General features: G+C 73.7%; 59 protein-coding genes and 1 pseudogene (2 of these 60 cut by a window edge). 29 read left to right on the plus strand and 31 right to left on the minus strand.

Annotation, left to right across the window (positions count from 1 at the left end):
* Both ABT118_RS21945 and ABT118_RS21950 read left to right on the plus strand, forming a co-directional pair.
* On the plus strand, positions 1-729 hold the 3' end of the coding sequence (locus ABT118_RS21945) for an NAD-binding protein (protein ID WP_350671462.1). 1,038 nt of this gene lie to the left of the window's left edge; the window shows 729 of its 1,767 coding nt (coding positions 1,039-1,767); the start codon falls outside the window, past its left edge; the stop codon is at positions 727-729.
* Between the two features lie 47 nt (positions 730-776).
* On the plus strand, positions 777-2,180 hold the full coding sequence (locus ABT118_RS21950) for an amidase (protein ID WP_350671464.1): 1,404 nt from the start codon (positions 777-779) through the stop codon (positions 2,178-2,180).
* A gap of 48 nt (positions 2,181-2,228) precedes the next feature.
* Here the strand turns inward: ABT118_RS21950 and ABT118_RS21955 are convergent, their stop codons facing one another.
* The 3 genes from ABT118_RS21955 to ABT118_RS21965 all read right to left on the minus strand — a co-directional run bounded on the left by ABT118_RS21955 (position 2,229) and on the right by ABT118_RS21965 (position 5,089).
* Positions 2,229-3,005 (minus strand): enoyl-CoA hydratase, encoded by a 777-nt coding sequence (locus ABT118_RS21955; RefSeq protein WP_350671466.1) that lies wholly within the window; start codon positions 3,003-3,005, stop codon positions 2,229-2,231.
* A gap of 106 nt (positions 3,006-3,111) precedes the next feature.
* Positions 3,112-3,963, minus strand: a complete 852-nt coding sequence (locus ABT118_RS21960) for a hypothetical protein (RefSeq protein WP_350671469.1) — start codon at positions 3,961-3,963, stop codon at positions 3,112-3,114.
* Positions 3,964-4,048: 85 nt separating this feature from the next.
* Positions 4,049-5,089, minus strand: a complete 1,041-nt coding sequence (locus tag ABT118_RS21965) for an enoyl-CoA hydratase/isomerase family protein (RefSeq protein ID WP_350671471.1) — start codon at positions 5,087-5,089, stop codon at positions 4,049-4,051.
* Positions 5,090-5,186: 97 nt separating this feature from the next.
* On the opposite strand from ABT118_RS21965, the gene ABT118_RS21970 reads away from it, so the two are divergent.
* Positions 5,187-6,908 (plus strand): P-loop NTPase fold protein, encoded by a 1,722-nt coding sequence (locus ABT118_RS21970; RefSeq protein ID WP_350671472.1) that lies wholly within the window; start codon positions 5,187-5,189, stop codon positions 6,906-6,908.
* A 63-nt stretch (positions 6,909-6,971) separates the two neighbouring features.
* Here the strand turns inward: ABT118_RS21970 and fahA are convergent, their stop codons facing one another.
* The 5 genes and pseudogenes from fahA to ABT118_RS21995 all read right to left on the minus strand — a co-directional run.
* Positions 6,972-8,186, minus strand: a complete 1,215-nt coding sequence (fahA, locus tag ABT118_RS21975) for a fumarylacetoacetase (RefSeq protein WP_350671475.1) — start codon at positions 8,184-8,186, stop codon at positions 6,972-6,974.
* On the minus strand, positions 8,183-8,950 hold the full coding sequence (locus ABT118_RS21980) for a hypothetical protein (RefSeq protein WP_350671478.1): 768 nt from the start codon (positions 8,948-8,950) through the stop codon (positions 8,183-8,185). Before ABT118_RS21980 ends, fahA begins: the two co-directional genes overlap by 4 nt.
* A complete protein-coding gene (locus ABT118_RS21985) occupies positions 8,947-10,140 on the minus strand; it encodes a homogentisate 1,2-dioxygenase (RefSeq protein ID WP_350671481.1) in 1,194 nt (397 codons plus the stop codon). The genes ABT118_RS21980 and ABT118_RS21985 overlap by 4 nt, the downstream gene beginning before the upstream one ends.
* 24 nt (positions 10,141-10,164) lie before the next feature.
* Positions 10,165-11,301, minus strand: coding sequence for a 4-hydroxyphenylpyruvate dioxygenase (hppD, locus tag ABT118_RS21990; protein WP_502884635.1), 1,137 nt, complete (start codon positions 11,299-11,301; stop codon positions 10,165-10,167).
* A 249-nt stretch (positions 11,302-11,550) separates the two neighbouring features.
* Positions 11,551-12,162, minus strand: a pseudogene (locus ABT118_RS21995) (phosphoribosyltransferase); the annotation flags it as partial.
* 159 nt (positions 12,163-12,321) lie between these two features.
* On the opposite strand from ABT118_RS21995, the gene ABT118_RS22000 reads away from it, so the two are divergent.
* The 10 genes from ABT118_RS22000 to ABT118_RS22045 all read left to right on the plus strand — a co-directional run bounded on the left by ABT118_RS22000 (position 12,322) and on the right by ABT118_RS22045 (position 20,759).
* Positions 12,322-13,494: a sedoheptulose 7-phosphate cyclase gene (locus ABT118_RS22000; protein WP_350671487.1), complete on the plus strand. Its 1,173-nt coding sequence runs from the start codon at positions 12,322-12,324 to the stop codon at positions 13,492-13,494.
* Positions 13,479-14,195 (plus strand): cupin domain-containing protein, encoded by a 717-nt coding sequence (locus ABT118_RS22005; protein ID WP_350671490.1) that lies wholly within the window; start codon positions 13,479-13,481, stop codon positions 14,193-14,195. The genes ABT118_RS22000 and ABT118_RS22005 overlap by 16 nt, the downstream gene beginning before the upstream one ends.
* The gene (locus ABT118_RS22010) at positions 14,192-14,590 is read left to right on the plus strand and encodes a pirin family protein (protein WP_350671492.1); all 399 of its coding nucleotides are present in this window, start codon (positions 14,192-14,194) and stop codon (positions 14,588-14,590) included. Before ABT118_RS22005 ends, ABT118_RS22010 begins: the two co-directional genes overlap by 4 nt.
* Before the next feature lie 19 nt (positions 14,591-14,609).
* Positions 14,610-15,485 carry a dehydroquinate synthase/iron-containing alcohol dehydrogenase family protein gene (locus tag ABT118_RS22015; protein ID WP_350671494.1) on the plus strand — a complete coding sequence of 292 codons (876 nt, stop codon included), beginning with the start codon at positions 14,610-14,612 and terminating at the stop codon, positions 15,483-15,485.
* Positions 15,482-15,802 carry a hypothetical protein gene (locus ABT118_RS22020; RefSeq protein ID WP_350671496.1) on the plus strand — a complete coding sequence of 107 codons (321 nt, stop codon included), beginning with the start codon at positions 15,482-15,484 and terminating at the stop codon, positions 15,800-15,802. Before ABT118_RS22015 ends, ABT118_RS22020 begins: the two co-directional genes overlap by 4 nt.
* Positions 15,799-16,191 (plus strand): hypothetical protein, encoded by a 393-nt coding sequence (locus tag ABT118_RS22025; protein WP_350671497.1) that lies wholly within the window; start codon positions 15,799-15,801, stop codon positions 16,189-16,191. The genes ABT118_RS22020 and ABT118_RS22025 overlap by 4 nt, the downstream gene beginning before the upstream one ends.
* 40 nt (positions 16,192-16,231) lie before the next feature.
* Complete coding sequence (locus ABT118_RS22030; protein WP_350671499.1) at positions 16,232-16,768, plus strand: VOC family protein; 537 nt, start codon at positions 16,232-16,234, stop codon at positions 16,766-16,768.
* A 3-nt stretch (positions 16,769-16,771) separates the two neighbouring features.
* Complete coding sequence (locus ABT118_RS22035; protein ID WP_350671501.1) at positions 16,772-17,884, plus strand: NAD(P)-dependent alcohol dehydrogenase; 1,113 nt, start codon at positions 16,772-16,774, stop codon at positions 17,882-17,884.
* 75 nt (positions 17,885-17,959) lie between these two features.
* The gene (locus ABT118_RS22040) at positions 17,960-18,631 is read left to right on the plus strand and encodes a response regulator (RefSeq protein ID WP_350671504.1); all 672 of its coding nucleotides are present in this window, start codon (positions 17,960-17,962) and stop codon (positions 18,629-18,631) included.
* Positions 18,632-18,752: 121 nt separating this feature from the next.
* Entirely contained in the window at positions 18,753-20,759 is a 2,007-nt protein-coding gene (locus ABT118_RS22045; RefSeq protein WP_350671508.1) for a sensor histidine kinase, read from the plus strand.
* Between the two features lie 287 nt (positions 20,760-21,046).
* Here the strand turns inward: ABT118_RS22045 and ABT118_RS22050 are convergent, their stop codons facing one another.
* Positions 21,047-22,825 (minus strand): multicopper oxidase family protein, encoded by a 1,779-nt coding sequence (locus ABT118_RS22050; RefSeq protein ID WP_350671511.1) that lies wholly within the window; start codon positions 22,823-22,825, stop codon positions 21,047-21,049.
* A 276-nt stretch (positions 22,826-23,101) separates the two neighbouring features.
* On the opposite strand from ABT118_RS22050, the gene ABT118_RS22055 reads away from it, so the two are divergent.
* Entirely contained in the window at positions 23,102-24,415 is a 1,314-nt protein-coding gene (locus tag ABT118_RS22055; RefSeq protein ID WP_502884629.1) for a M28 family metallopeptidase, read from the plus strand.
* A 52-nt stretch (positions 24,416-24,467) separates the two neighbouring features.
* Here ABT118_RS22055 and ABT118_RS22060 read toward each other — a convergent pair whose 3' ends face one another.
* The 4 genes from ABT118_RS22060 to ABT118_RS22075 all read right to left on the minus strand — a co-directional run bounded on the left by ABT118_RS22060 (position 24,468) and on the right by ABT118_RS22075 (position 29,483).
* Positions 24,468-26,168: an acyl-CoA dehydrogenase family protein gene (locus ABT118_RS22060; RefSeq protein WP_350671515.1), complete on the minus strand. Its 1,701-nt coding sequence runs from the start codon at positions 26,166-26,168 to the stop codon at positions 24,468-24,470.
* 10 nt (positions 26,169-26,178) lie between these two features.
* The gene (locus ABT118_RS22065; protein WP_350671519.1) at positions 26,179-26,727 is read right to left on the minus strand and encodes a PadR family transcriptional regulator; all 549 of its coding nucleotides are present in this window, start codon (positions 26,725-26,727) and stop codon (positions 26,179-26,181) included.
* 63 nt (positions 26,728-26,790) lie between these two features.
* Positions 26,791-28,101, minus strand: coding sequence for an outer membrane protein assembly factor BamB family protein (locus ABT118_RS22070; RefSeq protein WP_350671521.1), 1,311 nt, complete (start codon positions 28,099-28,101; stop codon positions 26,791-26,793).
* 116 nt (positions 28,102-28,217) lie between these two features.
* The gene (locus ABT118_RS22075; RefSeq protein WP_350671523.1) at positions 28,218-29,483 is read right to left on the minus strand and encodes an outer membrane protein assembly factor BamB family protein; all 1,266 of its coding nucleotides are present in this window, start codon (positions 29,481-29,483) and stop codon (positions 28,218-28,220) included.
* Between the two features lie 80 nt (positions 29,484-29,563).
* Here ABT118_RS22075 and ABT118_RS22080 point away from each other — a divergent pair, with 80 nt between their 5' ends.
* Complete coding sequence (locus tag ABT118_RS22080; RefSeq protein WP_350671528.1) at positions 29,564-30,514, plus strand: winged helix DNA-binding domain-containing protein; 951 nt, start codon at positions 29,564-29,566, stop codon at positions 30,512-30,514.
* Positions 30,515-30,594: 80 nt separating this feature from the next.
* Positions 30,595-31,071: an SPW repeat protein gene (locus tag ABT118_RS22085; RefSeq protein ID WP_350671530.1), complete on the plus strand. Its 477-nt coding sequence runs from the start codon at positions 30,595-30,597 to the stop codon at positions 31,069-31,071.
* A 71-nt stretch (positions 31,072-31,142) separates the two neighbouring features.
* On the opposite strand, the gene ABT118_RS22090 is transcribed toward ABT118_RS22085, so the two are convergent.
* The 5 genes from ABT118_RS22090 to ABT118_RS22110 form a co-directional block, all read right to left on the minus strand.
* Positions 31,143-32,528: a class II fumarate hydratase gene (locus ABT118_RS22090; protein ID WP_350671534.1), complete on the minus strand. Its 1,386-nt coding sequence runs from the start codon at positions 32,526-32,528 to the stop codon at positions 31,143-31,145.
* Between the two features lie 59 nt (positions 32,529-32,587).
* Positions 32,588-32,782 (minus strand): hypothetical protein, encoded by a 195-nt coding sequence (locus tag ABT118_RS22095; RefSeq protein ID WP_350671536.1) that lies wholly within the window; start codon positions 32,780-32,782, stop codon positions 32,588-32,590.
* A 68-nt stretch (positions 32,783-32,850) separates the two neighbouring features.
* A complete protein-coding gene (locus ABT118_RS22100) occupies positions 32,851-33,351 on the minus strand; it encodes a SigE family RNA polymerase sigma factor (protein ID WP_350671539.1) in 501 nt (166 codons plus the stop codon).
* A gap of 76 nt (positions 33,352-33,427) precedes the next feature.
* Positions 33,428-34,285, minus strand: a complete 858-nt coding sequence (locus ABT118_RS22105) for a hypothetical protein (protein ID WP_350671542.1) — start codon at positions 34,283-34,285, stop codon at positions 33,428-33,430.
* 75 nt (positions 34,286-34,360) lie between these two features.
* Positions 34,361-34,747 carry a ribosomal maturation YjgA family protein gene (locus tag ABT118_RS22110; RefSeq protein ID WP_350671544.1) on the minus strand — a complete coding sequence of 129 codons (387 nt, stop codon included), beginning with the start codon at positions 34,745-34,747 and terminating at the stop codon, positions 34,361-34,363.
* Between the two features lie 166 nt (positions 34,748-34,913).
* On the opposite strand from ABT118_RS22110, the gene ABT118_RS22115 reads away from it, so the two are divergent.
* From ABT118_RS22115 to ABT118_RS22130, 4 genes are all read left to right on the plus strand, one after another.
* Entirely contained in the window at positions 34,914-36,089 is a 1,176-nt protein-coding gene (locus ABT118_RS22115; RefSeq protein ID WP_350671546.1) for an acyl-CoA dehydrogenase family protein, read from the plus strand.
* A gap of 69 nt (positions 36,090-36,158) precedes the next feature.
* Entirely contained in the window at positions 36,159-36,506 is a 348-nt protein-coding gene (locus ABT118_RS22120; RefSeq protein ID WP_350671550.1) for a hypothetical protein, read from the plus strand.
* Between the two features lie 114 nt (positions 36,507-36,620).
* Positions 36,621-37,082 (plus strand): hypothetical protein, encoded by a 462-nt coding sequence (locus ABT118_RS22125; RefSeq protein ID WP_350671552.1) that lies wholly within the window; start codon positions 36,621-36,623, stop codon positions 37,080-37,082.
* A 79-nt stretch (positions 37,083-37,161) separates the two neighbouring features.
* Positions 37,162-38,421, plus strand: coding sequence for a multidrug effflux MFS transporter (locus ABT118_RS22130; protein WP_350671554.1), 1,260 nt, complete (start codon positions 37,162-37,164; stop codon positions 38,419-38,421).
* A 7-nt stretch (positions 38,422-38,428) separates the two neighbouring features.
* On the opposite strand, the gene yidD is transcribed toward ABT118_RS22130, so the two are convergent.
* Entirely contained in the window at positions 38,429-38,923 is a 495-nt protein-coding gene (gene yidD / locus ABT118_RS22135) for a membrane protein insertion efficiency factor YidD (protein ID WP_350671557.1), read from the minus strand.
* Between the two features lie 472 nt (positions 38,924-39,395).
* On the opposite strand from yidD, the gene ABT118_RS22140 reads away from it, so the two are divergent.
* Positions 39,396-39,983, plus strand: a complete 588-nt coding sequence (locus ABT118_RS22140) for an aggregation-promoting factor C-terminal-like domain-containing protein (RefSeq protein ID WP_350671560.1) — start codon at positions 39,396-39,398, stop codon at positions 39,981-39,983.
* An 88-nt stretch (positions 39,984-40,071) separates the two neighbouring features.
* On the opposite strand, the gene ABT118_RS22145 is transcribed toward ABT118_RS22140, so the two are convergent.
* The 6 genes from ABT118_RS22145 to ABT118_RS22170 all read right to left on the minus strand — a co-directional run bounded on the left by ABT118_RS22145 (position 40,072) and on the right by ABT118_RS22170 (position 44,589).
* Entirely contained in the window at positions 40,072-40,992 is a 921-nt protein-coding gene (locus ABT118_RS22145; protein ID WP_350671562.1) for an ABC transporter substrate-binding protein, read from the minus strand.
* Positions 40,993-41,144: 152 nt separating this feature from the next.
* Positions 41,145-41,822 (minus strand): ABC transporter permease, encoded by a 678-nt coding sequence (locus ABT118_RS22150; protein ID WP_350671565.1) that lies wholly within the window; start codon positions 41,820-41,822, stop codon positions 41,145-41,147.
* On the minus strand, positions 41,819-42,490 hold the full coding sequence (locus ABT118_RS22155; RefSeq protein ID WP_350671568.1) for an ABC transporter permease: 672 nt from the start codon (positions 42,488-42,490) through the stop codon (positions 41,819-41,821). Before ABT118_RS22155 ends, ABT118_RS22150 begins: the two co-directional genes overlap by 4 nt.
* Positions 42,483-43,526 (minus strand): ABC transporter ATP-binding protein, encoded by a 1,044-nt coding sequence (locus tag ABT118_RS22160; protein ID WP_350671569.1) that lies wholly within the window; start codon positions 43,524-43,526, stop codon positions 42,483-42,485. The genes ABT118_RS22155 and ABT118_RS22160 overlap by 8 nt, the downstream gene beginning before the upstream one ends.
* Before the next feature lie 116 nt (positions 43,527-43,642).
* On the minus strand, positions 43,643-44,092 hold the full coding sequence (locus ABT118_RS22165) for a rhodanese-like domain-containing protein (RefSeq protein WP_350671571.1): 450 nt from the start codon (positions 44,090-44,092) through the stop codon (positions 43,643-43,645).
* Positions 44,089-44,589, minus strand: a complete 501-nt coding sequence (locus tag ABT118_RS22170) for a cysteine dioxygenase (protein ID WP_350671573.1) — start codon at positions 44,587-44,589, stop codon at positions 44,089-44,091. The genes ABT118_RS22165 and ABT118_RS22170 overlap by 4 nt, the downstream gene beginning before the upstream one ends.
* Before the next feature lie 387 nt (positions 44,590-44,976).
* Between ABT118_RS22170 and ABT118_RS22175 the strand changes: the two genes are divergently transcribed.
* The gene (locus ABT118_RS22175) at positions 44,977-45,243 is read left to right on the plus strand and encodes a GlsB/YeaQ/YmgE family stress response membrane protein (RefSeq protein WP_350671575.1); all 267 of its coding nucleotides are present in this window, start codon (positions 44,977-44,979) and stop codon (positions 45,241-45,243) included.
* On the opposite strand, the gene ABT118_RS22180 is transcribed toward ABT118_RS22175, so the two are convergent.
* From ABT118_RS22180 to ABT118_RS22205, 6 genes are all read right to left on the minus strand, one after another.
* The gene (locus ABT118_RS22180; RefSeq protein ID WP_350671576.1) at positions 45,210-46,121 is read right to left on the minus strand and encodes an ADP-ribosylglycohydrolase family protein; all 912 of its coding nucleotides are present in this window, start codon (positions 46,119-46,121) and stop codon (positions 45,210-45,212) included. The genes ABT118_RS22175 and ABT118_RS22180 overlap by 34 nt on opposite strands.
* 93 nt (positions 46,122-46,214) lie before the next feature.
* Complete coding sequence (locus tag ABT118_RS22185; protein ID WP_350671578.1) at positions 46,215-46,559, minus strand: hypothetical protein; 345 nt, start codon at positions 46,557-46,559, stop codon at positions 46,215-46,217.
* A complete protein-coding gene (locus ABT118_RS22190; RefSeq protein WP_350671580.1) occupies positions 46,556-47,137 on the minus strand; it encodes a TetR/AcrR family transcriptional regulator in 582 nt (193 codons plus the stop codon). The genes ABT118_RS22185 and ABT118_RS22190 overlap by 4 nt, the downstream gene beginning before the upstream one ends.
* Positions 47,138-47,166: 29 nt before the next feature.
* Positions 47,167-48,174: an aldo/keto reductase gene (locus ABT118_RS22195; RefSeq protein ID WP_350671582.1), complete on the minus strand. Its 1,008-nt coding sequence runs from the start codon at positions 48,172-48,174 to the stop codon at positions 47,167-47,169.
* An 81-nt stretch (positions 48,175-48,255) separates the two neighbouring features.
* A complete protein-coding gene (locus ABT118_RS22200) occupies positions 48,256-48,645 on the minus strand; it encodes a (4Fe-4S)-binding protein (protein WP_350671585.1) in 390 nt (129 codons plus the stop codon).
* On the minus strand, positions 48,645-48,953 hold the full coding sequence (locus ABT118_RS22205; protein WP_350671588.1) for a GNAT family N-acetyltransferase: 309 nt from the start codon (positions 48,951-48,953) through the stop codon (positions 48,645-48,647). The genes ABT118_RS22200 and ABT118_RS22205 overlap by 1 nt, the downstream gene beginning before the upstream one ends.
* Before the next feature lie 587 nt (positions 48,954-49,540).
* Here ABT118_RS22205 and ABT118_RS22210 point away from each other — a divergent pair.
* The 7 genes from ABT118_RS22210 to paaE form a co-directional block, all read left to right on the plus strand.
* Positions 49,541-50,794, plus strand: a complete 1,254-nt coding sequence (locus ABT118_RS22210) for a M20/M25/M40 family metallo-hydrolase (protein WP_350671590.1) — start codon at positions 49,541-49,543, stop codon at positions 50,792-50,794.
* Between the two features lie 117 nt (positions 50,795-50,911).
* Positions 50,912-51,394: an SRPBCC family protein gene (locus tag ABT118_RS22215; RefSeq protein ID WP_350671592.1), complete on the plus strand. Its 483-nt coding sequence runs from the start codon at positions 50,912-50,914 to the stop codon at positions 51,392-51,394.
* A gap of 111 nt (positions 51,395-51,505) precedes the next feature.
* A complete protein-coding gene (paaA, locus tag ABT118_RS22220) occupies positions 51,506-52,450 on the plus strand; it encodes a 1,2-phenylacetyl-CoA epoxidase subunit PaaA (protein ID WP_350671596.1) in 945 nt (314 codons plus the stop codon).
* Positions 52,447-52,734: a 1,2-phenylacetyl-CoA epoxidase subunit PaaB gene (paaB, locus tag ABT118_RS22225; RefSeq protein WP_057239508.1), complete on the plus strand. Its 288-nt coding sequence runs from the start codon at positions 52,447-52,449 to the stop codon at positions 52,732-52,734. Before paaA ends, paaB begins: the two co-directional genes overlap by 4 nt.
* A 16-nt stretch (positions 52,735-52,750) precedes the next feature.
* Complete coding sequence (gene paaC, locus ABT118_RS22230; protein WP_350671602.1) at positions 52,751-53,632, plus strand: 1,2-phenylacetyl-CoA epoxidase subunit PaaC; 882 nt, start codon at positions 52,751-52,753, stop codon at positions 53,630-53,632.
* On the plus strand, positions 53,626-54,108 hold the full coding sequence (gene paaD / locus ABT118_RS22235) for a 1,2-phenylacetyl-CoA epoxidase subunit PaaD (RefSeq protein WP_350671603.1): 483 nt from the start codon (positions 53,626-53,628) through the stop codon (positions 54,106-54,108). Before paaC ends, paaD begins: the two co-directional genes overlap by 7 nt.
* Positions 54,108-54,448, plus strand: partial view of a 1,2-phenylacetyl-CoA epoxidase subunit PaaE gene (gene paaE, locus ABT118_RS22240; protein ID WP_350671607.1) — the 5' end (the start) only. Its footprint extends 733 nt past the window's final position; only the first 341 of its 1,074 coding nucleotides appear in the window; the start codon lies at positions 54,108-54,110; the stop codon falls past the right edge of the window. Before paaD ends, paaE begins: the two co-directional genes overlap by 1 nt.

The following is a 54,448-nucleotide window of genomic DNA, read 5'->3' on the forward strand; positions in this document are numbered from 1 at the left end:
CCCGGCGCGGGCACCCGGGACCACGTGGTGGTGGTCGGGCTGAACCACCTCGGCACCCGGGTGGCCGGCATGGTGCGGGAGTCCGGGGTGCCGGTGGTCTGCATCGAGCGCGACCCGCAGGCCCGGGGCATCGCGGCGATGCGGGCGCTGGGCGTACCCGTGCTGGTCGGTGACGCCCCGTTGGCCGCGCAGCTGCTCCGGGCCAGGGCCCAGTACGCCCGGGCGGTGGTCTCGGTGACCAGGGACGACGCGGCCAACCTGGAGGTGGCGCTGGAGGCCAGGGCGCTGCGGCCCGAGGTGCGGATGGTGCTGCGCCTGTTCGACGACGACTTCGCGCACCAGGTGTACGCGACGCTGGACAACGTGGTCTCGCGCTCGATGTCGTACCTCTCCGCGCCCGGGTTCGCCTCCGCCCTGATGGGGCGTGAGGTGCTCGGGACGCTCTCGGTGTACCGGCGGGTGCTGCTGGTCGCCGAGCTGACGGCGGAGCCCGGCTCCGGCCTGGCCGGGCGCACCCTGCGCGAGCTGGAGGAGCCCGGCGGCATCCGGGTGGTGGCCGTGCGGCTGGCCCGGCTGCCCGCCGAGTACCAGTGGAACTACCCCGACCGGGCCCGGGAGCTGGCCACCGGCGACCGCATCCTGGTGGTCGCCACCCGCGGCGGCCTGGCCAGGCTCAACACCGAACAGGCGGACGGGCAGGGGGTATCCGAGCCGGGCCCGCGTCCCTAGACTGCTGAACTCGCGATACTACTGGCCGGTAGGACAGGGGAGTTCGGATGACGGGCGAGCGGGTCCATGCCGTCGGGGACGACGCGTTGGGCGAGCACGACGCGGTGGCACTGGCGGCGCTGGTGCGCTCCGGCGCGGTCGGCGCCCAGGAGTTGGCGCAGGCCGCGGCCGAGCGGGCCCGGCGGGTGGACGGGCTGCTGGCACCGGTCGCGTTCGAGGCGTACGGAAGCCCGCACTACGGCCGGGAGACGGCCGAGGGGGCACTGGGCGGGGTGCCCACCTACCTGAAGGACAACACCGATCTGCGCGGGATGCCGACCGGGCAAGGCAGTGCGGCGTTCCGGGCCGGGCCCGCGCGGCGGACGGCCGGCTTCACGGAGCAGTTCCTCGGCACCGGGCTGACCGTGCTCGGCAAGACCCGGCTGCCCGAGTTCGGGCTGAACGCCTCCACCGAGTACGCCGCCGCCGAGCCGGTCCGCAACCCGTGGCTGACCTCGCACTCGGCGGGCGCCTCCTCGGGCGGGGCGGCGGCGCTGGTGGCGGCCGGGGTGGTGCCGATCGCGCACGCCAACGACGGCGGCGGCTCGATCCGGATCCCGGCGGCCTGCTGCGGCCTGGTCGGCCTGAAGCCGACCCGGGGCCGGCTGGTGCCCAACGACCAGGGGCGGCGGATGCCGATCGACCTGATCACGGACGGGGTGGTGACCCGGACGGTGCGCGACACCGCGGCCTTCTTCGCCGCCGCCGAGCGGCACCACCGCAACCCCGCGCTGCCCCCGCTTGGCCTGGTGGAGGGGCCGGGGAAGCTGCCGCTGCGGATCGGCCTGGTACTGGACTCGCCGCTCGCCGTCACCGACGCCGAGACCCGCCGGGTGACCGAGGAGACCGCCGCCCGACTGGCCGCGCTGGGCCACCGGGTGGAGCCGGCCGAGCTGCCGTTCGGCGAGCAGTTCTCCCGCGACTTCACCCTGTACTGGGGCCTGCTGGCCTTCGTGATCGCCGCCACCGGCCGGCTGACGCTCGACCGGAGCTTCCGGGCCGGGCAGTTGGACGGGCTCACCACCGGCCTGCGGCACAGCTTCCGGCGCGGCTTCGCGAGGATGCCGGGGGCGCTGCGCCGGCTGCGGCAGGCGGAGCAGGCGTACGCCGACATGTTCCGCCGGTACGACGCGGTGCTCTCGCCGGTGCTGGCCCATGTCGCGCCGCCGATCGGCCACTTGAGCCCGAACGTCCCGTTCGAGGAGCTGATCGGCCGGCTGCACCGCTACGTCGCCTTCACCCCGGTCAACAATGTGACCGGCGCCCCGGCGATCGCCCTGCCCACCGGCGCCGCCGCCGACGGCCGCCCGATCGGGGTGCACCTGTCGGCCGCGCACGGCCAGGAACGGGTGCTGCTGGAGCTCGCCTTCGCCCTGGAGCAGGACCGGCCCTGGCGGCGGATCCAGGACTGAAGCGCGCTGCCGCGCCGCCCGGTCGACGGGCGGCGCGGCAGCCTGCGGCTAGCGGTTCTCGAAGGACGGCTTGCGCTTCTCGGCGAAGGCGGCCATGCCCTCCTTCTGGTCGGCGGTGGCGAACAGCGCGTGGAACAGCCGCCGTTCGAACCGGACGCCCTCGGCCAGGGTGGTCTCGAAGACGCGGTTGACGCTCTCCTTCATCATCACGGCCGCCGGGGCGGACATCGCGGCCACCGTCTCGGCGGTGGCCAGCGCCTCGGTCAGTAGGTCCGCCGCCGGCACGATCCGGGAGACCAGGCCGGCCCGTTCGGCCTCCTCGGCGCCCATCATCCGGCCGGTCAGACAGAGGTCCATCGCCTTGGCCTTGCCGACCGCGCGGGTCAGCCGCTGCGAGCCGCCGATGCCGGGGATCACCCCGAGCTTGATCTCCGGCTGGCCGAACTTCGCGGTGTCGGCGGCGATCAGGATGTCGCACAGCATCGCCAACTCGCAGCCCCCGCCCAGCGCGTAGCCCGCCACCGCGGCGACCACCGGCTTGCGCAGCCGGCCCAGCTCGTCCCAGGGGCCGAGCCAGTCGTCCAGGTAGACCTGCGGGAAGGCGTTGTCCTGCATCTCCTTGATGTCGGCCCCGGCCGCGAAGGCCTTCTCCGAGCCGGTGATCACCAGTGCGCCGACCGAGGGGTCGCGGTCGAAGGCGGTGGCCGCCCCCACCACCTCGCGCATCAGCTGGTTGTTCAGCGCGTTCAGCGCCTCCGGCCGGTTGAGCGTGATCAGCCCGACCCGGCCCCTCTGCTCCACCAGGATGGTCTGGTACTCGGTCATCGCCCTTGACTCCCTCGGTACTTCCGGCACGCGGCTGCTGCCCTGACGAGGGACACCCTTCCCGACCGACCCGCCCCCGCGCCAGTCTCGCGATCCGAGACGATCCTCACGTGTCGGCGGGCCCGGGCCGGCGCAGCAGGGTCGCCAGCGGCCGGGCCGCGACCTGGGCCGGCGGCCGGGAGACGTACAGCACCGTGTGGAACCAGCCCGAGCTCTCCAGCCCGGCCGGGTCGAGCCCGGCCCCGATCACCGCCCGGAGGACGCCCGCCCGCTCCTCGGGGCCGGTGAACCGGCGCTGCGGGAAGGTCCGGTCCAGCCGCTCGGTGACCAGCCCGTGCTCGGCCAGCACCTCGGCGACCGGCCCGTACGGGACCGCCCGCAGCACGAAGGCGGCCACCCACGGCGGGGACTCCACGCAGGCCAGCAGGTGGTCGAAGCTGCGCGCCGAGACATAGCCGACCCCGCCGGTGACGGTGACCAGCCCGGCGTCGGCGACCAGCGCCCGGAGCGCGGGCGAGGGGGCGGAGCGCTCCAGGTTCTCGGCGAACGAGGCCGTCAGCAGCCCGACCCGGCGGGCGTACTCGACCGGGCCGGGCGCCACGTCGATGCCGACCACCGGGACCGCCTCGGGGCGGCGGCTGGCGGCGTAGAACTGCCGGTCCCGGAGCGACAGTTCGGGGGTGGAGAGCCCGTCCAGGGCCGGGTCGGTGTAGCGGCGGTACAGCTCCGCGAGGGTGAGCCGGTGGTTCAGCAGCGCCGCGTTGATCCCGTACGAGCAGCACAGGTCCACCACCGTGCGCGGCTCCCGCGCGGCGGTGAGCAGGCGGAAGACCTGCTGGGCGTGGTGCGGGGTCACGTACTCGTACGGCCCGAGGGCGCGGAAGTACCCGCGCGGGTCGGGCCCGCCGTACGCCTCGGCGAAGCCGGCCTTGCCGGGGATGGAGTGGCCGGCGGTCATGGTGGCACCCCTCCGTGCGGACGGACGTGTACCCCCAGTCAAACCCCCCTGAGCCCGCCGGGCAACGCACGACGCCGAACCGGGGCTACGCCCGGGCCAGCCCCAGCTCGTCCGGGCCGAGGTCGGCGAAGTAGCGGGTCACCTGGTGGTCCGTCACACCGGCCAGGGTGGCGGGGGACCAGTGCGGGTTGCGGTCCTTGTCGACCACCTGGGCGCGGATGCCCTCGACCAGGTCGGCGGAGGCGAGCGCGGTGCAGGAGATCCGGAACTCCTGGTCCAGCGTCTCGGCCAGGGTGCGGTGGGCCCGGGCCCGGCGCAGGGCGGCCAGGGTGACCTTGAGCGAGGTCGGCGACTTGGCCCGGATCTGCTCGGCCGCCTCCTTGGCCTCGGCGATCCCGGCGGCGTCCAGGCGCTCCAGCACCTCCTCCACGGTGTCGGCCGCGTAGCAGGCGTCGATCCACTCCCGCTGCGCCGCGAGCGCGGCGGCCGGGGCCTCGGCCGCGTACCGGGCCAGCGCCTCGGCCGGGGCCGTGTCGCGGAGGGAGGCGGTGAAGTCCGCCAGTGCGGCGGCCGGCACGAAGTGGTCGGCGAAGCCGCAGAGCAGCGCGTCGCCCGGGCCCATCGCGGCGGCGGTCAGGGCCAGGTGGGTGCCCAGTTCGCCCGGGGCGTGCGCGAGCAGGTGGCTGCCGCCGACGTCCGGCATCAGGCCGATCCGGGTCTCCGGCATCGCCACCGCCGAGCGCTCGGTGACCACCCGGACGCTGCCGTGCGCGGAGAGGCCGACCCCGCCGCCCATGGTGATCCCGTCCATGACCGCCACGTACGGCTTCGGGTAACGGGAGATCAGGTGGTTCAGCCGGTACTCGTCCCGGAAGAACGCCCGGGCGCCCGCACCGCCCAGCTTGGCGTCGTCGTGCAGCGCCCGGATGTCCGCACCCGCGCAGAGCCCGCGCTCCCCGGCGCCGGTCAGCAGCACGGCCCCGACGCCGTCGTCACCGGCCCAGGCGGTCAGCTGCCGCTCGATCGCCAGCAGCATCCCGTGCGTGAGCGCGTTCAGCGCCCGCGGCCGGTCGAGCGTGATCCGGCCGACCCGGCCGTCCTGCTCCAGCACCACATCGGTTGTCATCGGGGTCCCATCTCCGGTCGGACGAACCCCGCCACCGTACCCGGCGCGCCCCGGAGCGGACGCTCTAGGATGCTGATCACCTAGGGGGGTACCGACGGTGGACTTTCTGCTGCTCAACGACGAACCGGTACGCGGAGACAGCACGGGGGAGGACGTGCTCGGCACGGCCCGGGCGGCCCGGGACCTGGCGGCGCTGATCCAGGCCTCGCGGGCGGCGACGCCGTTCACGGTCGCGATCGACGCGGACTGGGGGATGGGCAAGAGCAGCCTGATGCACCGGATCGAGGCGGTGCTCCAGGAGGACCGCACGGTCGAGTGCGTCTGGTTCAACGCCTGGACGGCGAACGGCACCGACGCGCTGGAGGGGGTCATCAAGTCGGTGCTCCAGCGCTTCGACCGCAACCTGCTGCGGCGGATCTGGCACCGGACCAACCGGAGCGGCCTGCTGGTCTCCGCGCTGCGCACCGTCGCCACCCTGCTGGCCGGGGTGTTCCGGGTGGACCGGATCGTCGACGAGCTGTGGGAGCGGATGGCGGCCGACGCCGCGGCCAGGAACGCGATCCGGAAGCTGATCGCGGACGCGGCCACCGAGTGGGCCGCCGCGCCCGGCGCGCCGGACCGGCGGCGGCTGCTGGTGGTCTTCGTGGACGACCTGGACCGCTGCTCGGACGAGACCATCCTGGCCGTCTGCGAGGCGATCAAGATCTATCTGGACGTGCCGGGGCTGGCCTTCGTACTGGGCTGCGACCAGCGCCGGATCGCGGACGTGGCGGAGGCCTCCGGGCGGGCCCTCAGCGCGGACTACCTGCAGAAGATCGTCCAGGTCAACTACCGGATGCCGCCGATCGATCCGGTGCAGGCGGCCCGGCTGGTGGAGCGCTACGCCGAGCAGTCCGGGACGTCCGCGCTGCTCACGCCGCCGCTGGCCGCGCTGGTGGCGGAGCGGATGGGGCGCAACCCGCGCCGGATCAAGCGGCTGATCAACGGTTTCGTGATGGAGTACCACCTCGACGCCGGCTGGCAGCAGTTGGGCGCGGAGGGGCTGCTCAGGGCGATGCTGCTGCAGCAGCTGTACCCGGACTTCCACCGGGCGCTGGTCCAGCCCGGCGCGCCGGACCTGGTGGCCGAGTTCGTCACCTACTACGAGGTCCGCGGGGTGGCCCGGCGGCGCGGTGCGGAGCTCGATCCGGCCCGGGCGGCCCGGCTGACCGAGCTGGCGGAGCGGCTGGAGCTGGACCTTCCGGGTGCGCTGCCCTCCCTGCTGGAGCAGTTGGAGCAGGCGCTGCCGCCGGAGTACCCGCTGCTGGCGGCCGACCGGGGTTTCGTCCGGCTGCTGCTGGAGCTGGACCAACTGCCGGAGTCGGCCGCCCTGCTGGGGCGGCTCAGGCGGACCGCCCCGCTGGAGCCGACCCGGCCGCCGGTGGTGCTGGGCACGCCTCCGCCGCTGCTGAACCTCCAGGGCGCGCGGGTGCTCTGGGTGGACGACATCCCGGTCAACAACGCCCGGCTGGTGCGGCAGTTGCGGAGTTCGGGGGCCGAGGTGCTGCAGGTCGAGGGGACCACCGAGGCGCTGGCCCGGCTGGACTGGCGGCCGCACGTGCTGATCACCGACCTCAAGCGCGGGAACGACCCGCGGGCCGGGATCCAGGGCATCAGGGCGGTCCGGGCGGCGGGGTTCGGCGGGCCGGTGATCGTCTACTCGGTCAGCCGGAACGTCACCCTGCTGGCCGAGGCGGAGCTGGCCGGTGCCCAGCTCGCGGTCCGTTCGCCGACCGCGCTGGTGGACCTGATCGAGGAGGCGGTGGCGGCCGCCCGCTGACGGCGGACCGCCGCCCCGCTCGGACGGGAGCGGGACGGCGGCGGGGTGCGGACGGCGGGCGGGTCAGGGCACGATCCGCCCGGTGACCTCGCCGAACGAGATCAGGGTGCCGTCCGGGCCGGGGGCGGTGGCGGTGATGGTGACCGTGTCGCCGTCCTCCAGGAAGGTGCGGGTGGTGCCGTCCGGGAGCTTGACCGGGTTCTCGCCGTTCCAGGTGAGCTCGATCAGGGCGCCCCGGCTCTCCACCTCGGGCCCGCTGACGGTGCCGGAGGCGTACAGGTCGCCCGGGCGCAGCGAGGCGCCGTTGGCGGTGAGGTGGGCGAGCTGCTGGGCGGCGGTCCAGTACATCGAGGCGAACGGCGGCCGCGAGATCACGTGGCCGTTCAGCCGGACCGTCAGGGCCAGGTCCAGGCCCCAGGGTTCGCCGTCCCGGTCGTCCAGGTAGGGCAGCGGCTCGACGTCGCGGGCCGGCGGGCTGACCCGGGCGTGCTCCAGCGCGTCCAGCGGGACCACCCAGGGCGAGAGCGAGGTGGCGAAGGACTTGCCGAGGAACGGGCCGAGCGGCACGTACTCCCAGGCCTGGAGGTCGCGCGCGGACCAGTCGTTGAGCAGGCAGACACCGAAGACGTGCTCGCGGAAGTCGGCCAGCGCGACCGGCTTGCCGAGCTCGCTGCCGGCGCCGATCACGAAGGCCACCTCGGCCTCGATGTCCAGTCGGCGCGAGGGGCCGAACGACGGCAGCGGCTCGCTCGGCGCCTTGCGCTGGCCGTGCGGGCGGACGATCTCGGTGCCGGAGTTGACGATCGTCCCGGCCCGGCCGTGGTAACCGATCGGCAGGTGCTTCCAGTTGGGGGTGAGCGGCTCGGTGCCCGGGCGGAAGATCTTGCCCAGGTTGGTGGCGTGGTGCTCGGAGGCGTAGAAGTCGACGTAGTCGGCCACCTCGAACGGCAGGTGCAGGGCGACCTCGTCGACCGGGTACAGGTGCGGCGAGAGGGCGGCCCGGTGCTGCTCCTCGCTCAGCCAGGCGGTGAGCGCGGCGCGCACCTGGGTCCAGGTCGGACGGCCCGCCGCCAGCAGCGGGTTGAGGGTGTCGGCGTCCAGCAGCACCGAGGGCTGGCCGACCGCGCGGGCGGCGGCGCCCGCGTCCAGCACGAAGTCGCCGACGGCCACGCCGATCCGGCGGCGCTCGGGCCGGTCGGCGGTGCTGAAGACGCCGTAGGGCAGGTTGTGCAGGCCGAACGGGGAGTCCAGCGCGGAGGCGAGCCAGCTGGTGGTCAACGGTTCTCCTGGGTCAGTAGGCCGAGTTCGGCCAGGTCGGCGAGCGGCTCCGCGATGCTGCAGGTGCCGAAGGCGGTGAACGAGGCGCGGGCGGTGGCGATCTGACCGAGGCTCAGCCCGTTAGCGGCGGCGGCCAGCACGGCGCCGGAGCGCTCGGCCAGTGCCTCGGCGGCCCGGGCCGGATCGGCGGCGGCCAGCAGCACGTTGAGGAAGCCGTGGTGCTCGAAGCCGGTCGCCGGGTCGGTGTGCCGGACGGCGTGGTGCAGGCCCGCCGTGCACTTGTACGGCACCTCGCGCTCGGCACAGGCGGTCAGCAGCGCGGCCAGCTCCGCCTCGGTGGGGAAGGCGTCGGCGGTCAGCCCGCCGGTGCGGAACTTGGCCCGGTGCGGTGTCCCGGCCAGCCGGTCCAGCCGCTGCTGCAGCTGCTCGTCGCGCGGGAGTTCGAGCGAGACGGTGACGCCTTCGGGCAGGTCGGCGGGCACCGAGTCGGCGACCAGCTCGATCCCGACCACGTCCACGCCCTGCACCGGGCCGGGCCTGGTGCTGCCCCCCGGCAGCACCAGCCCGACCCGGAGTCCGGGGGCGGCCAGTGCGGCCAGTTCGCCGGCCCGGCCCGCTCCGCAGAGGAACGGGCCGACCGCGTCGGCGTACCAGGCCGAGCGGTGCCGCAGGTGCGCGGGCACCGCCTCGGCCAGCGGCAGGTCTCCGGGCGGGAAGACCGCCGCGTCGTCGAACAGCCCCTGGAACAGCGGGGGTACGGTCATCGCCGGCCGCCCGACCAGGTCCAGGCGTAGTTGCCGTCCTCGCTCGCGGTGGCGCCCTCACCGAGCTCCAGCGGCCGGAAGGTGTCCACCATGACGGCGAGCTCGTCGAAGAACTCGGCGCCGATCGAGCGCTCGTACGCGCCCGGCTGCGGGCCGTGGGTGTGGCCGCCGGGGTGCAGCGAGATCGAGCCCTGGGCGATGCCGGAGCCCTTGCGGGCCTCGTAGTTGCCGCCGCAGTAGAACATCACCTCGTCGCTGTCCACGTTGGAGTGGTAGTACGGCACCGGGATCGACAGCGGGTGGTAGTCCACCTTGCGCGGCACGAAGTTGCAGATCACGAAGTTCTGGCCCTCGAACACCTGGTGGGCCGGCGGCGGCTGGTGGATCCGGCCGGTGAGCGGCTCGAAGTCCTTGATGTTCAGCGCGTACGGGTAGAGGCAGCCGTCCCAGCCGACCACGTCGAACGGGTGGTGCGGCACCGTGTACCGGGTGCCGACCACGCCGTTCGGGCCGCGGTGCTTGACCAGCACGTCCACGTCCGCCTGCTCGACCAGCAGCGGGCCGACCGGGCCGCGCAGGTCCCGCTCGCAGTACGGCGCGTGCTCCAGCAGCTGGCCGAACCGGGACAGGTAGCGCTTGGGCGGGGTGATGTGGCTGTTGGCCTCGATGCAGTACGCGCGCAGCGGCGCGTCCGGGCCCGGCACCCAGCGGTGCGTGGTGGCCCGGGGGATGATCACGTAGTCGCCCTCGCTGACCTCCAGCGAGCCGAACACCGTCTCCAGCACCGCGGTGCCGGACTCGATGTAGACGCACTCGTCGCCGAGCCCGTTGCGGTACAGCTCGCTGGGCGCGCCGGCCACCACGTAGGAGAGCCGGACGTCACCGTTGCCGAGCAGCAGCCGCCGCCCGGCGACCGCGTCGGTGTCCTTCCACTCCTCGCCCTCGAACAGCCCGTGCAGCTTGAGGTGACGGGGGATCAGCGGGTGGTTGGGGACGGTGCCCTGGTCGGGCAGCTCCCACGGGACGGCGTCCACGATCGCGGACGGGATGCCCCGGTGGTAGAGCAGCGAGGAGTCCGAGGTGAAGCCCTCCTCGCCCATCAACTCCTCGTAGTACAGCCCGCCTTCGGGTGTGCGGTGCTGGGTGTGCCGCTTGGGCGGGATGCTGCCCAGCTGCCGGTAGTGCGCCATGATCGTGATCCTCCCGAGCCGGTCTCAGAGGTTGCCGCGCTTGTCCTGCTCGCGCTCCAGGGACTCGAACAGGGCCTTGAAGTTGCCCTTGCCGAAGCCCAGCGAACCATGCCGCTCGATGAACTCGAAGAACACCGTCGGCCGGTCGCCCTGCGGCTTGGTGAAGATCTGCAGCAGGTAGCCGTCCTCATCACGATCGACCAGGATGCCGCGCTTCTTGAGCTCCTCGACCGGGACCCGGACCTTGCCGATCCGCTCCCGCAGCTCCGGGTCGTCGTAGTACGAGTCCGGGGTGTTCAGGAACTCCACGCCGTTGGAGCGCAGGATGTCCACCGTGGTGAGGATGTCGTTGGTGGCCAGCGCCAGGTGCTGGCAGCCGGGGCCGCCGTAGAACTCCAGGTACTCGTCGATCTGCGACTTCTTCTTGGCGATCGCGGGCTCGTTGAGCGGGAACTTCACCCGGTGGTTGCCGCTGGCGACCACCTTGCTCATCAGGGCCGAGTACTCGGTGGCGATGTCGTCGCCGACGAACTCGGCCATGTTCTCGAAGCCCATGACCCGGTTGTAGAAGCCGACCCACTCGTCCATCTTGCCGAGCTCGACGTTGCCCACCGCGTGGTCCAGGGCCTGGAACAGCCGCTTGGGGTGGCCCTCGGGGCGCTGCACCCGGGTCTGCGCGGTGACGAAGCCGGGCAGGTACGGGCCGTGGTAGCGGGAGCGGTCGACCAGGGTGTGCCGGGTCTCGCCGTAGGTGGCGATCGCCGCGCGGCGGACGGTGCCGTGCTCGTCGGTGACGTCGTTCGGCTCCTCCAGCACGGTGGCGCCGGTGGCGCGGGCGTGCGCGATGCACTTGTCCACGTCCGGGACCTCCAGCGCGAGGTCGACCACGCCGTCGCCGTGGCGGCGGTGGTGGTCCAGCAGCGCGCTGTCCGGGGAGACCCCGCCCTTGATCACGAACCGGCAGGAGCCGGAGCGCAGCACGAACGCCTTGCGGTCCCGGCGGCCGGTCTCGGGGCCGGAGTAGGCGACCAGCTCCATGCCGAAGACGGCCTGGTAGAACTGCGCCGCCTGGGTGGCGTTGCCCACCACGAAGACGATCGCGTCCTGCGCGATGACGGGGAACGGGTCACCCGCGGCGTCGTGCTCGACCAGGCCCACCAGACGGCGGAGCTGGTCCGCGTCGAGGCCTGCCTCGAGCTCCTCGGGGGTCAGTTCTACGGCGTTGGCGGTCATGGGTGGTTCCTCCACGTTGAGGCCTGCAGTGCGCTGAGCTTGCGCCCGCCGGGTTCGCTGGGCAACAGACCGGGGATCACCTGCTCAATGTGTACAAGCTGAGCAGCCCGAAGGGGTCACCGCTGGTCAGATTGCCCAGTCAAACCCGGCCCTCTTGAATGTGTCAGGTCAGCCGTATAGAGCGTCCAGCACCTCCGCGTCGGTGGTCTGCCCGAAGTCCGCGTAGAACTCGCCGACGGCCAGGAAGCGGGCCGGCTCGCCGACGCAGACCAGCTCGTCCGCCTCGCCCCGCAGCCCGGACCGCCAGCCGGCCGGGGCGACCGGGACGGCCAGCACCACCCGGGCGGCTCCGCGCCGGCGGACGGTCCGGCAGGCGGCCCTGGCGGTGGCGCCGGTGGCGATCCCGTCGTCCACCACCACCACGGTGCGGCCCGCCAGCTCCACCGGCGGCCGTCCGCCCCGGTAGCGCTCGGCCCGCCGGGCCAGCTCGGCCCGTTCGGCCCGCTCCACCTCGGCCAGCTGAGCGTCCGTCACCCGGGCGGCCCGCCGGACCGATTCGTTCAGCACCCGGGCGCCGTCCTCGCCGATCGCGCCCATCCCCAGCTCCGGCTGGTGCGGCACCCCGAGCTTGCGCACCACGCAGACGTCCAGCGGGGCGCCGAGCGCCCGGGCCACCTCGGCGGCCACCGGCACCCCGCCGCGCGGCAGCCCCACCACCACCGTGTCCGGGCGGGCCCCGAGCCGCTCGGCCAGCTGTCGCCCGGCGTCCCTGCGGTCGGTGAAGTACATGGCGGCGCCTCCGGATTCCACCGTACGTCCCGGGACCGCGGCCCGACCGGTCCCGGTCCGGCACCTGGGCCACGATCCGGGCGGCGCACCCGTGCGTCCGGGACAGCGGGCCGGAGAACGTGGAGCTCCGAACCCGGAACGACACGAGGGAGGCCACCCGTGGCCGCCAAGACCAACACCTCCGCCCACGGCCTGTTCACCACCGGCGAGCCGGTCAGCGCCTGGACGGTCAGTACCGCCCTCCCCGTCACCTACCAGGTGGTCTTCACCCCGCAGACCCTCTCCCCGGCCAACCCGGCGCTCGCCACCGCCGGCGCCGTCCCCGGGCGGCGGCTGGTGGTGGTGGAGGAGACCGTGCACGCGCTCTACGGCGACCGGATCCGGGCCTACTTCGAGGCCCGCGGCCTGGCGGCCGAGCTCTGCGTGCTGACGGCGCACGAGGAGGTCAAGACGATGGAGTCGGTGTTCCACGTCGCCGAGCGGATGGACCGCTTCGGGGTCTCCCGGCGCGGCGAGCCGGTGATCGCGATGGGCGGCGGCGTGCTGATGGACGTGGTCGGACTCGCCTGCAGCCTGTACCGCCGCTCCACCCCGTTCGTCCGGGTGCCCACCACGCTGATCGGCCTGGTGGACGCGGGCGTCGGGGCCAAGACCGGGGTCAACTTCGGCCGGCACAAGAACCGGCTCGGCACCTACCACCCCGCCGTGGCAACGCTGTTGGACCCGGCCTTCCTGGCCACCCTGGACCAGCGGCACCTGAGCAACGGGCTGGCCGAGATCCTCAAGGTCGCCCTGATCAAGGACCGGCTGCTGTTCGACCTGCTGGACCGGATCGGCGAGACGCTGATCGAGCAGCGCTTCCAGGGCCCGGTGCCCGGCGGCGAGGTGCTGGTCCGGGCGGTGCACGGAATGCTCCAGGAGCTCCAGCCCAACCTGTGGGAGCACCGGCTGGAACGGTCGATGGACTACGGCCACTCGTTCAGCCCGACCGTGGAGATGCGGGCACTGCCCGAGCTGCTGCACGGCGAGGCGGTCTGCCTCGACATGGCGCTGACCACGGTGCTCGCCCAGCGGAGGGGACTGGTCGAGGCCGCCGAACGCGACCGGATCCTCGACCTGATGCGCCGGCTCGGGCTCCCGGTCTGGCACCCGCTGCTGGAGCCGGAGACGCTGGCCGACGCGCTCACCGACACCATCCGCCACCGCGACGGCAGGCAGCGCTTCCCGCTCCCGGTCGGGATCGGCCACGGCTGCTTCGCCGACGACCTCACCACCACCGAGATCGGCCACGCGGCCGACGAACTGGAGGAGCTGGCATGCGTCACGCAGTGATCGTCGCCGACACCCGCGGCCCCGCCGACGTGCACGGCGTGCACGGCACCCAGGGCCTGACCCGCTGGGCCTGCCTGGCCCGCCGGGCCGGCCTGGCCGGCGGCTGGGAGGCGGTCGAATGGGCCAGCATCCCGCCCGGCGGCGTCAGCGGGGAGCACCTGCACACCCGTACCGAGGAGTGCTACGTCCTCCTCACCGGCCGCGGGGAGATCACCCTCGACGGCCGATCCCGTCCCGTCGGGGCCGGTGATGTCGTCCTCACCGGCCTCGGCACCACCCACGGTCTCCGCAACGCGGGCACCGAGGCGCTCGACTGGCTGGTGATCGAAATGCCCGCCGTACCCCTTCCCCGTCCACGGACCCCGATCAAGCGGCACGCCGTGGTGACCAACCTGCGCCGGGTCGGCCCGATCGACCCCGGGGTGGTGCTCACCGGGCCGCTGCGCCACCTCGAACTCGTCCGGCTCCGGCCGGGCGAGCGGGTGGAGCTGTCGGCCGACGCCACCGAGCACACCGTCTTCGTCACGGCCGGCTCCGGCCGGGCCGCCGCCGGCGACGTCCGGGTCCCGCTGGACCCCGGACGGTCCGTCACCCTCCCGCTCGGCACCTCGGCGGCCTTCACCGCCGGGAACGACGGGCTGGAGTACGTCCACGCGGTGCTCACCGTGCCGCCGTCCGAACGTCCGGGAGAGCTCCGATGATCGTCACCGACACGGCCCACGGCGCCGTGCACCTCGGCCCCGGCACCCAGCGGGTCCGCACCCGCTGCCTGGCCCGCCGGGGCATGCTGCACAGCGAGACCGAGGCGATCGACCACGTCCGGCTCAGCCCCGGCGCCTGCTACGACCTCGGCGGCCGGGCGGGCACCGAGGCGGCCTGGTACGTGCTGCGCGGCCCGGTCGCGCTGCTGGACTGCCCCGAGCAGCCGCAGCACCTGCTGGCCGAGGGCGACCTGCTGCTGGCCCCCGTGGGCGGCCGGGTGCACCTGCACGGCGGCCCGCTCGGCGCCGAACTGCTCTGTCTGACCGTCATGCCGGACGCGGTCAGCAGCGAACTCCCGGCCCGCAGGCCCGACCTGCTGGTCCGTCAGTCCTGAGCGAGAGGAGGGGGTGGCGATGCTCGGTCTCGACCGCGAGGTACAGGCGGGCGGCGTGCACTACGCCGTACGGGTGCGCGAAGGCGCGCCCGGCTGGGCCGAGTTGGCGGAGCTGGTGGAGCGCAGGGGTGCCGAGGGGGTGCGGCTGGCCGGCACGCTCGGCGCGCTGTGCGGGCCCGCCCTCTCGCTCCGGGCCGGTGCCCCGGCGGTGGTCTGGGGCCAGCTGGAGCAGCTGGCCTCCGGTCAAGTGGCAGGCGGGGTGGTCGAGTTGATCCGCTGTGTACTGGCGGTCTGCCCGGCGCACCTGGACCGGGTCGCCGCCGCCCTGACCCCCACCGGCCGGTACGGGCACCGCGCGCTGCTGGCCTTCATCGCGATCTGCGTGGACGCCCGCGCGGCCCTCACCGCCTACGACCCGCTGGAGCTCGGCCCCGCCCGCGCGCTCGGCTACGGCCGGGAGATCGGGCAGGCGCTGCACCGGGCCGGCGGGCTGCCGCCGGCCGCCGCGGCCGGGCTCGGCCTGCTGGTCGCCGGGCGGCTCGGCGGCCTCGGCCCGGCGGACGAACTCGCCCACCGGGAGCTGCTGTTGCGGGCCGGGCTGCCGGTCACCGTACCCGGGCGGACCGACCTGGACGCGGTGGCCGCCGCGGTACCGCCCGCCCTGCTGCTGCTGGACCGGCTCGGGCACCCGCGCTGCGTCGACGGCCGGCTGCTCACCCCCGTGGACCCCGCTGCCGTCCGGGCCGCGCTGTCGTCCTGCCGCCGTCCGGCCGGGGTCCCGCACAGCCGTCCGGCGGTCACCCGGGCCCCGGACAGGACCGCGTCCCCTGCCGCCCGGGACAACGGGCGGGACACCGTCGAAGCATCAGGCCCGAACAAGGAGCGTCCGAGATGACCAGCACCGCGATCACCGCCCTCAGCCGGGGCCGCGCCGTCGACCCCGGTCGGGTGCTCACCGGCCCGCTGCGCGGTGTCGGCCTCTCCTGGCTCGACCCGCAGGACAGCATCGAACTGATCGCCGACGGCGTCGAGCACACCCTCTACGTCACCGCCGGAGCCGGCTGGGCGAGCGCCGGGGAGACCGACGTCCCGCTCGCCGAAGGCACCGCCGTCACGCTGCCGCTGGGCGGCGAACTCGTCCTCACCGCCGGGGAACCGGGCCTGGAGTACTTCCACGCCGTCCTGGCCGTACCGGGAGCAGGCCCCCGATGATCGTCACCACCGCCTCCGCCGCCGCCATGACCGTGGTCGGAGCCGGCAGCGAGCGCACCCGCGTGCTCTGCCTGGCCCGCCGCGACCTGGTGACCGCCGACTGCGAGTCCTTCGAACACGTCCGGCTCAGCCCCGGCGGCACCCACCACCGCACGGGCCGCCGCGAGACCGAGGCCGCCTGGTACGTGCTGCGCGGCCCGGTGCTGGCCGAGCAGCGGCCGCACCCGGCCCAGCACCTGGCCGACACCGGCGACCTGCTGCTGGTCCCGCCCGGCCAGGACCTGGACCTGGTGGCAGGACCGCTCGGCGCCGAGCTGCTCTGCCTGACCCTGGGCGCCGGGCCCGCCCGCCGCCGCCGTCCGCCGCTGCGCACCCGCACCCGCCCGTAGCACCTCCGTGACCCCCGAACCTCCGAGAAGGAGCAGACCGATGAACGCCATCCCCGGTGCCCTCGCCGTGCACCACGTCGCGTACACCGTCCCCGACCTCGACCAGGCGGTCGCCTTCTTCACCGACGTGATCGGCGCCGAACTGCTCTACCGGGTCGGCCCGGTGCACGACCCGGACGGGGACTGGATGACCCGTCAGCTCGGCGTCCACCACCGGGCCGCCGCGTACGTCGCGATGCTCCGGCTCGGCCCGGTGACCAACCTGGAGCTGTTCCAGTACAGCGCGCCGGACCAGCGCCGCGAACTGCCCAGGAACAGCGACTGGGGCGGCCACCACCTGGCGATCGCCGTCACCGACGTGGACGCCGCCGCCGCCTACCTGCGGGCCCAGCCCGGGGTGGAGGTGCTCGGCCGGCCGGAGACGGTCGCCGACGGCGGCCCGATCGACGGCGACCGCTGGGTGTACTTCCGTACGCCCTGGGGCCTGCAGCTGGAGCTGATCGACCTGCCGGAGGGGCTGCCGTACGAGCAGCTGACCGACGCCCGGCTCTACCGTCCCGTCCAGCCCTGGAGTTGAGCCGTGCCCACCGCGACCGCCGCCGTCACCCGGGGCCCCGGGCAGCCGTTCACCCTGGAGCCGATCATGCTGGACGACCCCCGGCCCGACGAGGTGCTGGTACGGATCGCCGCCGCCGGGATCTGTCACACCGACCTGAGCGTCCGGGCCGGGCACACCCCGGGCCCGCTGCCCGCCGTGCTCGGCCACGAGGGCGTCGGCACCGTCGAGGCGGTGGGCAGTGCGGTGACCCGGCTGACCCCGGGTCAGACCGTGCTGCTCACCTTCGCCTCCTGCGGGGACTGCCGCGAGTGCCGGGACGGGCAGCCGGTCCGGTGCGCGCACTGGCCCCGGCTGAACCTGTTCGGCGGCCGCCGGGCGGACGGCAGCGCCACGCTGCGCGCCGCCGACGGCTCCCCGCTGCACGGACACTTCTTCGGCCAGTCCTCGTTCGCCACCCTGGCGCTGGCCACCGAGCGCAACGCGGTGCCGGTACCGGGGCGGGTGCCGGCCGAGCTGCTGGCCCCGTTCGGCTGCGGCGTGCAGACCGGCGCGGGGGCGGTGCTGAACGTGCTGCGGCCCGAACCCGGCGACACCGTGGTGGTGTTCGGCGCCGGGGCGGTCGGCCTCTCCGCCCTGCTGGCGGCCCGGCTCACCCCGGCCGCCCGGCTGGTGGCGGTGGACCTGCGGCCGGACCGGCTGGCGCTGGCCCGCGAGCTGGGCGCCACCGACGTGGTCGACGCCGGTGCGGAGGACCCGGTCGGGGCGGTGCTGGAGCTGACGAAGGGTCGGGGCGCCGAGTGCACCCTGGAGACCAGCGGTGCGCTCGGTGCGCTCGGCGCGGCCGTCCGGGCGCTGGCGGTCGGCGGCACCTGCGCGGTGGTCGGCGCCCCGCCCCGGGGCAGCGAACTCGCCCTGGACGTACCGGCGCTGCTCGACCGGGTGCCGCGGATCGTCGGCGTCAACCAGGGCGCGAGCCGGCCCGGGCGATTCCTGCCCGCGCTGGTGGACCTCTTCCTGGCGGGCCGGCTGCCGGTGGACCGGCTGGTGCGGACCTTCCCGTTCGCCGCCGTGGAGCGGGCCGCGGCCGCCGCCGCGGCGGGCGAGGTGGTCAAGCCGGTCCTGGTGATGCCCTGACCGGCGGTCGAAGTCGGGGCGACCCACCAGCATGTCACACTAAGTCATATATCCATCACTGGTAGTGTCGGCCAGGTGGATGAGCAGCAGAGGGGCACCGGGCCGGTGCGTGTACTGATCGTGGACGACCACCCGCTCTTCCGGGAGGGTCTGAAGGCCGCCCTGCAGAGCGCCGACGGGATCGAGGTGGTGGGCGAGGCGGAGACCGTCGCGGCCGTCCCGGGCGCGGTGGCCGAGTGCCTGCCCGACGTGGTGGTGCTCGACCTCTCGCTCCCCGACGGCTCCGGCCTGGAGGCGGCCCGCAGGCTGGCCGAGCAGACCCCGACCGCTCCCGTCCTGATGCTCACCATGGCCGACGACGACGGCAGCCTGCTGGCCGCGCTGCAGGCCGGCGCCCGGGGCTACCTGGTCAAGGGTGCGGGCCGGGACGAGGTGCTGCACGCGGTGCGCACGGTGGCGGCCGGCGGTGCGGTGTTCGGCTCCGAGATCGCGGTCCGGATCACCTCGCTGCTGGCGGGCACCAAGCTGCGCGAGGCGGGCCAGCTCTTCCCCTCGCTCACCGCCCGGGAGGCCGAGGTGCTCAACCTGGTGGCCCGGGGCCTGGACAACCGCAAGATCGCCCGCGAGCTGGTGGTGGCCGAGAAGACCGTCCGCAACCACGTCACCCACATCTTCGAGAAGCTGCACGTCGCCACCCGCGCGGAGGCGGTGGCCCGGGCCCGGGACATGGGCCTGGGCGACGACTGAGGGCCGCGCCCCGGGGCGCGGTGACCGGGGACCACGACGGGACCAGCGGCCCGTGCGGCCGGGACAACGGGCGGAGGAGCATGGACCGCCCAGCCAGCCAGGGTCGAGGGAGTGCCGATACATGAGCGGGAACGAGACCACCGGCGCCACCACGGCCAGGGCCCTCGCGGCCGCCGCCTTCGCCCTGCTCTGCGCGCTGGGCTGGTCGGTGCTCGCGCTCACCCACCGCGATGCGGAGGGCATCAGCGAGTCCTACTTCTTCGACGGCGTCTGGGTCGCGCTCAGCCTGACCTTCGCGCTCTCCGGCCTGTTCCTGGTGGTCAACCGGAACGGCCGGGGGCTCGGCGTGCTGCTGCTGGCCACCGGCGCACTGCAGTCGCTGCGGATGGTGCTGCTGCTCGGGGCCGGGCCCGGGGCGATGAACCTGGTGGTCGCGGTGGTGCTGGCCGCCGACCTCGCCAACGCCTTCATGGTGGTCGCCTTCCCGCTCTGGCTGCCCGACGCCCGGCTGCCCGGCGGACCCTGGCGGATCGTCACCGCGCTGGTGGCGGCCTGGAGCGTGCTGCTGGGGTTCTCCAACACCGCCCGGGTCGAGGAGTTCTACACCCTGCCCAACCCGCTGCACGGCACCGCGCTGTACCGCTGGCTGGACGGCTGGCTCAGCCCGTACGCGTTCGACCTCTTCACCGCGAGCATCGTGCTCACCCTGGCGGTGGCCGCCGTCCGCTGGTGGCGGTCGCCCGGGCCGCACCCGCACCTGCGGATGGTGGTGGCCGCCTACCTGGTGTGGGCCGCGCTGGTCACCGTCCCGCACTACGTCGGCGAGTACCCCGACTGGGTGCCCTACGCGGTGATCCTCGCGGGTGAGGCGGTCTGGCTGCTGGTCCCGGTCGCCGCCTTCCGCCGGGACCGCTCGCTCTCGCTGGACCGGGCCACCCGGCGCTACCTGGCCGCGTACGCCTTCTGCACCCTGCTGTTCGTCGGCGCCCTGCTGGTCGGCTACCTGATGCACCGTCTGATCCCCGGTGCCGAGTCGGGCCTGCACTGGTGGCTGGTGCTGGTCGCGGCGGTGCTCGGCGCGCTGCTGCGGCCGACCGCGCACGGTGTGGTGCGCGCGGTGGACCGGTACTACTACGGCGAGCGGGCGCACCCGTACCAGGTGGTGCGCAACCTGGCGGAGCGGATGAGCCGGGCGGTCGGCCCGGCCGAGGCGCCGCCGCTGCTCTGCCAGACCGTGGTGCACGCGCTCGGTCTGCCCGCCGCCCTGGTCGCGGTGCGGACCAGGAGCGGCCCGCGCGAGCTGGCCCGGCTGGGGGAGCCCGGCGCCGGTGCCGAAAGCTTTCCGCTGAGCTACGAGGGCGCGGTGATCGGCGACCTGTGCGTGCCGCCGCGCTCCGGCCAGCGCGAGCTGGACCGGCAGGACCGCGAGGTGCTCCGGCTGCTGGCCGACCAGGCCTCGCCCGCCATCGCCTCGCTCCGGCTGTACGAGGACTTGCAGGCCAGCCGGAAGAAGATCGTGCTGGCCCGGGAGGAGGAGCGCCGGCGGCTGCGGCACGACCTGCACGACGGCCTCGGCCCCGCGCTGTCCGGCCTGCGGCTCCAGATCGACGCGGCCAGGACCGGGATCGCGCCCGACTCCGAGGCGGCCGCCTCGCTCACCGTCGCCTCCGCCGGGATCGGCCAGGCGATCACCGAGCTGCGCCGGATCACCGACGGCCTGGCCCCGGCCGCGCTCGGCAGCGAGGGGCTGGCCGGTGCGCTCCGGCGGCTGGCGGACGGGCTCGGCAACGGCCCGCTCCGGGTCACCCTCGACCTCGACCCGGACCCGCTGCCCACGCTGCCCGCGGCCGTGGAGGTGGCGATCTACCGGATCAGCGGCGAGGCGCTCAACAACGTGGTCCGGCACTCGGGTGCGGCCGCCGCCCGGCTGGTCCTGCGGGTGGGGCCGGACGAGGTGACGGTCGAGGCGACCGACGACGGGGCGGGGTTCCCGGCGCACAACGGCGGGGCCGGGGTCGGCCTGCGCTCGATGGCGGAGCGGGCCGAGGAGCTCGGCGGCTCCTTCACGGCGGCGAACGACGCGGACGGCGCCGTGGTCCGGGCGGTCTTCCCCCGCGTGCACGGTTAGGGCCGGGCCTGTCGTCCTGGCCCGAGTGGGGACCAGGGGCTCATGTGGGCGGGACCCCGGTGCGGTCACAGTGGTGACAGGACCCGACCGAGGAGAGATCCCAGATGACCGTGAACCAGGAACAGCGGAAGCCGGGCGCCCCCTGTGGCGGCCCCGGGCAGCCGCCCTGCCCGAAGAAGAACGAGGACCAGGAGAAGCAGGAGACACCACGCCGGTGAGGCCCGGAACCGCACTGTGCACCGGATGCCCGGCCAGGGATTCCCTGGCCGGGCATCCGACGGTCGGGCTCAGTGCTCGTGGTGCATGCCACCCCCGCCCATGCCCGGGTCGAGCGCCATCACGGCGGCGGGGGAGACGGTGAACGGCCGCATCATGCCGTCGTCCTCGTGGTCGAGGATGTGGCAGTGGTACATGAACTTCCCGGTGGCCCCGGTGAACTGCCCGGCCACCCGGACGAGTTCGCGCGGCGAGACGGTGACGGTGTCCTTCCAGCCCTGGTCGGCCGGGTCGATCGGGTTCCGGGCGCCCCAGCCGACCGGCTTGCCGATCGGCGTGCCGCCTGCGCCCGGGTCGAAGGCGGTGACGTCGACGGTCGCCCGGGTGAGGATCTGGAACTGGATCAGGTGGATGTGCACCGGGTGCAGGGCCAGCTGGGCCAGGTTGATGATGGTCCACTGCTCCCAGGCGTCCTCGTCGATCCGCCAGTTCAGGCGGTCGTTGAAGTCGTTGGAGACCCGCCGGTAGGTGTGCACGGCCTGGCCGGCCTCCTGCACCTGGACCAGGCCGTCCACGACGGTGCCGACCGGCGGGACCTCGGCCTCCGGGACCTCCTCCATCTCCCAGAAGTGGAACATCGCCCCGGGGGCCTGAGTGATCATCAGCATCCGGTGGCCGTGGTGCGGGATGTCGTCGTGGGACAGCCGCCGGAAGCTCGGCGAGAGCACGGCGGGCAGGGCGAACGGCTCCGGCTCGGCCGCGGCCGAGACCCGGAACTCCATCACCTCCGGGTCCGGCAGCCGGTTCGCCGGATCGGCGATGCCGACCGCGTCGTCCTCGCCGATCGGCGTGCCCTCGGCGGGCGCCGGGGCCGAGTTGACCAGCCGCAGGGTGCGGCCGGCCAGCGCGGTGAAGTCGATCAGCAGGTCGGCCCGCTCGGCCGGGGCCAGGCTGAGCCCGCGTCCGGGCAGCGGGATCGGGGTGCCGAACAGTCCGGCGTCGCTGCCGATCTGCCAGGCCGCGCCGTTCACCCGCTGCCCGTCCTGGTCGACCAGGTGCAGCCGGTACGGCCGGGAGTTGGAGGCGTTCAGGACCCGGAACCGGTACCAGCGCGGCCTGACCTCGTGGTGCGGCCAGATCACGCCGTTCACCAGCGTGTACCGGCCGCAGTACGGCAGCGGGCCGACCGTCTTGTGCAGCAGCTGCCCGGTCAGTGCCCCGTCCGGGCCGGTGGCCAGGTTGCGGTCGCACAGGATCAGCGGCAGCTCGAACTCCCCGGCGGGCAGCTGCAGCCGGTCCTCCTCCTCGTCCCGGACCAGGTAGGCCCCGACCAGGCCGGAGAGCACGTTCAGCCGGGTCACGCCCATCGCGTGGTCGTGGTACCAGAGCGGCATCGCGGCCTGGTCGTTCGGGTACTCGGACAGCTGCGAGTGGCCCGCGTGGACCGCGTTGTCGGTCCAGCCGTCGTTGCCGCCGTTGGTGACCGCGCCGTGCAGGTGCACCACCAGCCAGGGCGGCAGCGCCGGGCCCCTCGGGTCGATCAGGGCGGGGTCGATCCCCGGCACGTTCTCGGCCGGGGGCATGGTGATGTCGGGGATGTGGCCGATCTGGACCGGGTACGGGGTGCTGATCCGGTTCTGCCAGTCGACCCGCAGCCGCTGCCCGCGCCGGACCTCGATGGTCGGGCCGGGGAAGGTCCCCTCGTACGTCCACATCGGGGTGGGCGGCAGTTCGGAGTGCAGCTGCACGTCGGCCGAGACCTGCCGGATCGTCAGCTCCCCGTCGGGGCGCAGGACCTGGGGGATCCGCAGCGGGTCGGCGAACTTGGTGAGCTCGGTGGATTCGGGCACGGTGGCCTCCGTGGAGTCGGTTTGACTCCACGGTGGGGCACGAACCGTCCCGACCGCATGAGGCACCGGTCCCGGTCGGTGCCGCCGACCGGGTCGTCCCCGCGACCGGCCGCGAGGTCGGACCTCTTGACGGGATCTCGGTTTTCACCCAATCATCATGGGCGCGTCAACTAAGCCCGCCGGTCCGACCCGGGGCCGGCTGCTCCCGCACGTTCCGTTCTGCCCCACCAGAATCTGGAGCTCCCCTTGTCTCAGCGCGCCTCGCGGCGATCCCGCGTGCTCCGCTCCGCCCTCGCGACCGGTGCGGCCGTCACCCTGGCCGTCGGCGTCCTCAGCACCACCGCCTCGGCCCAGGTGACCGCCGTCCGGCAGGCCGCCGCCCCGACGGTGCAGGCCGCCCCGGACATCCCGGTCGCCAACGTCAAGGCGCACCTGGCCCAGTTCCAGTCGATAGCCAACGCCAACGGCGGCAACCGGGCGCACGGCCGGACCGGCTTCAAGGCCTCGGTCGACTACGTGAAGGGCAAGCTGGACGCCGCCGGGTTCACCACCACCCTGCAGACCTTCACCACCAGCGGCGCCACCGGCTACAACCTGATCGCGGACTGGCCGGGCGGCGACGCCAGCCACGTGGTGATGTTCGGCGCCCACCTCGACTCGGTCAGCGCCGGCCCCGGCATCAACGACAACGGCTCCGGTTCGGCCGGCATCCTGGAGACCGCGCTGGCCGTCTCCCGGGCCGGGCTCCAGCCGACCAAGCACCTGCGCTTCGGCTGGTGGGGCGCGGAGGAGCTGGGCATGATCGGCTCCAAGTACTACGTCAACAACCTGCCCACCGCCGAGCGGGCCAAGATCGACGGGTACATGAACTTCGACATGATCGGCTCGCCGAACCCGGGCTACTTCGTCTACGACGACGACCCCAAGCTCGAGGGCGTGCTGAAGAGCTACTTCGCCAGCGTGAACGTGCCGACCGAGATCGAGACCAACGGCGACGGCCGCTCCGACCACGCCCCGTTCAAGTCCGCGGGCATCAAGGTCGGCGGCCTCTACACCGGCGGCGACGAGACCAAGACCTCCGCCCAGGTCGCCAAGTGGGGCGGCAGCACCGGCCTGTTCGACCGCTGCTACCACGCCTCCTGCGACACCAGCGCGAACATCAGCGACACCTCGCTGGACCGGGGCGCCGACTCGATCGCGTACGCGGTCTGGGCCCTGGGCACCGAGGCCCCGCCGCAGCCCGGCACCGTCTTCGAGAACACCGCCGACGTGCAGATCCCGGACAACGGCGCGGCGGTCACCTCCTCGGTCACCGTCAGCGGCGTCACCGGCAACGCGCCCGCCGCGCTCCAGGTCGGCGTGGACATCAAGCACACCTTCCGCGGTGACCTGGTGATCGACCTGGTCGCCCCGGACGGCAGCACCTACCGGCTGAAGAACTCCAGCACCAGCGACTCGGCCGACAACGTGGTCGCCACCTACTCCGTGAACGCCTCCAGCGAGGTCGCCAACGGCGTCTGGAAGCTCAAGGTGCAGGACATCGCGGCCCAGGACACCGGCTACATCAACAGCTGGAAGCTGACCTTCTGACGGACCGTCGGTGCCGGGCCCCTGCTGCCCAGGGGCCCGGCACCGACGCGTGTCACGGCCGCATCTCGTACGCGCCCGACAGCTCCTCGACCCGGGCCCACAGCTTCGCGGTGCGCTCGGCGTCCGCGACCGGGCGGCGGACCTGGGCGAGCGCCCAGGCGGCCTGCTCCTCGCTGGTGGAGGTCTTGCCGTGCAGCTCGGTGGCGTGCGCGGAGAAGTCCCGGACCAGGAAGTCGAACACGCCGTCCAGCACGTCCGCGTCGGTGCCGGTCAGCTCGGCCTGCTCCAGCACCAGGTGGCCGTAGACCACCAGGGCGAACAGCTGGCCGATCTCCAGCAGGAAGTCCAGGTCCTGCTGCTGCGCCTCGGTCGGCGCGTGGCTCAGCAGCAGCGCGCAGAGGCCGTCGGCCTGCTCGCGGAAGCGGGCCACGTTCGGCAGGTGGGCGTGCGCGTCGTAGGCGGTGCGCCAGTCGTGGAAGCGGATCGCGCCCAGGCCGCGGGCCGGGCCCTGCTGGAACAGGAACGCGTCGTCCGCCGGGTCCAGCCGGGTCGGCACCGGGGCGTACTCGGCGGGCGCGAACAGGTAGTTGGCCATGAACTTGAGGATCAGGGCCAGGTTGACGTGCACCGTGCCCTCCAGCTTCGGCAGGCCCCGGATGTCCTTGGCGGCCTTGTCGAAGTAGGTGTCCGCCTCGAAGCCCTTGGCCGCGATGACGTCCCAGAGCAGGTCGATCACCTTCTCGCCCTCGGTGGTGACCTTCATCTTGGTCATCGGGTTGAAGAGCAGGTAGCGGCGGTCCTCCGGCGAGGCGCTGCGGAAGTAGTCCACCGCCCGGTCGCTGAACAGCTTCATCGCCACCAGGCGGGTGTACGCGTCCGTCAACTCCCGCCGCACGTGCGGGAAGTCGGTGACCTTGCGGCCGTACAGCACCCGGTTGTGGGCGTGCGTGACGGCCTCGTACATCGCGTGCTCGCAGATGCCGACCGAGGCGGTGCAGAGGTTGAACTTGCCGACGTTCACGGTGTTCAGCGCGGCGTCGAAGGCGGCCTTGCCGGTGTGCAGCACGTCCTCGGCCCGGACCGGGTACTCCTCCAGCCGGAACTCGCTGACGTACATCTGCGCGTTCACCACGTTCTTGACCAGGTGGTACGCCTCGTGGCGGCTGTCCACCGCGAAGAAGACGTAGCCCTCCGGGCCCTCGACGTCGGAGCGGCGGCCGAAGACCGAGACCAGGCCGGCCACGTTGCCGTTGCCGATGTAGTACTTCGGGCCGGTGGCGCTGAAGCCGCCGTCGGCGGTCGGGGTGAGGATCATGTCGGTGGAGTAGATGTCGGCGCCGTGGCTGCGCTCGGACAGTCCGAAGGCCATCACGTGACCCTCCGTCAGCAGCTTGGCGGCGCGGGCCCGGACGGCCTCGTTCTCGCTCTGCCAGACCGGGCCGAGGCCGAGGATGGTGACCTGCCAGGTGTACCAGTAGCCCAGGCCGTAGAAGCCCAGGATCTCGTTCAGCTCGGCGATCCGCGCGGTGTCCCAGCGCTTGTCGGCGTCGGCGCTGCTCGGGGTCAGGAACTCGGCGAACAGCCCCTCCTTGGCGGCGAACTCGAGGAAGTCCCCGTACCAGGCGCGGTCGATGTAGGTGTCGATCAGCGCCTTCTTGCCGCGCGACTCGAACCAGTCCACGGTGGCGCGCAGCAGGCGGCGGGTGGTGTCGTCGAACTGCTTCGGGTCGTAGGTGCTCGGGTTGAACAGCATGTGGCGGGTCCTAGGGTCGGCGGGAGAGGCGGTGGAGGGTGGTGAGCACGTCATCCAGCCAGGCGAGGGTCATCCGCTCGTACTCGATGCCGCCGCGCAGCACCACGTGCTGGAGCTGCTGCTGCGGTTCGAGCTCGGCGCCGGCCGGGAAGTCCCGCTGCTCGCCGCTGAGGTAGCGCTCCAGCAGGGCGGCGTGGCTCTCCCGGTGGCGGGTGACCTCAGAGACCAGGGCGGCGGGGTCGTCGAAGGCGGCGGCCCGGATCTTGACCGCCAGCTCGTGCCGGACGGTCTCCGGCTCGACCGGTTCGCGCAGCCAGTCCGAGAGCACCGAGCGCCCGTCCCGGGCGACCGCGTACACCTTCTTGTCCGGCTTGCCGTCCTGGACGATCTCCTCGGCGACGATCCAGCCGTCCGTCTCCATCCGCCGCAGCACCCGGTAGATCTGCTGGTGGGTGGCGGTCCAGAACCGTCCGATCGAACGGTCGAACCGCCGCGCCAGCTCGTACCCGGAGCCGGGCTGCTCCAGCAGTGAGACGAGGATCGCGTGCTCCAGTGCCATGCCCGCATCCTGCTATGCAACGAGTTGCATAGGCAACGGTGCCGCGCCCGGTTGAGACCGGGATCACCCTTCCGCGGCGGCCCCGGTCTCCCCGTCCACCAGCAGCAGCCGGTCCTGCTCGCCGTCCGACTCGACCAGCAGCACCTGGTCGCCGGTCGGCACCGGGGGGATCACGGAGGGCCGGGGCCGCCGCCAGAGCAGGGTGCCGTGCCGGAGGGCGAGCAGGTGCTCGTCCAGCAGCGAGCCACGCCGCCCGGCGGACTCCTGGGCCTTGAGGTCGACGCGGGTCCGGGCGTACACGTGGTTCCGTCCGGCGATCAGGCCGTCGAAGTACTCCATCCTGCGGTCGTGCCCGGGTACGGACCTCGGCCAGCGGAGCGGGGTCATCAGGTGCCTGCCGTCGGCGCCGATCCGACTGGCGAGCAGGCGGTCACCGGCGTCCACCGCGTAGAGCCAGCCGTCGGCCGGTGCGATCGGCACGGCGGCGAACGACAGGGCGTGCCGCACCGCGTGGAAGGTGTGCGACGTAGTCTCCGTCGACGTGTCGGGCCGGAAGCGGTGCGCGGCTCCGGCCCGGGACGCGGCAACCAGCCAGACGGTGCGGCCGCCGTCGATGATCAGTGGGCTGTACTGCTGCTTCGCGCACTGGATCGCGAGGTCGCCGACCGTGCCGCCGTCGGCCACCGACAGCCAGGTCAGCCGGGCGTCGAGCCAGTTCCAGACGAACACCAGCGGCGGGCCGGCCGGAGCGCCGTTGTTCGGCACGCAGAGGATGCCGCCCGGCTCCGCGCGGCGCCACTGCTCGGTCCCGGTACGGGCGTCGAAGGCCGTGACGGAGTGGTCCCGGTCGTTCTGGACCGAGGCGATCACCCGGCCGGCCACCAGCTGGATGGTCCCGACCGACCCGAAGGTGTGCTCCCAGAGCCGGTCGCCGGTGGTGAGGTCGAAGCCGGTGAGCTGCCGCGGCCGGCCGCCCTCCCGGCCGTGCCAGACCACCAGCGTCTCCCGGTCGGCGCGGTACTCGGCGAGTTCGCCCGGGTCGAACTCCCAGAGCAGCGAGCCGGATTCGGCCTCCAGCACACTCAGGGCGGCCCGCCCGGGGCTGAACCGGTCGGTCCGCGCGGTCGGCACCACCAGGTGGCGGCCGGTGGCGGTCAGCCTGGCCGCCCAGTGCTCCTGCCCGCCGGTGACCAGGTGCGGGCTCTGCCAGACCACCGTGCCGTCGGCCCGGTCGCAGGCGATCGGCCGCCCGTCCACCAGGACGAACACCCGGTTCCCCCGGACCACCGGCCGGGACAGCGTGTCGGGCGGCGCGGTGAGCGTCCAGAGACTGCCCTCCCGCCGCACCCGCACCGGTATGGCATCCGCGATCACGGGTTCCTCCTGCTGTCCGGCCGCCGGGCGGGAATCGCGTGTTCCCGCGCCCAGCCTGCCATCCTGCGGTGCCGGGCGTTCACGGGCAACGGCGGTGCGCCGGGTGGAGCCGCGGATCACGTGCCCGCGAAGGCTCCGGTCCCGGCGTCGACCATCCGGAGGCGGTCGTGGTCCGAGGGGCTGTCGACCAGGAGCACCCCGGCTCCGGCCGGGACGGGCCGCCCGGAGGAGTGGCCCAGCGGCAGCCGCCACCGCACAGCACCGTCGCGCACCGCCACCACCCCGCGATCCGCCGGGGAGCGGGCAAAGGGCGTCGTCAGGTAGACCTGGCCGGGCCCGACGGTCAGGACGCCGGTGTAGTCCGTCCGCCGGGCGTCCAGGGAGACGGACCGCGGCCAGCGGAGCCGGGGCAGCGGCCGCCGGCCGCCGGGGTCGATCGGAGCGGCGAGCAGGTGGCGGGCGCGGTCGACCCCGTAGAGCCAGCCGTCCCCCGGGACGGCGACCCCGCGGTAGTTGGTGATCCCACGCCGCAGCGGGTGGAAGGAGTGTGACGGTCCGTTCGCCGAGGACGAGACGTCGAAGCGCTGGACGCGGCGGCCGTTGCCGACGAGCCAGACGCTCCGGCCGTCCTCGAGAACCTGTGCGTGGTACTTCTGCCGGGCGACCTCGATGCGTCCCGTCTCGCTGCCGGTCTCCAGTGCGAGCCGGACCATTCGGCCGTTGGGCCAGCTCCAGACGAAGATCTGCGACGGGTCGGGCGTGGTGTCGGGCCGGAGCAGGGTGAGCCCCCCGCCGTAGTCCGTGTTCCGCCAGAGCTCGGCACCGGTGCGGAGGTCGAGGGCGAGGACCCGGTGGCCGATGTCGTCGCTCCCGTAGGTGATCAACCGGCCGTCCGTGACGACCGCGCTGCCCATCGAGAGGACTTCACGCCGCCAGAGCCGCGAGCCGGTGGCGAGGTCCAGGGCGGTGATCCGGCCCGGCAGGTTCCCGTCGCTGTGCACGGTCACCAGGGTGTGCCGGTCGGCGTGGAACTCGGCCAACGGGCCGGCGTCGGACCGCCAGAGCAGTGCGCCGGACCCCGCGTCCAGCACGCTCAGGCCCGCCTTTCCGTTCCGCGGGGCCAGTCGGCCGTCGGGCACCACGAGGTGGTCGCCGGTCGCGGTGCACTCCATCCCCCAGAGGTCCAGCGCGCCGGTGACCCGGTGCGGGCTGCGCCAGAGCACCGACCCGTCGGCCCGGTCCAGCGCGGTCGCGCACCCGTCGACCAGGACGTACACCCGGTCGCCTTCGACCACCGGTCGGGCGAGCGTCCGACGCGGTGCGGTCAGCGTCCAGCACCCGTTGCTCCGGTGCACGTCCACCTGCGCGGCATCCGCGAACACGGCTCCCCCTCCGGTCCGACCAGCGTCGTCCGGAGCAGAATACGAGGGTGACCGACGAGGACGGGCTGCTTCGGTGGCGAATGCACAGTCAGTTTCCCTCCGGGACGGCCACGGTGGCCGGGATCGCCGCCCGGGCGCCCGGCATCCAGGCGCAGGACGCCGGGGCGGCCCGGCTCGGGCTGCGGGCGCGCGGGCTGGCCGAGGCGGCGGCGGTGCAGCGGGCTTACCAGGCGGGCGAGGTGGTGAGCAGCTGGCTGATGCGCGGCACGCTGCATCTGCTGCTGGCGGCCGAACTCCGGCCGTTGCTGGCGGTGTTCGGGGTGCGGAACATCGCGGCGGGGGCCCGCCGCCGCCGCGAGCTCGGGCTGACCGAGGCGGTGCTCGGCCGGGCGGTGGCCGCGCTGCCCGAGGTGCTGACCGAGCCGCTGGCCCGGGCCGCGCTGGTGGCCCGGCTGAACGAGCACGGTGTGGGCGTCGAGCCGACCGGCCAGGCGCCCGCGCACCTGACGGCGTACCTGGCCGGGCTCGGCCTGCTCTGCCGGGGTGCGGAGGTGGCCCCGCGCGAGCCCGGGTACCGGCTGCTGCCGCCGGGGGAGGACGAGGGTGACCCGGCGGCCCTGGCCGCCCGGTACGTCGCGGCATTCGGCCCGGCCGGGCCGGCGGACTTCGCCGCCTGGTCGGGGCTGCCGCTCACGGTCGCGCGGACGGCGTTCGCCGGGCTGCCCGAGGTCGGCGACGGCCGGTACGCCACCGGGGAGCCGCCGCCGGACGGCGAGCCGCTGGTGCGGCTGCTCGGCGCGTACGACAACTACCTGCTCGGCTACCGCGACCGGAGCCTGATGCTGGATCAGCGGTACGCGAAGCTGATCAACGCGGGCGGCGGGGTGGTGCGGCCCGCGCTGGTGGTGGACGGGCGGGTGCTCGGCAGCTGGCGGCGGGACGGCGGCCGGGTGGTGGTGGAGCCGTTCGGGCGGGTGCCGGAGGAGCTGTGGGCCGCCGAGGCGGCGGCGGTGGAGGCGTTCTTGGGGTAAATCCGGACAAACTGTTATTTCTGCCTCAGACTGGGTAGTGAGCATGCGCGTGCCAAGTGCCGACTGAGGAGGTGGTCCTGGTGTCAACCCAGCTGCCGATGAGCATGGAGCACCATCCGGACATCCTGGAGATGCGTGAGCAGTACGAGCGGGTGGTGTCGACCCCGCGGGCGCAGGCGGTCGAGGCGCTGGCCATGGTGACCGGCCTCTTCCTGGCGATCTCGCCCTGGGTGATCGGCTTCTCCGGCTCCTCCGAGCTGACGGTCAGCAACCTGATCATCGGCCTGGCGTTCACGGCCATGATGGCGGGCTATGGTTCGGCGTACGAGCGCACCCACGCGCGTGCCTGGGCAGCCACGCTGCTCGGTGCCTGGACCATCGTCTCGCCCTGGCTGGTGGCGGGCCCCGACGCGGTCCGCCGGACCATCCTCACCAATGTGATCACCGGCGGGCTGATGGTCTGCCTGGGCCTGGCCGCCGTCTCGATGGCCGCCACCCTCACGACGGGCAGGATGCGCCGCAGTACGGGTTCCGGATCCGTGCCGAGCGGAGGCTGAGTCTCCGGGTGCGGGCGCGGACCCGGCAGGTCCGCGCCCGCACCGCTGCCCGGCTCCAGAAGCCAGGGCAGCTAGGGCCGGGTCATCCGCAGCACGTCCAGCGCTTCGTCGAGCTGCGCCGCCGTCAGCTTCCCCGCACCCACGTAGCCGCGCTCCTCGACCACCTGACGGATCGTCTTGCGCTCGGCGACCGCCTGCTTGGCCACCTTCGCGGCCTCCTCGTACCCGAGGTACCGGTTCAGCGGGGTGACCACCGACGGGGACGACTCGGCGTACTCGCGGGCCCGCTCGACGTTGGCGGTCAGGCCGTCCACCGTCCGGTCGGCCAGCAGGCGGGCGCTGTTGGCCAGCAGCCGGACCGACTCCAGCACGTTGCGCGCGATCACCGGCAGCATCACGTTGAGCTCGAAGTTGCCGCTCGCGCCCGCCAGCGTGACGGTGGCGTCGTTGCCCACCACCTGGGCGGCCACCATCAGCACCACCTCGGGCAGCACCGGGTTGACCTTGCCCGGCATGATCGACGAACCCGGCTGGAGGTCCGGCAGGTTGAGCTCGCCCAGGCCGGTGCGCGGGCCCGAGCCCATCCAGCGCAGATCGTTCGCGATCTTGGTGAAGCCGACCGCGACGGTGCGCAGCTGCCCGCTCAGCTCGACCAGGCCGTCCCGGGCGCCCTGCGCCTCGAAGTGGTCCCGCGCCTCGGTCAGCGGCAGCCCGGTGGTCCGCGCCACCTCCGCGATCACGGCGGCCGAGAAGCCCGGCGGGGTGTTGATGCCGGTGCCCACCGCGGTCCCGCCGAGCGGCAGTTCGGCCACCCTGGGCAGGGTGGCGCGGAGCCGCTCGACCCCGTACCCGACCTGCGCCGCGTAGCCGCCGAACTCCTGGCCGAGGGTGACCGGAGTGGCGTCCATCAGGTGGGTCCGTCCGGACTTGACCACCTGGGCGAAGTCGGCGGACTTCCGCGCCAGCGCCGCCGCCAGGTGCTCCAGGGCCGGGATCAGCTCGCCGGTCACGGCGGCGGTGGCCGCGATGTGGATCGAGGAAGGGAACACGTCGTTCGAGGACTGGCTCGCGTTCACGTGGTCGTTCGGGTGCACCGGGCGGCCGAGCCGCTCGGTGGCCAGGGTGGCGATCACCTCGTTGGCGTTCATGTTGGACGAGGTGCCCGAGCCGGTCTGGAACACGTCCACCGGGAACTGGTCGTCCCACCGCCCCTCGGCCACCTCCTCGGCGGCCGCCGCGATCGCCCCGGCCGTCTCCGGGTCCAGTACGCCCAGCTCGGCGTTCACCCTGGCCGCCGCGGCCTTGATCCGGGCCAGCGCCGCGATGTGCGCCCGCTCCAGCCGCTGGCCCGACACCGGGAAGTTCTCCACCGCCCGCTGGGTCTGGGCCTGCCACTTGGCGGACGCGGGCACCCGCACCTCGCCCATCGAGTCGTGCTCGATCCGGTACTCCTGCATGACCTTGCACCTCCTGCCTCTGCCAGCCGCGCGGACGCCCCGGGTATTTCCGGTCCGGGCTACTGGCCCAGCAGGGTGGCGAAGTCGTACCCGACGTCGGCCAGGGTCAGCACGCTGCCGAGGTCGCTGATGGCGCCCACGGGGATGCTGTGCCCGTCGGCGGATGGTACGGCCGGGGTCAGGGCCTGGGCCGGGACGGCGGTGGCCAGCACCAGCAGGGCGGTGGTGGCGGCGATTCGGATCACGGTGCGCATGACCGCCCAACCGGCCGGGCCGGCCCGGGGTTACGGCTTCCGCCGCCGCGTCACACGGGCGGACCGGCTCAGCCGAACAGCGCCTCGCGGTCGGTGCCCAGGTGCGCCCGCAGCACGGCCAGCGAGCGCATGCTCTGCGACTTCACCACCGCGGTGCTCACCCCGAGGGCCTCGGCGGTCTGCTCCACGCTCTGGTCCTCCCAGTACCGCAGCAGCACGATCGCCCGGTCGCGCTCGGGGAGCAGCGCCAGCGCGTTCAGCAGGGTGAGCCGCTCGGCGGTCGGGTCGCTCGGGTCCGGGCGGTCGGGCAGCTGGTCCACCGTCAGCTCGCCGCTGCTGCGCAGCCGCTTGTGGTCGAGCAGGGTGTTGAGCAGCACCTTGCGGGCGTAGCTGAACGGGTCGGCACCCTGGCGGGTGAGCCGGTTCCAGACCACGTACATCTTGGTGAGGGTGCCCTGGGTCAGGTCCTGGGCGAGGTGCCAGTCCCGGCACATCAGGTAGGCGGTCTGCCGCAGGCGGGTGACGTTCGCCTCGGCGAAGGCTATGAAGTCGGCTTCGGTACGCACCATCGGGCTCCGGGTCTCGGTGAGGGCATGGCGGGAGCCGCGGCCCCCCTCGTGAGGGGGCCGCGGCCGGGGTGGTGCGTTACTGCGGAGCCGGCAGGGCCGGGTACTTCGCGTTGGCGGCCGCGACGAAGGCGGACGGCATCGAGGTGCCGATCAGCGGGCTGCTGGCCAGTGCGACGGCCTGCTCCTGCGTCAGAGCCGGTACGGCAGGCGGGTTCTGACCGTTCGTCCAGTTCAGGCAGCTGGAGATGTCGATCGCGACCCCGAGGTTCTGCGGGCGGTGCACGGTGACCCGGGTGGTCTGGATGCAGTTGGTCGGGTTGGTGTCGACCTCGACCACGTCACCCGTGGGTGAGGTGGAGCAGACGGTGGTGATCTTGCCGTGGGTGCCGGCCAGGCAGGCGGGCTGCTCGGGGTCGGACTGGAAGGCCCCGACACCGATCCGGCCGACGCCGGCCGACGTGTTCACGTAGGCGAAGACCGCGGGGTAGCCGATGCCGTCGACGATCGGGTACTTCGCCTGATTGGCCCGGAAGTTGTCGGCGGTCAGCCCGGCCGGCAGTGACTTCACCACGGCGTCGAGCAGGCTCGCCGCCGTGACCGGGACCAGCGGGTCGGCCTGCGCCGTCGGGGTCGCCGAGGCGGACGGCGATGCGCTGACCGCGGCCGGCGCGGCGGCGGGCCCGAGACCGGTGGCCGGGCCGGCGGTGGTGGACTGCGCCGGGCCGGTGCCCAGCGACCCGACCAGGAGCGCCAGCGCGGCCACGGCGGTCACGGAGCCGACCGCCGCACCGGCGGCGCGCAGGCGCCGCTTGCGCCGTCCGCCCTTGGCGGCCAGGCCGACCAGGTCGCCCAGTGCCGGGGCGGTGAGGGCGGCCAGTTCGGTGTCGAGCGCGTGGTGGAACTCGTTGGGTCGGAACCCGTCTTCTTCGTTCATCTCGGTTGCTGTCCCTTGTTGGTGCCAACCGCACGCCGGCCATGCGGGCCCCGCTCCTGCGCGGGGCTCTGCCCTCTAGGACGGGTCGGGCCGCCGGTTCGGTCGCAGCCGTCGGACAGCTTTTCGGGCCCGCCCGTACTGACCGTGCGTCAGCAGGCAGAACGCCGCCCCGGCGGCGTACCAGAGCAGGTCCGGCGGGTTGAAGGTGGAGCCGAGCACGATCGGCAGCGCCGGGGGGATCCGGGTGAGCTGGAGGAACTCGACCGCCCAGCTCACCCCGAGCGCGATCCCGGCCACCGCGACGGGCCTGGCCCGGGGAGCGGCGAGCAGTACCAGCAGGTACACCACGGCGGTGTAGAACGCGTCCCGGAGGACGTCGCCCGCCAGACCGCCGACCACGGCGAACGTGCCGAGCCCGGCGGCGACGGTGCCCGCGATGAGCAGCAGAATCCGGAAACGCAAAGCCCCACCCCCGTGCGGTCAGAACTTCTGAGCGCGTTCAAAAGAGTAGCAACCCTGATCCGCCGTCCCGTCCGGTGTGGCCGGGGTCTCGCTCCTTGCCATGTCCCTGCTGCCCGGGTCATACGCGATACTCGTGCCACTCTCACCCCGCCCCGAGGAGCGCGACATGGCACGTACCAGCCCCGACCCGGCCGACCTGCTCGCGGTCGGTGAGCTGCTCACCGATGAGGAGCGCCTGATCCGGGACACCGTACGGAAGTTCGCGGACGAGAAGATCCGGCCGTACGTCGGGGAGTGGTTCGACCGGGGCGTGTTCCCGGCCAGGGAGCTGGCGCCGGAGCTGGGCCGGCTCGGGGTGCTGGGGATGCACCTGGACGGCTACGGCTGCACCGGGTCCACCGCGGTCGAGTACGGCGTTGCCTGCATGGAGCTGGAGGCGGCCGACTCGGGCCTGCGCAGCTTCGTCTCGGTGCAGGGCTCGCTCGCCATGCGCTCGATCCACGCCTTCGGCTCGGAGGAGCAGAAGCTGCGCTGGCTCCCGGAGCTGGCGGCCGGGCGGGCGATCGGCTGCTTCGGGCTGACCGAGCCGGACTTCGGCTCCGACCCGGCCAACATGCGGACCCGGGCCCGCCGCAAGGGCACCGACTGGGTGCTCTCCGGCACCAAGATGTGGATCACCAACGGCTCGATCTCGGACGTCGCGGTGGTCTGGGCGCAGACCGAGGACGGCGTCCGCGGCTTCCTGGTGGAGCGCGGCACGCCGGGCTTCTCCGCCACCGACGTGCACGGCAAGCTCTCCCTGCGCGCCTCGGTGACCAGCGAGCTGGTCTTCGACGAGGTGGTGCTCCCGGCCGACGCGGTGCTGCCCGGGGTGCGCGGCCTGCGCGGCCCGCTCTCCTCGCTCGGCGAGGCCAGGTACGGCATCCTCTGGGGCACCGTTGGTGCGGCCCGGGACTGCTACACCACCGCGCTGGACTACGCGAAGTCCCGGATCCAGTTCGAACGCCCCATCGCCGCCTTCCAGCTGACGCAGCAGAAGCTGGTGGAGATGATGCTGGAGGTGGAGAAGTCCTACCTGGTGGCGCACCGGATCGGCCGCCTCAAGGACGCCGGCCAGTGCCACCCCGCGCACATCAGCTTCGGCAAGCTCAACAACGTCCGCACCGCGATCGAGGTGGCCCGCTCCGCCCGCACGATCCTGGGCGCCAACGGCATCACGGTCGAGTACCCGGTGCTGCGGCACGCCAACAACCTGGAGTCGGTGCTCACCTACGAGGGCACCTCCGAGATCCACACCCTGGTGCTCGGCGAGACCATCACCGGCGAGTCCGCCTACCGCTGATCCCGCTAAACCCCTTGGTCGGGAGCCCCCGCCGGTCACTACGGTGGGGGCCGACCCGAAGGAGGGACGATGACCGCGACCACCACCCTGTGGCGCCCGACCGGCCCCGAGGAGCTCGCGCTCGTCGAGGCCTCCGGCTGGCGCGCCTGGCCGCCCCGGCTGCCGGACCAGCCGATCTTCTACCCCGTCATGAACGAGGACTACGCGATCCGGATCGCCCGGGACTGGAACGTGCCCGCCTCCGGCGTCGGCTACGTGACCCGGTTCGAGGTGGAGACCGGCTTCCTGGCCCGCTACCCCGTCCAGCAGGTCGGCGGGCGGACCATCCTGGAGCTCTGGGTGCCCGCCGAGGAGCTGGCGGAGTTCAACCGGCACATCGTCGGGCGGATCGAGGTGGTCCGGGAGTTCCGCCCCTGATATCGGCGGGGGTGGGTCAGCCCGTGGGTGGACCCCGGACCGGTACCTGCTGCTGACGGCCCGGGCCGATCGCTCCGGAAGGATGGGGAGCGGAGACCCGAGGAGGAGAGCGGCATGGGTGCGGTGGGCAGGATGGCGGTGGGCGCGCTGGCGGGAGCGGCGGCGCTGGCGGCCGGTGCGCTGGTGGCGGTGCCGAAGGCGCAGGACTGGTTCGACGGCCGGCACCAGGAGAAGGCCCACTACCCCACGGGGGCGGCCGCCAAGCAGGACCGCGCCTCGGTGCCGCGCTGGCTGCCGGACGGGGCCACCAGGATCACGTACCTGATGTCGACCACCGGCGGGGACCGGCTGATCAAGGCCACCCTGCCGGACGGGAAGCTGCCGGACGGCTGCCGGAAGGGCGGGCCGGAGGGGCCGGTGCGGCTCACCGCGTCCTGGTTCCCGAACGACGCGGTGGCCAGGGCGGACGCCCGGTGCGGGCTGTACAACGTCGCGCTGATCGGGAACCAGCTCTACGGCTGGCAGGACGACGGCGTGGTGGTCGCCGCGCGCAAGGCCGGTACGGCCACCGAATAGAGCGAGTAGGCGGCCCCGGGTTCCGGAGCACGGTGCGGCTGCGGTAGGACAGGGGAACCGACCACCCCTGAGGAGCCCCATGACAGGCCCGACCACCGAGACCACCGGGTCGACCTCCGACCGGACCGCGGACGGGCCCGCACCCGCCGGCGCACCGCCGGGACGGGCCACGGTGGCGCTGCTCGGCAGCCTGGTCGCGCTCGGCCCGCTCACCACCGACCTGTACCTGCCCGCGATACCGGGGCTCACCCGGGACCTCGGCTCGACCGCACCGGCGGTCCAACTCACCCTGACCGGTTCGCTGTTCGGCCTGGCGATCGGTCAGCTGGTGTTCGGTCCGCTGAGCGACCGGCTCGGCCGCCGCCGCCCGCTGCTGGCCGGGATGGTGCTCTACACCCTGTCCACCCTGATCTGCGCGTTCGCCGGCTCGGTGGGGGTGCTGGTGGCGGGCCGCTTCCTCCAGGGGCTGTCCGGTGCCGCCGGTCTGGTGATCGCCCGCGCGATCGCCCGGGACCGGTTCGAGGGGGTGGCGATGGTCCGCTTCATGGCCTCGCTCGGACTGATCAGCGGGCTGGCCCCGATCTTCGCCCCGGCGGTCGGCGCACAGCTGCTCCGCTTCACCGACTGGCGGGGCGCGTTCCTGGCGCTGGTGGTGTTCGGCGCGGTGATCACCGCCTGGGTGCTGCTCACCCTGCGCGAGTCGCTGCCGCCGGAGCTCCGGCACGGCGACGGCCTCGGCACCACCCTGCGGGCGATCGGCGGGCTGCTCGGCGACCGGCGCTTCGCCGGGTACGTGCTGACCAGCTCGTTCAGCTTCGGCGCGCTGTTCGCGTACGTCGGCGGGTCCTCGGTGGTGCTGCAGAGCGAGTACCAGATCTCGCCGCAGACCTACAGCCTGGTGTTCGCCGTCAACTCCCTCGCGGTGGTGGGCTTCAGCCAGCTGAACGGCCGGGTCCTGGTGCAGCGGGTGCCGATGGACCGGCTGATGCTGATCGGGGTCGGGGCGGCCGCTCTCGCGGGCGTCGTGCTGATCCTGTTCGCCACCGTCTGGCCGGTCGGGCTGGCCGGGGTGTGGCCCGCGCTGTTCCTGCTGATGGCCGGCATGGGCCTGGTGCTGCCGAACTCCTCCGTGCAGGCCCTGACCATGGCCCCGCACGCGGCCGGGTCCGCCTCGGCCCTGATCGGCGTCGGCACCTTCAGCTGCGGCGCCCTGGTCGCCCCGCTCAGCAGCCTGGGCGACCGGCCCTCGGTGGCGGTGCTCGGCGCGGTGGTGGCCGGGTGCGCCGCGGTCGCGCTGGCCGCCTTCCTGCTGCTCTGCCGCCCCCGCACGAAGGGCTGAGCCCCCGTCAGCTCCCCGGCACCGGGTCGCTGCCGCCCCGGGTACCGGGCCGGCAGCGGAGCAGCCGGCCGGCCGTGAGCCGGGCCCCGCGCGCCGCGCCGTGCCGGTGCAGCGCCTGCACGGCGTAGGTCGAGCAGGACGGTGCGTACGGGCAGCAGGCCCGCCGGGTCGGGCTGATCCTGGTCCGGTAGTGGTGGACGGCGCCGTACAGCGCGGCCGCCGTCCGGCCTGCGGGCACGGGGGCGGACGGGTCCGCACCGGCCCGGTGCCCGCGCACCGCGAACCGGACGGCCGAGGTCAGCACCACCGGGATCAGCGCGATCAGGCAGGGGTCGCCGCAGCCGTCGCCGCAGTCGGGGCTGCAGTTGTCGTTCACCTGCCGCCTGGCCTTCCGGCGGGGGTGCGCCCGGCGGTGCTCCCGCCGGGCCCGGCGCTCCTGCTCGGGCAGCCACCACCAGGACCGGCGGCGTTCGCGCGGCGGCGGGTTGACGGGTGTCTCCATGGGCGTGCTGTGCTCCCTCGGAACGGCCGGTCCGGTGCACCGGCAGCGGTAGCGTACGCGGCGGCCGGGCTGCTGTCAGCGGTTCCCGGAGTGTCGGTCCGGTGACGGAGCGTGCCGGGCGGCGTGAGGCCGACCACAGTGGTTTCGAAGGTCCGGCGGTGCCGGTGGGCGGCTTTGCCAGGTGGTGGCACGGCCGGCGGTCGAAGGCGAAGGCACGGCTACGACGCCTCGTCGTAGCCGGTGCGCTTGTGGCCGGGTAGGGGCGGCGTCAAGACTGGTGGAGTCGCAAGGCACTCCCGCCTGTCGCACCGGCCGCCGTACGGTCGGACCGGTCGGGGGAGTGCACCGCCAGGCGCCCGGAGCAGTACGGGGCGCTCACGGCCGGTGGTGCGGCTGCCCCTGGTAACGGCCCTCGGCCGACCGGGCAGCGGTGCGCCCCCGGGCCGGTCCACCGAGTGAGGTCCTCCCCTTCATGCGTAGCTCCCTCCTTGCCGTCATGCGCCGCCGCACCACCCTGATGGTGGCCTCCGCCGGTCTGGCGACCGCGTGCGCCGCCTCGGCGGTGGCCGTGGCGCTGCCCGAGGAGAACGCCGTCGCCGCCCCGGTCGCGGTCGCCGTCGGCACCCCGGCCCCGGCCGTCGCGGTCGAGCAGCCCGCCGTCGCCGCGGTCGAGCAGCCTGCGGTGCAGCCGAAGCAGGAGGAGGAGAGCCCGGCCGTCGCCTCCCGGTCCGAGCAGCGGTCCGAGCTGTCCGCCGCCACCGTCGGCACCAGCCCGAGCGCGGTCAGGGAGCTGGCCCGGAGCATCGTCCCGGCCGCCCAGTACGCCGCCTTCAGCAGGATCATCAGCCATGAGAGCGGCTGGAACTTCAAGGCCACCAACGCCTCCTCCGGCGCGTACGGCCTGGCCCAGGCGCTGCCCGGCTCCAAGATGGCCTCGGCCGGCGCCGACTGGCGCACCAACCCGGCCACCCAGATCAAGTGGGCGCTGGACTACATGAACAGCCGCTACGGCAGCCCGAACGCCGCCTGGTCGTTCTGGCAGAGCCACCACTGGTACTGAGCAGCGCCCCCGGCGCCACGAGCAAGGCCGCGGCCCCCGTCCGGAACACCGGACGGGGGCCGCGGCCTTGCGGCGTGCGGACGGTGCGTCAGATCAGGCCGTTGGTCTTCAGCCAGTCCTTGGCGACGGTGGCCGGGTCCTCCTTGTCGACCGCGACCCGCTTCATCAGCTCGGTCAGGCCGTTGGTGTCCAGCTTGGCCGAGACCTTGTTGAGCGCGGCGGTCGCGGTGGCGTCCACGCCCGCCTTGTTCACCAGCGGGGTGACGTTCTGGGTGCTGAAGATGTTCTTCGGGTCGGTCAGCGTGACCAGCTTGAGCGTGACGATCTTCGGGTCGGTGGTGAAGACGTTGCCGACCTGGATGCTGCCGTCCTTCAGCGCGTTGGCGGTGGTCTCGCCGGTCGGCTTCCACTCCTTGAAGGTGAGGCCGTAGTTGTCCTTCAGCAGCGGCTCGCTGCGGTTCTTGAACTCCGGCGGGCCGCCGATCACGAGCTCGGCGGACTTGCCGGCCAGGTCGGCGATGCTCTTCAGGTTGAGCTTGGTGGCGGTCTCCTGGCTGACCGTCAGCGAGTCGTTGTCCTGCGCGGCGGCGGAGTCCAGCAGCGCCAGCTCGGCCGGCAGCTTGGTGGCGAGCGCGCCGTTGACGGCCTCGGTGCCGCCGGTCAGGGCCGGGTTCTTGGCGTCCAGGTAGCCCAGCAGCGCGCCGTTGTACTCCGGCAGCACGGTCAGGGCACCGCTCTTGAGCTGCCCGTAGAGCACCTCGCGGCTGCCGATGTTGAACTTCTCCTCGACCTTGACGCCCTTGGCCTTGAGGGCCTGCGAGTAGATCGAGGCGAGCAGCACGTTCTCGGGGAAGTTGGCCGAGCCGATCACCACGGTCTTGCCGGAGCCCGCAGCGGGGGCCGAGGTGGAGGGGGCCGCCAGCGGGTCGCCGCTGCCGGAGGAGCTGCACGCCGCCGCACCCAGCAGGAGGGCGGCAGCAGTGGCGGTTCTGAGCAGACGGGTGGTCATGGAGATTCCTTTGTCAGCGGATTGGCAGTGGTACGGACGCGGGCCCATGCTCCCCCGGAGATCGCGGCGCGGTGGGCGCTTTTGACGATCTCCACACATGACAGTGTCAGGTTCGCTTCGACAGGGACCGGCGTCCGGTCGGGTTTGGTCGGTCAGTCGACGGAGCGCCGGGGTCGGATGCCTGGTGGCAGCGCGTACCGGAGCAGCCCGGCGAACAGGAGCTGGGTGAGCAGCGCGAGCGCCACCACCAGCACGGCCCCGCCGGCCACGGCGGGGAAGTCTCGGAGTGCCAGCCCGTCCATCACGTACCGGCCCAGGCCGCCGAGGCCGACGTACGCGGCCACGGTGGCGGTGGCGATCACCTGGACGGTGGCGCTGCGCAGCCCGGCCAGCAGCGCGGGCAGCGCGGCGGGCAGGCAGACCTGGAACAGCACCTGGGGGTGGGTCAGCCCGATGCCCCGGGCGGCGTCCCGCAGGTCCGGATCGGTGCCCCGGACCCCCTCGACCGCCGCCACCAGCAGCGGTGGGACGGCGAGCACCACCAGCGGGATCAGCACGGCGCTGCGGCCGATGCCGGCCAGCAGCACCACCAGCGTGACCAGGCCGAGGGTGGGAAGTGCCCGCGCGGTGCCGGCCAGCAGGGTCACCAGGGCGGAGCCCCGGCCGGTGTAGCCCAGCACCAGCCCGAGCGGGACGGACAGCAGTCCGGCGTAGAGCAGGGCCTCACCGGTGAAGGCGAAGTGCTCGGCCAGGCGGTGCACGATCGAGTCCGGCCCGCTCTGGCGGGCGGGCGAGGTGAAGAAGGTGTGCAGCCAGTCGATCCAGTTCACTGCGCGGCCCCCTGCGAGCGGACGGCCCACGGGGCGAGCAGCCGCCGGGCCAGCACCAGGGCGACGTCGACCAGCAGCGCGAGGGCCGCGATCAGTACGATGCCGGCCAGGATCGGGGTGGTGAAGGTCCGTTGGAACCCGTCGATGAACAGGTACCCGAGCGCGCCCCGGCCGACCAGTGCGCCGACCGCCGCCATCGAGATGCTGGAGACGGCCGCGACCCGCAGTCCACCCATCAGGTAGGGGACCGAGGACGGCAGTTCGACCGCGACCAGCCGCCGCCAGTGGCCGTAGCCCATCGCGGTGGCGGCCTGCCGGACGGCCTCGGGGGTGGCCCGCAGGCCCTCCACCGTGGTCGGCAGCAGCAGGGCCAGCGCGTAGAAGGTCAGCGGGATCATCACGGTGCCCGCCTCGCCCAGCCCGGTGTAGGGCACCAGCAGCATGAAGATCGCCACGGCCGGCAGCGCGTACAGCGTGTTGAAGACCACCGCGACCGGCTGGTAGAGCCTCGGGTGGCGGGCGCAGAGCAGGCCGAGCGGCACCGCCAGCAGCAGGCCGATCAGCACCGGGACCAGCGCCATCACCGCGTGGTCCAGGGCGAGTTGGGCCAGGTAGTTGAGATGGTCGGCGATCCACTTCCAGCGGACCAGCGGTTCGTCGTCAGCCACCGGTGGCCACCGGGTGCTCGGTCAGCGCGGCCAGCACGTCGGCCCGGTCGGCGGTGCCGGTGGCCAGGCCCCGGGCGTCGAGCGCCACGGCCGCTCCGGCGGGGGAGAGCACGGCGGCGTCCAGTGCGGTCCGCAGGGTGTCCGTGCCGGGGTGGAACCCGATGGCCGGACGGGCGGGGTGCGCCGGGTGCCGCCACTCGACCGGCCGGCCGGCCGGGTCCAGCGCCAGCTCCCAGCCGCCGTGCTCGGTGCCGTCGGCCAGTGGGCGGATCGCGATGCCGGTGGCCGGGCGCAGGCCGAGGCCGCGCAGCCCCCGGTCCCGGCCCAGGAAGCCGGCCACGTCTTCGTCCGCCGGGGAGGTCAACAGGGTGTGCGGATCGGCCTGTTGGGCGATCCGGCCGTGCTCGCGCAGCACCACCACCTGGTCGCCGAGCCGGACCGCCTCCTCGATGTCGTGGGTGACGAAGAGCACCGTCTTGTTCAGCTCGCTCTGGAGCCGGAGCAGCTCCTCCTGCAGACCGGCCCGGACCACCGGGTCGACCGCGCTGAACGGCTCGTCCATCAGCAGCACCGGCGGGTCCGCCGCCAGCGCCCGGGCCACCCCGACCCGCTGCTGCTGCCCGCCGGACAGCTGGAACGGGTAGCGCTTGGCGGTCTCCGGCGCGAGGCCGACCAGGTCCAGCAGCTCGGCCGCCCTGGCCCTGGCCTTCTTCTTGTCCCAGCCGAGCAGGTACGGCACGGTGGCGATGTTGTCGATCACCTTGCGGTGCGGGAACAGGCCGGCCTGCTGGATCACGTAGCCGATGCCCCGGCGCAGCTTGGCCGCGTCCAGCTCGGCGACGTCGGTGCCGTCCAGCAGCACCCGTCCGCCGGTCGGCTCGACCATCCGGTTGACCATCCGCAGCAGGGTGGTCTTGCCGCATCCGGACGGGCCGACCAGCACGGTTATTCGGCCGGCGGGCACATCAAGGTCCAGCCCTTCGACGGCAACCGTGCCGTCGGGGTGGCGCTTGGCTGCGCCGTCGAATCTGATCACGTGAGGGTCCTCGGTCGGGGCCGTGCGGCTTGCTGTGCCGGTGGGCCGAAACAGGTCGGTCGGTTTTCGGATCTTGAAGACGTTAGGGCCTGCCCGGACCAGGATGGGCGCAAACCTCAGTGATCGGTCGAATCGGATCGAACCTTGTCACCTTGCGTCAGCTGCACCTCGTCGTAGGAGGGGTGACCGCCCTGACGGGTCGGCAGCCCGGCCGCCTCCCAGGCCACGAAGCCGCCGTCCAGGTCGGTGGCGAGCGGCAGCCCGATCTCGCGCAGCGCGGCCGCCGCCAGGCTGGAGGCGTAGCCGCCGGAGCAGACCACGATCACCGCCAGGTCCGGCCCGGTCGCCTGCGGGATGCGGTGGCTGCCGGTCGGATCGAGCCGCCACTCCAGCACGTTCCGCTCGATCAGCAGCGCACCGGGGATCTCCCCCTCGCGGGCCCGCTGCCCGACCGGCCGGATGTCCACCAGCAGCGCGCCCTCGGCCGCCGCCCGGTACGCCTCGTCCGGGCCGGGGCGGTGCACGCCCGCGCGGGACCGCTCCACCAGATCGTCGATACCGCTCATGCCCACTGCTCCGCCCGCTCCGAGGCGGTCTGCACCAGACCGCCGGCCCTCAGTTCGTACCTGGCCATCTCGCTCAGCGGCGGCGAGTACGCGTGGATGGTGACGGCGGGTCCGGTGGTGGTGTTCCGCACGTCGTGCAGGTACTCGGGGCCGAAGGAGCGCACCGCGCCCGGCGCCAACCGCCGTACCAGCAGGCCGTGTTCGGGCCCGCCCAGGGAGAGCTCCTCCAGCTCGCCGAGCGCCACCGTGAACGCGCCCCGGGAGTCGCCGTGGTCGTGGAACCCGGTCGACTGGCCGGGCAGCCAGCTGATCAGCCAGACCTCGTGGTCGTCGGCCAGGCTCAGCCGCTCGTACCAGCGCTCCTCGGCGGAGAGCCGGACCCGGGGCAGCCAGTCGCCGGGGCGGTCGGCCGCCGCCTGGACGATCTCCCGCAGCGCGGCGGGCGACAGGGCGGCAGGGGCGTCGGTCGACGGCGGGGCGTCGAGGTCAAGACTCATGGCGGTTCCTCGGGTAGCCGAAGCGGACCGCCGGGCGCGGTGGCGCGACGGCGGTCGGGCGGGAAGGCGGTGGCGGGGTGGAACGAAGAGCCGACGCGGCGGCTCAGGCCCTGGCAACTGTCACAGGGAACGAGGTGGAACCGTCAGCAGGCACACATGTCGCTCGCCTGGCGTCGCAGATCGACGTGCAGGCGGCAGACGAGAGTGGTGCCGGTGTCCATGGGGTGATCCTGACGGCGCGGGGCGGCCGAGTCAAGCGGGTACCAGCAGGTGGGCACGCGGCTTCGCCCGCCCGGCGCAGTGCAACCGGGCGGGCGGGGCGGGGCGTCCTGCCCCATGACACCCGCCCACGCATGGGCCGGTGAGGGGAAGGGCAGGAACACCACCATGGGTATCGTCAGCTGGATCATCCTCGGCCTGGTCGCCGGAGGCATCGCCAAGTTCATCCTGCCGGGCCGCGACCCGGGCGGCCTGATCGTCACCACCCTGATCGGGATCGCCGGCTCCTTCGTCGGCGGCTGGCTCTCCTCGGCCGTCCTGCACCGCCCGGTGGCGACCGGCTTCTACGACCCCGCCACCTGGATCGCCGCCGTCGCGGGCGCCTTCGTCCTGCTGGTCGGCTACCGGATCGTCTTCGGCAACTCCCGGGACTGACCCGGTAGTTCCTCCACCGCCCGCCACCAGTCGGCCGGGACCCGGTCGAGCCCGGTCCTGGCCGCCACCACGCCGGCGGCGATGGCGCAGGTGGTGTCCATGTCGCCCCACCCGCCGAGGGTGTGCCAGATCGCCCCCGGCAGGTCGTCCGGCTCCCCGGCCGCGCACCAGAGCGCGAACGGCACCGTGTCCGGCGCCGAGATCCGCAGGCCCGAGCCGAGCACCACGGCGGCATGTCGCACCGAGGTCTCCGCCGGGAACCGCGCCGCGATCCGCAGCCCCGACCGGACGTCGCTGTCCGGCAGCCGGGCCGCCACCTCGGTGAGGAACTCGGCCCGCCCGGGCGCCACTTGGCCCCGGCTGCGGACGGCCAGCGCCGCCGCCACCGCGACGGCGATCGCCCCGGCCACCGCCTCCGGGTTGAAGTGCGTCACCAGCGCCGACAGCCGGGCCTGCTCGACCACCCGGTCGAGGTCGTCCGCGAACCACGCCCCGAGCGGCGCGACCCGCATCGCGGCCCCGTTCCCGTACGAGCCCTGGCCGCCGAACATCGCCGAGGTGATCTCCCGCCAGTCGGCGCCCTCGTCGATCTGCCGCAGCACCTGGTGCATCGAAGGGCCGTACTTGCGCCCCGGGTCCACGGTGTACTCGGTCGCGAACCCGGTGGCCAGCAGGTCGGGCCTGACCTCCCCGTGCTCACCCAGGTGCCGGAACAGGACCAGGGCCATCGCGGTGTCGTCGGTCCAGTGCCACGGCGCGGGCCGCACCCGCCGCCCGGCCAGCTCGACGTCGGCCTCCACCGGGCGCAGCTGGAACCAGCGGTCGCCGAAGGCGTCGCCGAGGGCGAGGCCGTACAGACTGTCCTGGGCGGGGCGCATGGTTCCTTCTCCTCCTCGAGCCTCAACAGGAGCCGCCATCCTGCCGGTTGAGTGCCGCCGGAAGCGACCGGATTGTTCCGCTGCCCGGGCCGGTCAGGAGGCGACGCCGAGCGCCGCCGCCCAGCGGTCGAGCTCGGCCAGCTCCAGTTGGAGGCGGTCGGCGAGCTCGCCCTCCGCCGTGACGGTCCGGATGAACCCGAGGCACACCTCGTCGGCGTCCGCCGGGATCCCGGTACCGCCCAACCCGTGCGAAGCGAGCGCGAGTTGGACCACCAGCTCGCGGTGGACGGTCTCCTCCCAGCCGATCCGGCCGGTGGTCCTGGCGGTGCTGAGGACGCCGAGCAGGGCCCGGCCCCACTCCGCCGTGTCGCCGGTGCCGAGCCGGCCGGGGAGCTCGAACGGGCGGTCGGGACCGGGGAGTTCCGGAGCGGACGTCACCTCAGGCCGGTGAGGAGGAGGGACCAGAGCGCCTCGAAGTCGCTCTCGCTGCGCGGGTCGGACCACTCGGCGGCGTGGGCCGGGTCGTGGAAGTGCGCGGTGGCCTGGAAGACCGCGCGGGCGGTGGCGGCGGTGTCGGTGGGGCGGAACCCGCCCTGGCGGACGCCGTCGTCGAGGATGCCCGCGATCTGGGTGGTGAGGGTGGCGACGTGGGCCTCGACGGTGGTGGAGAGCTCGCCGACCAGGGTGAGGTAGGTGGCGAACAGCTCCGGGTCCTCCAGCGCCTTGCGGCGCTTGGCCGCGAACAGGGTCGCCAGCCAGCTGTGCAGCCGCTCGGCGGCCGGGCCCGAGGCGGTGCTGATCGCCTCCAGGTCGTGGTGCGCCTGGTCCAGCCAGCGCTGGGTGACGGCCTCGCGGAGGGCGGCCTTGCTGGGGAAGTGCCGGTAGACGCTGCCGTGGCTGACCCCGAGCGCGCGGGCGATGTCGACCACGGTGGCCTTGGCAGGCCCGAACCGCCGCAGCACGTCCTCGGCGGCGCTGAGGATCTGCTCGGAGGTCAGGGCACTGTCGCTGGTCACGGTCTTCCTCCGGTGGGGCCGACGGCGGGTCAGTGCTCGCTGTCGAGGTGGGCCATCTGTGCCGCAGCGTACCTGTCCCCGGCGGCGGACCCGGCCGGGACGGCCGCCTCGATCGCGGCCAGCTCGCCCTCGGTGAGCCGGACGTCGAGGGAGCCGAGCGCCTCGGCCAGCCGGTCCCGGCGGCGGGCGCCGACCAGCGGCACGATGTCCGCGCCGCGGGAGGCGACCCAGGCGATCGCGACCTGGGCGACGCTGGCGCCCTTCGCTTCGGCGATCGCCCGCAGCGCCTCGACCAGGCTCAGGTTGTGGGTCAGGTTCTCGCCCTGGAAACGCGGGCTGAAACCGCGGAAGTCGGTAGCGGCGACCTCCCGGTCGTGCTGCCAGTGTCCGCTCAGCAGGCCGCGCGAGAGCACGCCGTACGCGGTCACCCCGATGCCCAGCTCGCGGGCGGTGGGCAGGATCTCGGCCTCGATGCCGCGGGAGATCAGCGAGTACTCGATCTGCAGGTCGCTGATCGGGTGCACCGCGGCGGCCCGGCGCAGGGTGTCGGCGCCGACCTCGGAGAGGCCGATGTGCCGGACGTACCCGGCCTTGACCAGCTCGGCGATCGCGCCGACGGTCTCCTCGACTGGCACGGCCGGGTCGAGCCGGGCCGGGCGGTAGACGTCGATGTAGTCGGTGCGCAGGCGGCGCAGCGTGTAGGCGAGCGCGGTCTTGGTGGCGGCGGGGCTGGCGTCGTAGCCGAGCCAGCTGCGGTCCGGGCCGCGCTGGGCGCCGAACTTGACGCTGATCTGGACCGACTCGCGGTCGCGGCCGCGCAGGGCGTCGTGCAGCAGCAGCTCGTTGTGGCCCATGCCGTAGAAGTCACCGGTGTCCATCAGGGTCACGCCGGCGTCGAGCGCGGCGTGCACGGTGGCGATCGACTCGGCCTCGTCGGCCGGGCCGTACAGGTCGGACATGCCCATCAGGCCGAGGCCGAGGGCGGAGGTCTCGGGGCCGGTGCGGCCGAGGCGGGTGCGGGCGGGGGTGGCGTTCATGTGGGGCTCCAGGGGAAGCGGGAAAGCGCGGGCTGGTGCCTCAACTATGGCATGAGCGATGACAGATTTCAATATCTGTCATTAGTGACCGCAGGATCCGCTTCGGTCGCAGTACGGCTGCCCGGCGCTGCTCCCGCAGCCGCACAGCATCGCCCGGGTGGCCGCCCGCCCCTCGATCCACAGCTCCCCCCGCACCAGCAGCCGCCCGTCCGCCGTCCGCTCCACCGTGGTCGGCCGCTGCGGCTGCTCCGGTCCGCCCACCACCGGCTGGTAGGTCAGGGCCCCGGTCGGGCAGCGCCGGATCACCTCCGCGACCAGCTCCGGGGCTGCCGCGCCCGGGTGCACCCACGGGCGCCGGCCGGTGTCGAAGACCTCCGGCAGGCCCTGCACGCACTCCGCCGCGTGCCGGCACAGCGCCGGGTCGAAGCCGACCGTGATCCCGTCGGCGGGGTACTCCTTGGGGCCGGCCATCAGTCGGTGACCCGGCTGCGGTTCTCGTACGCCAGGTCCGTGTACTCGGGGTGCCGCAGCATCCAGCCCTTGATGAACGGGCAGGTGGCCAGCACCGGCAGCCCGCGCTTGCGGGCGTCGTCCAGCGCGGCCCGGGCCAGCTCGCTGCCGACGCCGCGGCCCTCGAAGGCCGGTTCCACCACGGTGTGCGGGTAGACCACCAGCCGGTCGCTGCGGATGTACTCGGCGAAGCCGGCCAGCTCCCCGTCCACCCTGGCCTCGAACCGGCTGTTCGCCGCGGCGTCCTGGATGTCGACCGTTCCTGACATTGTCGATCCCTCGGTTCGGTTCGGGTCCGCCCGCTGACAGACCGTGACAAACCGACCATACGCCCGCCGGTCCCGATCACGGCCGCCCCGGACCCCGGACTGGTACCAAAGGCTGACCGCCCGTCACCCATCAGGCGTGCTTCCGGGCCCCGCGCCCGCGATTCGGAGCGCACGGATCTGCTCCGGGGTCCATCGTGGAAACGAGCGCGGCCGGTCCGACCCGAGCCGGGAGCGCCCAGAGCGGCGGCTGCCTCCCGCCGGTCGTCGATGCGCGGAACACCGGGCCACCTCGCAGGGGAACGAACGAATCTTCTAGGCTCACCTCGCGGCTTCCCCCGTGCCGGTGCCCGTCCGCACCGGCGCGCGGGAGTCGCCGTCCCAGGTGCCCCGGGCCGAGCCGGGGTCACCGGACCGAGCGAGGAGGACGCAGTGTTGCCCAGCCCGAGGTCGCTCCACCTGCCGTTGCCCGACGCGGTTCGCCGCCGTCGCGCCCGGACCGCCGTACCATCGCCGCACCGCGCGGCCGGGCTGCTCGCCCTGCTCTCGCAGACGGCGCTGAATACCGGCAGCGGCCGGGGAGGCGCGCGATGAGCCCCCAACCCGCCGCCGCACCGGCCGGCCATACACCCGCCGGCCGGCGGCCGGCCGCCGAGGCCGAGTTCGCGGACACCGACGCGCTCCCGGGCCTGCCGTCCGCGCTCCGCTCCCGGGCCCGCGCCCTGGGCGGCGCGGTCCGCAGCCGCTGCGCGGACCTGGCCCGGATCGAGTCGCCGACCGGTGACACCGCCCGACTCAACGCGCTGGCCGAGGAGTTGGGTGCGGGCTACGCCGCCACCGGCGCCCGGGTCCGCCGGGTGGCGAACGAGGCCGGTGACCACCTGGTGCTGGACTGGGCCGGTCGGGACGAGAGCCTGCCGCACCTGCTGGTGGTCGGCCACCATGACACGGTCTGGCCGGTCGGCACCCTGGCCGACTGGCCGGTGGAGGAGCGGGACGGTGCTCTGACCGGCCCCGGCGTGCTGGACATGAAGGCCGGACTCGCCCTGGTGGAAGGGGCGTTCGCCCTGCTGGCCGACCTCGGGCAGCGCCCGCACCGGCCGGTCCGGCTGGTGGTGGTCGCCGACGAGGAACTGGGCAGCCCCGACGGCCGCAAGCTGGTGGAGCGCCAGCTGCCCGGGGCGGCCGCCGTGCTCGGCCTGGAGCCGCCGCACCCCGACGGCAGCCTGAAGACCGCCCGCCGGGGCAGCAGCCGGGTCCGGCTCACCGTCACCGGCCGCGAGGCGCACGCCGGCAACGACGCCGCGCTGGGCATCTCGGCGGTGGACGAGCTGGTGGACCAACTCGTCCTGGTGCGTGGCCTGGTGAACCAGCCCGGCACCGAGCTGAACGCCGGCCGGATCACCGGCGGCACCCGGGCCAACGTGGTGGCCGGCCGGGCCGAGGCCGAGCTGGGCCTCCGGTTCGCCACCCCCGAGGCCCAGCGCCGGACCCTGGACAACCTGGCCCACCTGACCGCGCTGCGGCCCGGTGCCAAGGTCAGGGCCGAGGTGCTCTCCAGCCGTCCCACCTGGCCGGTCCGCCCCGGCAACCCGCTGCTGCGGCACGTCCGTTCGCTCGCGGCGGCGCTCGGCCAGAACCTCGACGGCGCCCCGGCGGGCGGCGCGGGCGACACCAACATCGCCGGTGCCCGGGGGCTTCCCACCCTCGACGGCCTCGGCGCGGTCGGAGCCGGCCCGCACGCCCGCCACGAGCACATCAGGACCGACCAACTCGCGCCCCGCATCGCCCTGTTGGCCGCCCTGCTGGCCGTCCCGCTGCCCCGCCTGCGCGAGCGGCCGTAGCGCCCGGGCCGGGATCCGTCCGGACGGATCCCGGCCCTCGCCGCGGCGGCGGCGGAGCCGTACGGTCGTCCTGTGCGCCTCCGTGCGGCGGGGGCCGGGCGGCAAGGGGGAGCTGCTGTGCGAAACATCCAGCGCCGGACCATCGGGGCGTCCGCCGATCGGGTCGGTGTCCTGCTCGACGGGCTGAGCGGGCCGGGGGACGTGGTCTGGCCGGTGCCCGCGTGGGCGCCGCTGCGCTTCGACGCCGGGCTCACGGCGGGCTCGAGCGGCGGGCACGGCCGGGTCAGGTACTCCGTCAGCGAGGTCGAGCCCGGCCGCCGGATCCGGTGCACCTTCGCGCCCGGGCTCGGCCTGGTCGGCGACCACGAGTTCCGGGTCCGCCCGGACGGGCCCGACCGCTGCGAGGTGGTGCACGAGCTGGTCGCCCGGACCGAGGGCCGGATGGTGCTGTTCTGGCCGCTGGTGCTCCGCCCGCTGCACGACGCCCTGCTCCAGGACCTGCTGGACAACCTCGAACGGGCCGCCACCGGCCGCCTGCCCCGCCCGGCCCGCTGGTCGCCGCTGGTCCGCCTGCTCCGCCGGGCGTTCGTCCGGGTCTGAGCCGCCTGCCGGGCCGCCGCGCCGACACCCGTTTTCGGCCCGCTCTTGTCAGGGGTGAGGTCCCGGCTACAGAATGGTACCGACCGAACGGTCAGTCGGGAGGTGGGTGCGGTGACGGTGTCCGAAGCGGTGGAGGCCCTGGAGGGCCGGTTCGACGCGGTGGTGGCGGCCGAGCAGCGGGTGGAGCCGCGGGACTGGATGCCCGAGGCGTACCGGGCCACGCTGGTGCGCCAGATCGCCCAGCACGCGCACTCCGAGATCATCGGCATGCAGCCGGAGGGGGCCTGGCTGACCAGGGCGCCCTCGCTGCGGCGGAAGGCGATCCTGCTGGCCAAGGCCCAGGACGAGGCCGGCCACGGGCTCTACCTGTACGCGGCGGCCGAGACGCTCGGCGTCGACCGGGCCGAGCTGACCGAGAAGCTGGTCTCCGGGCGGCAGAAGTACTCCTCGATCTTCAACTACCCGACGCTGAGCTTCGCCGACGTCGGCGTGATCGGCTGGCTGGTGGACGGCGCGGCGATCTGCAACCAGGTGCCGCTCTGCCGCTGCTCGTACGGTCCGTACGCGCGGGCCATGGTGCGGGTCTGCAAGGAGGAGTCGTTCCACCAGCGGCAGGGCTTCGAGCTGCTGATGACGATGATGCGCGGCACCGAGGGCCAGCGCCGGATGGTGCAGGACGCGGTGGACCGCTGGTGGTGGCCGTCGCTGATGATGTTCGGCCCGCCGGACGGCGACTCGCCGAACACGGCGCAGTCGATGGCCTGGCGGATCAAGCGGCACACCAACGACGAGCTCCGGCAGCGGTTCGTCGACATGACGGTCCCGCAGGCCCAGCACCTCGGCGTCACCCTCCCCGACCCGGAGCTGGTCTGGAACGAGGAGCGGAGCGGCTGGGACTTCGGCGAGCCCGACTGGTCCGAGCTGAAGCAGGTGATCAAGGGTCAGGGGCCGTGCAACGCGCAGCGCGTCGAGCGCCGCCGGGCCGCCCACGAGGACGGTGCCTGGGTGCGCGAGGCGGCCCTGGCCCACGCAGCGAAGCAGGAGAAGAAGCGATGAGCAAGGCCGACTGGCCGCTGTACGAGGTCTTCGTCCGCCCCCGGCGCGGGCTGAACCACGTGCACGTGGGCTCGCTGCACGCCGCCGACGACCGGATGGCGCTGCTCGCCGCCCGCGACCTCTACACCCGGCGGAACGAAGGCGTCAGCCTCTGGGTGGTCCCGTCCACCGCGATCACCGCCTCCACCCCGGACGAGCAGGACCCGTTCTTCGCCCCCAGCGGGGACAAGGTCTACCGCCACCCGACCTTCTACGACATCCCCGAGGATGTCCCGCACATCTGACGGGGGAGCACCTCTCATGAGCGACGACCACGTGTACCTGTCCCTCGCCGAGGCCGACCACGGCCCCGAGGGCGAGGCCCGCTGGGCGTACGGCACCGGCTTCGCCGACCCGCTGCTCGGCGTGGACCGGGCCGTCCCGGCGGGGGTGGACGCGGCCGACCTGGCGGCGTACTGCCTGATGCTCGGCGACGACGCGCTGATCCTGGCCCAGCGGCTGATCGAGTGGTGCACCCGGGCGCCCGAGCTGGAGGAGGAGGTGGCGCTCGCCAACCTCGGCCTCGACCTGCTCGGCCAGGCCCGCCAGCTGCTCACCCGGTCCGGCCAGGCGGACGGCACCGAGCGGACCGAGGACGACCTGGCGTACTGGCGCGAGGACCACGAGTTCCGCAACGTCCGCCTGGTGGAGGTGCCGAACGGCGACTTCGCGCACACCGTGGCCCGGCTGCTGCTGTTCGCCACCGCCCGGCACGCGCTGTACCAGCGGCTGGCCTCGCACGCCGACCCGGTGCTGGCGGCGGTCGCGGCCCGGGGCGTCAAGGAGCTGGCCTACCACCGCGAGTACGCCGCCGCCTGGACGCTGCGGCTCGGCGACGGCACCGCGTACTCGGCCGAGCGGATGCAGGCCGGTCTGGACGCGGTCTGGCCGCTGCTGGACGAGCTGTTCACGGCCCATCAGGCCGAGCTGCGGCTCGGCGTCGACCCCGGCGGGCTGCGCGAGCCGGTGCTGGCCGAGCTGACCGAGGTGGTCACCGGGGCCGGTCTGACGGTGCCGCAGGCGGCCCCGATGGCCCGGGTCGGCGGCCGGGCCGGCCGGGACGGCGTGCACACCGAGGCGCTCGGCCTGCTGCTGGCCGAGCTCCAGGTGGTGGCCCGGGCGCACCCGGGGGCGTCATGGTGACGACCCTGGCGAGCGCCTGGGAGGTGGCGGCCGCCGTCCCCGACCCCGAGCTGCCGATGCTCACACTGGCCGAGCTCGGCGTGCTGGCCGAGGTGGCGCAGGAGGGCGGCAGCGTCACCGCCTGGCTCACCCCGACCTACTCCGGCTGCCCGGCCGTGGCCGAGATGGCCGCCGACGTCGCGGGCCGGCTGCGGGCGGCGGGCTTCGCCGAGGTGAGCGTCCGGCTCCGGCTGGACCCGCCGTGGAGCACCGACCTGATCACCGACGCGGGCCGCCGCAAGCTGGCCGAGGCCGGCATCGCCCCGCCGGTCCACACCGGCCTGCTGCACCTGGGCCGCACCAGGCTCGCGGTGCCCTGCCCGCAGTGCGGCAGCCAGGACACCGAGGAGCTCTCCCGCTTCGGCTCCACCTCCTGCAAGGCGCTCTGGCGCTGCCGCGACTGCCGGGAGCCCTTCGAACGCATCAAGGAGATCTAGTGACCACCACCACGACCTCCCGTCGGCTCACCTTCCAGGAGCTGCGGATCGCCGCGCTGGAGCCGCTCTGCGAGGACGCCGTCGCGGTCACCTTCGAGGTGCCGGCCGAGCTGGCCGAGGCGTACGCCTTCCGGCCGGGGCAGACGCTGACGCTGCGTCGGTTCGTGGACGGCGTGGACGAGCGGCGCTCGTACTCGATCTGCGCACCGGTGGGCGGGGCGCTGCGGATCGCGGTCCGGGAGGTGCCCGGCGGGCTGTTCTCGCGCTGGCTGGTGCGGGAGGCGCGGGTCGGCGAGGCGGTCGAGGTGATGCCGCCGGTCGGGCTGTTCACGCCGGATCT

The sequence above is a fragment of the Kitasatospora sp. NPDC002040 genome (assembly GCF_040296785.1).
Classification (GTDB): Bacteria; Actinomycetota; Actinomycetes; order Streptomycetales; family Streptomycetaceae; genus Kitasatospora.

Coding starts and splice junctions, on each gene's coding strand:
- ABT118_RS22065 (WP_350671519.1), bottom strand. CDS start 26,727: ATGGCACTGGAGCACGCGATCCTCGTCTCACTGCTGGAGCAGCCCGGC.
- ABT118_RS21985 (WP_350671481.1), bottom strand. CDS start 10,140: ATGGCGCACTACCGGCAGCTGGGCAGCATCCCGCCCAAGCGGCACACC.
- paaD (WP_350671603.1), top strand. CDS start 53,626: ATGGTGACGACCCTGGCGAGCGCCTGGGAGGTGGCGGCCGCCGTCCCC.
- ABT118_RS22140 (WP_350671560.1), top strand. CDS start 39,396: ATGCGTAGCTCCCTCCTTGCCGTCATGCGCCGCCGCACCACCCTGATG.
- ABT118_RS22095 (WP_350671536.1), bottom strand. CDS start 32,782: ATGCGCACCGTGATCCGAATCGCCGCCACCACCGCCCTGCTGGTGCTG.
- ABT118_RS22210 (WP_350671590.1), top strand. CDS start 49,541: ATGAGCCCCCAACCCGCCGCCGCACCGGCCGGCCATACACCCGCCGGC.
- ABT118_RS22060 (WP_350671515.1), bottom strand. CDS start 26,168: ATGCTGTTCAACCCGAGCACCTACGACCCGAAGCAGTTCGACGACACC.
- ABT118_RS22170 (WP_350671573.1), bottom strand. CDS start 44,589: ATGAGTCTTGACCTCGACGCCCCGCCGTCGACCGACGCCCCTGCCGCC.
- ABT118_RS22165 (WP_350671571.1), bottom strand. CDS start 44,092: ATGAGCGGTATCGACGATCTGGTGGAGCGGTCCCGCGCGGGCGTGCAC.
- ABT118_RS22025 (WP_350671497.1), top strand. CDS start 15,799: ATGATCGTCACCACCGCCTCCGCCGCCGCCATGACCGTGGTCGGAGCC.
- ABT118_RS21965 (WP_350671471.1), bottom strand. CDS start 5,089: ATGACAACCGATGTGGTGCTGGAGCAGGACGGCCGGGTCGGCCGGATC.
- ABT118_RS22195 (WP_350671582.1), bottom strand. CDS start 48,174: ATGAACGCCACCCCCGCCCGCACCCGCCTCGGCCGCACCGGCCCCGAG.
- ABT118_RS22205 (WP_350671588.1), bottom strand. CDS start 48,953: ATGTCAGGAACGGTCGACATCCAGGACGCCGCGGCGAACAGCCGGTTC.
- paaC (WP_350671602.1), top strand. CDS start 52,751: ATGAGCGACGACCACGTGTACCTGTCCCTCGCCGAGGCCGACCACGGC.
- ABT118_RS22200 (WP_350671585.1), bottom strand. CDS start 48,645: ATGGCCGGCCCCAAGGAGTACCCCGCCGACGGGATCACGGTCGGCTTC.
- ABT118_RS21950 (WP_350671464.1), top strand. CDS start 777: ATGACGGGCGAGCGGGTCCATGCCGTCGGGGACGACGCGTTGGGCGAG.
- ABT118_RS22005 (WP_350671490.1), top strand. CDS start 13,479: ATGCGTCACGCAGTGATCGTCGCCGACACCCGCGGCCCCGCCGACGTG.
- ABT118_RS22080 (WP_350671528.1), top strand. CDS start 29,564: ATGCACAGTCAGTTTCCCTCCGGGACGGCCACGGTGGCCGGGATCGCC.
- ABT118_RS22010 (WP_350671492.1), top strand. CDS start 14,192: ATGATCGTCACCGACACGGCCCACGGCGCCGTGCACCTCGGCCCCGGC.
- ABT118_RS22030 (WP_350671499.1), top strand. CDS start 16,232: ATGAACGCCATCCCCGGTGCCCTCGCCGTGCACCACGTCGCGTACACC.
- yidD (WP_350671557.1), bottom strand. CDS start 38,923: ATGGAGACACCCGTCAACCCGCCGCCGCGCGAACGCCGCCGGTCCTGG.
- ABT118_RS22145 (WP_350671562.1), bottom strand. CDS start 40,992: ATGACCACCCGTCTGCTCAGAACCGCCACTGCTGCCGCCCTCCTGCTG.
- paaB (WP_057239508.1), top strand. CDS start 52,447: ATGAGCAAGGCCGACTGGCCGCTGTACGAGGTCTTCGTCCGCCCCCGG.
- ABT118_RS22105 (WP_350671542.1), bottom strand. CDS start 34,285: ATGAACGAAGAAGACGGGTTCCGACCCAACGAGTTCCACCACGCGCTC.
- ABT118_RS21955 (WP_350671466.1), bottom strand. CDS start 3,005: ATGACCGAGTACCAGACCATCCTGGTGGAGCAGAGGGGCCGGGTCGGG.
- ABT118_RS22115 (WP_350671546.1), top strand. CDS start 34,914: ATGGCACGTACCAGCCCCGACCCGGCCGACCTGCTCGCGGTCGGTGAG.
- ABT118_RS22120 (WP_350671550.1), top strand. CDS start 36,159: ATGACCGCGACCACCACCCTGTGGCGCCCGACCGGCCCCGAGGAGCTC.
- ABT118_RS22045 (WP_350671508.1), top strand. CDS start 18,753: ATGAGCGGGAACGAGACCACCGGCGCCACCACGGCCAGGGCCCTCGCG.
- ABT118_RS22175 (WP_350671575.1), top strand. CDS start 44,977: ATGGGTATCGTCAGCTGGATCATCCTCGGCCTGGTCGCCGGAGGCATC.
- ABT118_RS22015 (WP_350671494.1), top strand. CDS start 14,610: ATGCTCGGTCTCGACCGCGAGGTACAGGCGGGCGGCGTGCACTACGCC.
- ABT118_RS22100 (WP_350671539.1), bottom strand. CDS start 33,351: ATGGTGCGTACCGAAGCCGACTTCATAGCCTTCGCCGAGGCGAACGTC.
- ABT118_RS22125 (WP_350671552.1), top strand. CDS start 36,621: ATGGGTGCGGTGGGCAGGATGGCGGTGGGCGCGCTGGCGGGAGCGGCG.
- ABT118_RS21980 (WP_350671478.1), bottom strand. CDS start 8,950: ATGACCGTACCCCCGCTGTTCCAGGGGCTGTTCGACGACGCGGCGGTC.
- ABT118_RS22130 (WP_350671554.1), top strand. CDS start 37,162: ATGACAGGCCCGACCACCGAGACCACCGGGTCGACCTCCGACCGGACC.
- ABT118_RS22020 (WP_350671496.1), top strand. CDS start 15,482: ATGACCAGCACCGCGATCACCGCCCTCAGCCGGGGCCGCGCCGTCGAC.
- ABT118_RS22180 (WP_350671576.1), bottom strand. CDS start 46,121: ATGCGCCCCGCCCAGGACAGTCTGTACGGCCTCGCCCTCGGCGACGCC.
- ABT118_RS21960 (WP_350671469.1), bottom strand. CDS start 3,963: ATGACCGCCGGCCACTCCATCCCCGGCAAGGCCGGCTTCGCCGAGGCG.
- ABT118_RS22090 (WP_350671534.1), bottom strand. CDS start 32,528: ATGCAGGAGTACCGGATCGAGCACGACTCGATGGGCGAGGTGCGGGTG.